Genomic DNA, 57,671 nt, shown 5'->3' with positions numbered 1-57,671 from the left:
GTCAGTTCATCCTGCTGTCGAGTGCGGGCACGGGTAACAGCGAGTTCCTCGCTCAGCAACGCAACGCCGGTATCGAGCACACGTCGAGCGGGTTGCTGTTCCTCGAGTGGTCGGCGGACCCGGAAGCTGACCTGGATGACCACGACGCGTGGGCGATCGCGAACCCGTCGTACCCGATCCACAAGACGCACGAGTTCATGCTCGAAGAGCGCGAGCTACAGGGCGAGATCCAGTTCGCACGCGAGCATCTGGGCATCTGGGACGACCCGCGTGTGAACGCGGTGATCACCCCGGCGATGTGGGAGGCGTGCAAGGACGAGGAGTCACAGGTCCTCGACCCGGTCGCGATCGCGGTCGATGTCACTCCGGATCAAGCATTCTCGTCGATCGCGATTGCCGGCCGACGCGAAGACGGATTGCCGTATGTCGAACTCGTATTTCACGAGCGGGGCACGCACTGGGTGGTCGAGACGGCGGCGCGGCTCAGCCTCGAGCACGACGCTCTCGGTGTGGTCCTCGACGGCGGTGGGCAGGCGGGCGCGTTGATCGCGGGATTCCGTGAGATCGGGTTCGAGGTCGAGGTGACCGGTGCTCGGGACATGGCGCAGGGCGCCGGTGCGTTCTACGCCGAGGTCGAAGAAGAACGTATGCGGCACAACGGCGAACCGGATCTGGTGTCGGCGGTCGCGGCGTCACGCAAACGTCCTGTCGGTGATGCGTGGGCATGGGACCGGCGGGACACGTCGGCAGATATCAGTCCGTTGGTCGCGTGCACGTTGGCGTGGCACGGATACACGAGGTTGATCACCGCGGACAGCTCCAAGCGGGTGCGCAGTGGGAAGGTGTGGTGATCTGAATGCTCGACGAGAAACAAGCGGTCGACGTCGCGAAGGAACTCCTTCCGAAGTTGTACCAGGAGCGTGCTCGCCTGACGACGTTGGACAACTGGTATCGCTGGAAGCAGGCGGATCTGACGTTGCCGAAGTCGGCGACGAAGGAACTCAAAGCGCTACAGGATCTGGCGAAGACGCCGTGGTTGTGGCTGGTGGTCACGACGCTGGCGCAGGCGATGTTCGTCGACGACTATCGCTCACCGCAGGCGAAGGAGACGTCGCCCCAATGGACGACGTGGCTGGCGAACGGAATGGACGTGCGCCAGATCGCAATTCACCGGGCCGCGCTCGCGTACGGGTATTCGTACGCGGTGGTGATGCCGGGGATCGACGATCTCGGGCGCAAGCAGTCGGTGATTCGTGGCGTCTCGCCGCGGAGGGCGTTTGCGGTGTACGAGGATCCGGCCGAGGACGAGTGGCCCGTGCATACGCTGCGCGACGATTCGGGCGGGAAGCTGCGCCTGATCGACGACGAGTTGGTGCACACTCTCCAACGCGAGGGCGACGGCGGAATCCGGCACGTGAGCTTCGATGTTCACGGCGCCGGCCGCTGCCCCGTCATCCGGTACGCGAACGATCTCGACCTCGAAGGCCGCGCGACCGGCCAGGTGGAGCCGTTCATCGGCGTGGCGAGCCGGATCAACAAGACCACCTACGACCGTTTGCAGACGCAGCACTTCAATTCGTGGAAGGTCCGCACGGTCTCGGGAATGGCCGAACCGGAGACGGACACGGAGAAGGCTCGTGCGGAACTGCTGTTGCGGCAGAAGGATCTGCTGATCGCCGAAGATCCGGACACCAAGTTCGGGACCTTGGACGAAACTCCGCTCGACGGGTTCATCAAGGCAACAGAGTCCGATGTCGAGGCACTGTCGGCAGTGAGTCAGACACCGTCGTACGCGTTGACCGGGAAGCTGGTCAACCTCAACGCGGAGGCGTTGGTGGCTGCTCGTCATCCGTTGACGCAGAAAGTATTCGAGATCCGCACGTCCTTCGGTAGCTCACACAACCGCACCATGCGGATGAGTGCGTGGTTCGAGGAGGACTACGACATCGCCACCGATGTCAGCGCATCCGTCAAATGGCAGGACCTCGAAGCACGTTCGCTCTCGCAAGCCGTCGACGCGTACGGCAAGGCCGCGAAGCTGCTCGGTGTTCCGGTGCAAGCGCTATGGGGTCGGATTCCCGGCGTGTCGAAGTCCGACGTCGAGGAGTGGCAGAAGATGGCCCAAGACAGCGATCCGTACGCGGAGTACTTGCGCAGCCAGTACGGCCCGGACTCTTCGGCTGATCATCTGCTGGGGGTCTGATGGCGCGCACGAAACTCGGTCGCAAGCTGACCGAGTTGCATCGGCGCGCGCAGCTGCGGCTCTCGGCTCAGGTGGTCGCGGATCTGCGGCGCGCGTGGCGGATTCTGGCGTTTCAGCGTTTGGACGAGACGCAGGGTCCGTGGTTGCAGGTGGCGGTACCGGTGATCGAGGCGGCGCACATGCAGTCGCAGGAGATCTCGGCGCAGTACGTGCAGGACTTCCGCGCTGCGGAGCGTCCGGAGCTGCGACCGATCCCGTGGGTGGAGCCGGTGCGCACGGTGCTTCGGGAGGATCGAACGCCCTCCGAGGTGCCGGTTCCGGACAGCACGGCGAAACCGTCCACGCGGAGCCGGGTTACGGACTCCTCCCAGCCGGGGCAGTCTGCTCGTTCGCGGGTCCGCGTCACCGATCCGGGCCCGACGCAACGCGAATCGCGATCACGAGCGCGGGTCACCGACAACACTCCAGCGGTCACTCGGACTCGTTCACGGTCGCGGGTGAGTGTGGCGGAGCCGATCGAGCTCGACCTCGATCGGACTGCTCGCGGGTTGTTGATCACCGGGCCGGTGCGGGCACGCAAGCTGATGCCGGCGCCGGAAACCGACGCGATGGACAAGGCGTTCGTGTCCTCGACGTCGGCGGCGGTGCGCATGGTTGCCGAGGGTGGACGGGACTTCACACAGAAGATCGTCGAACTCGACCGCGAGGCATTGGGATTCGCGCGGGTGACGAAAGCCGAGCCGTGCTGGTTCTGCGCGATGCTGGCCAGTCTCGGCGCGGTCTACAAAGGTCAGACGTCGTTCTCGTCGACGGACGCTCGGTACACCGGCGGCGGCACAGCCAAGGTGCACGACGGGTGCCAGTGCACGTTGGAACCGATCTACGACGAGACCGCGGATCTTCCCGGCCAGACCGCCGAGTTCCGAGCGTTGTGGGACGAGGCGACGGCCGGTGCGAGTGGGCACGAGGCGACGGTGTTGTTCCGGCGTGCGTACGAGGGGCGGACCCAGGAGAACGATCCAGCGCATCCGGACACGCCGAAGGAACCGGAGAAAGGCAGCGACGAGTACAAGCGAGCACTCGCGGAGCGGTTGCTGCCGAAGTTCGAGAGCCAGCTCGAGACGCTGCTCGCGGACGGCCGAGGCGAAGACTCCGAACCTGTCATCTACCACCGCGCACAGATCGCCCGTCACCGCGAGGCTCTCGGACTCAGGCCCGGCGAGAAGACACCGGACGCGAAGGCCGGCGGCGGGAGTACTCCTCCTCCGAAGGTTCCGAGTACTCGCAGCGTTGCCAGCGGCGACGAGGGCGATGCGTGGCGGGTGCCGGATGCGGAGGTTCCGGCTCAGTATCCGGACGTCGGTGGTGACGGAGGCGGCGTGCCGTTCACTCCGGATCAGCGTCCGAGCGTCGATGCGCGTTTCGCTCACATCGCGGACGGTGACAAGAATCGGGACGGGAAGATCGTTTCCGGTGGTCACCGCTTCGGAAGCAACGTCATCGGCAAGGACGGACGCCCGAAAGAAGAGTTCCCGGACGTTCCGGACACGCAGCTCAAGGCGATGATCGATCGGGCACTCGCAGATCCGACGTCGATCACCCGGCGCGGCGGTCAGATGGACTTTCGGCGGATCGTCGACGGGTGTCCGGTGGTGGTGCGGGTGCGCGGCCGGGAGGGTCCGGGGCGGATCAACACGGCGTATCCGGCGTGGAAGGAACTCGAAAGGGCTCGGACTACCGGCGAAGGGCGGCTACTATGGGGACTGTGAGCAGGACATTCGAGGATTTCGAAGACCTGGCCGAAGCGATGTATCGCTCCGGCCGCTTCGTCGATTCCTCCGACGTCGCTGATGCGGCGGTCTCGGCGTACGAGGCGGGCGAGTACTTTTACTCCGTCGTGTCGATGGTCGAGTTCGCTGCCGATCATCAGATCACGCTCGGCGAGTTCCGCAGCGAGGTCGATCGACTGATCATCCCGCTCTTCGACGACGAGATCGACCTGACCTCGTTCCGGGAGTACCTCGACAAGGTTCCCAACCGCAGAGCCGCATAAGTAGTTTTCACCAGCTACACCCGAATGCCCCGTTGACCATCTGGTCCGGGGTATTCGGCGTTTCATCACGACTTCCTCGCCGGGTTCGGTGAGGTTCGCTCACGGTCAGCGATCAATGACTGGTATGCCGACGGGCTCACGGGAGAACAATCATGAATGTCAAGACCACACGTGCTTATGCCGGATTCGGTTTCGGGCACGCGGACCCTTTCACGTCGCTGTCGATGCGGGCGTGCCGCCAGCATCCTCGCCGAGATCCGAACGGGCACAAGCCCGGCGGTGACAACGGCGGCAACGGCGGAGATGGCGGTGACGGTGGCGAAGGTGGTGACGGTGGAAAGCCGTTCACTCCGATCACCACTCAAGCCGACTTCGACAAGGCGATCAGTGCGCGGCTGACTCGTGAGCGGGCGAATTACGCCGATCACGACACCTACAAGGCCAGCCACGACGAGTTGCAGAAGATTCAGAACGGACAAAAGTCCGAGGCGCAGAAGGAGCGCGAACGCGCCGATGCTGCTGAGAAGCGGGCGAACGAGGCCGAGCATCGGGAGCTGCAGCGTTCCATTGCCGAGGCCAAGGGCATTCCGCTCAAGCACGCCGGCCGACTCAAGGGCGCCACCAAGGAAGAACTCGAAGCGGACGCTGACGACTATCTCGAGGATTACACCCCGCCGGAAGGCGGTGGCAGGCCCCCGATTCCGGGCAAGCCCCGTGAGAATCTGCGCGGCGGCGGCGCTCCGGACGAAGAGCCCGAGGAAACCGATCCCGCCAAGTTGGCGGCTCAGATCCCTCGCAACTGATCAACCACTTCGCTGTCGGCATGGCAGCCGACGTGGCCAACATCCCTATCAACCATGAGGAGCAACCATGCCGAATACATACGTCAAGGCTGAAACCGTGATCAACACCGCGCTTGGACTTCTCCAACGCGAGATCGTGATTCCGAACATGCTCTGGCTCAACGGTCTCGGCGACTTCGCCGGCGCCAAGGACGACACGATCAGCCTCCGAGTTCCGGGCCGACTGACGGCGCGGACGAAGAAGCTGCGCGCGACCGGGGCGGACCGGAAGATCCAGACGGACACGATCGCTCAGACGAAGGTGGACGTCACCCTCACCGACGACGTCTACATCGCGGTGCCGATCACCGACGAGGAGCTGACTCTCGATATCAAGGACTTCGGGGTCGAGATCCTCAACCCCCAGGTGCGGGCCGTCGCGGAAGGTCTCGAGAACGGCGCGGTCGAGTGCATGCGCGCCGCCGACTACCAGGACGTCCTCATCATCGACAAGTCGAAGGTGTACGACAGTTTCGTCGACGCCCGTAAGGCGCTCAACGACGAGAACGTTCCGCTCGCGCAGCGCGGCGCGGTCGTCGGATCCGCTATCGAGGCGGCGATCCTCAAGGATCCGAACTTCAAGCATGCCGACCAGGCAGGTTCGGATTCGGCGCTGCGTGAAGCCGTCATCGGCAAGATCGCCGGGTTCACCATTGTGGTCTCCAACGCGCTCGACGACGACGAGGGTTACGTCTTCCACAAGACGGCGTACATCATGGCCACGCGTGCGCCGGCTATCCCGGACGGCGCGAGTTTCGGCAAGTCCGCCTCGTTCCAGAACCTCGCGATGCGTTGGCTCAAGGACTACGACTTCGAGAACACCACGGACCGTTCGCTCGTGGGCACGTACGCCGGATACGCGCATGTCGAAGAGGCGGACGGCCGGTTCGTGCGCGCGGTGCAGATCCAGCTCGGCACCGGCTCGATCACTGTCGAGCCGACCACGGCCTCGATCGTCGTCGGAGGAAACACTCAGATCACGGTCAAGGACGACGGCGGCGATGCAGTCGCGTCGCGCACGGCGACGTACACCAGCTCTGATCCGACGAAGGCGACCGTGACGCCTACCGGCAAGGTCACCGGCGTTGCGGCGGGTTCGGCGACGATCACCGCGAAGTACCAGAACAAGACGGCGACGACGGCGATCACCGTCACCGCTGCGCCCTGATCGAAAGGAGTAGGCGATGACTGAACCGACCGGGCCCGCGAGACTGGCCACCACCGATCAACTCAAGGTCCGGTTGGGGAAGTCCTCGTTCACCACCAAGGACGAGGCCCGTGCGGGTGCAGTTCTCGACGACGTCTCTGCCTTCGCTCGCAGCGAGGGCAGAGAGTGGCCGGACGCAGCATCCGCCGGTGCCGACGTCGTGGCGGTGGTGCTCTCGGCGTCGATGCGGGCGTTCAACAACCCGAACATGTACGTCTCGCGCGCTGCCGGGGTGTTCAACCATCGGGTGCACGATTCCGCTTTTGCGACAGGAACGTTCACGAAAGCCGAACTCGACATTCTCGCTCGTGCTCGCCGCAAGCCGGGCCGGTCGTCCGGGTTGTGGACGCAGGCAACGACGAAGGGCGACTACGGGTTCCCGACTGGATTCGTTCCGGTGGAGGGTTCGTCGGAGCCGTTCCCGGTGTACGCGGAGGATGATCCGTTCAACGCGTACGGCGATCACTACCCGGGCGGCTCTCGATGATGCCCGGGCTGGGCGAGACGATCGTCGTTTACCCGCCCGCCGCAGCGACTGTCGTCGATCGGCACGGCGACACCGACGCACAGCCCGCCGAGTACGAGGTCGAGGACGTCCTGATCGATTGGGACGCCTCGATGGAAACCGCCGGACGTGGCGCGAGCGGTGCCCGCGCCACTGCCGGTGGCGGTCGCCAGGTGGTCACGAAGGTGATTCTGATCTGCCCGGAAGGCACCGAGATTTCCAACGGCGCACGGGTGAAACTGCGCGACCGTGACATTTACCAGGTTGACGGTGATCCGGCGACCTGGCGTTACGGCGACTGGGAACCGGGCGTGATCGTTCGGCTCAAGGGGGTGAAATAGCTTGGCAATCAGGAACTATCAACCCAACCATGCTGGCATCGGTCAACTGCTCAAGGGCGGCGAGATGCGCTCGTTGGTGCGTGAGCGTACGGAGATGGCAGAAGCTATCTATCGGGCGCGGGTGGTGCGGCGCACCGGAATGTTGGCGCGCGATACCCGGGTGTCGACGTTTCTCGGTGGTCCGCTCAACAACATGGCCAAGGGCGATCGCTGGGTCGGCCGGTTGACGGTCGGCAATCAGCGAGTCGTCTACGCCGCGAGTCACGAGTTCGGTACCGACGACGGCGACGAGCGGATAGTCGCAGGCGCGCACGATCTGCCTGCGGTGCTCGCGGAATTGCGGAACATATGAGTGTCAACAACTTTCCGCCAATCGATGATCTTCCCGATTGGCCGGACGTCGAGGACCTTCTGTGTACGTACTTCGAGCGGTTCGGGACGGCCGTGACGCAGCGGCCGGCCCCGGACGACTTCGAGGCGATGCTCGCTGCCGGCGGAACATTTATCGAAGTGCTCCGCGCTGGTGGGGGCGCTCCGGACGGCCGACTGGACTACGCGCCGATGGTCGTCGCGGTCACCACTGCCAAGCGCAGGCAGTCGTGGCAGGTGATGAACCAGCTCCGCAAGGCCGTCAAGGTCGCGAACAGCGGCCTGACGATCGACGGCACTCTGGTTCACTCGATCACCGAAACCGGTGAGCTGTCGATGGTTCCGCAGATCGATCCGGAAGATCGCACGGTCGAGCTGACGTTCCTGGTCGTCACTCCGTTGCCGCGTCGCAGTCGCTGACCGCGCCGCACCCTCTGAAGCCATCCGATGATCGGGTGGCTTTTTTCATGCCCGAGAACGGGATTCCCTCTTTCACTCCGATAGGAGCACCATGTCCATCTCCTCGTTCAAGAACGCCAACGAAGAACTGATCATCTCCGCGATCGACATCGCGATTCTTCTCACCCCATTCTCGAATCCGATGATCGAGACTCTCGAAGATCCGACGACCGGTGATCTCATCACGCTGCCGGAGCACTGGCGCTCTGTCGGTTTGACGGAGAAGAAGTCGGGTGTGAACATCGGCAACGAGACCTCCTCGACGGACATCGAGTCCTACGGTGAGTCGGAGCCGACGAAGAAGATCATGAACAAGCGCACCGGCAGCACGGATTTCGTGATGCAGGAGTCGAACCGTCAAGCGCTCGAGCTTTTCCATCAGGCCGACTTCTCCGGTATCGAGCCGTCCGCGCACGGCGGGATCGTGCTTCCCGGGCAGGGCCGTCCGACGATGCGGTTCTACCACGCCATCTTGCTCGGCTACGACGGCACCGAGGGTGCGGAGATCTACCCGTACTGGCTGCTGCCGAAGGTGTCGGTGACCAAGGTCGACAACCAGTCCACCAACGACGACGGTTCGATCACCTACCACCCGACACTGACCTGGTACAAGGACCGCAACTTCCTCACAGACCTGGTCAAGGGTGGTACTGCATACGCGCAGGGTTTCTGTGGTCTCGGCTGGGCGAACCTCGTCGAGGCTGCCGGATTCGGCCCGCCTGCCGGTACCACCCTGGCGATCTCGACGGCCACCCTGCCCGGTGGCACCGTCGGAACGGCGTACTCGCAGACACTCACTGCGGTCGGTGGCAACGGCGCGAAGACGTGGTCCCTGCAGACCGGAACGCTGCCGGCAGGCCTGACGCTCAACGCGTCGACCGGCGCCATCACCGGATCGCCGACCGCCGCCGGTACCTCGAACGTGACCGTCAAGGTCACCGACGCCGCACTTGCTACCGCAACGAAGGCACTGACGATCGTCGTCAGCGCCTGACCCACTGACGGCCCCTGGTCGTCTCCCCAAGCCTGGCCGCACGGTGATGTCCCAGCCACCGTGCGGCCAGCCTTTTCGTATCCAGCTGGGACGCTGGGAAGGAAAACAACATGTCCGAGAACACATTCACTGCTCCGCCACTGGTCGACTCGCTCGATGACACACCAGCGCCCGCGGCGTTCGGCGGCAAGTTCGCCGAGTACCAACAGCGCGCAGCACTCAAGGCCCGCCCGCCCGTCATCTTCGGCGCCGAGGAAGGTTTCGATCCGCCGATCGTGATCGCGCCGGCGAATCCGGAGCGTATGGACGCGATGAACCGGGTCATCTTCGACAAGGACAAGCTGACCATCTTGATGGCCGGCGCTCTCGACGAGGACGATCCGAACTTCGACGCGCACGGCCGTAAGGAGTTCGATCGCCTGTGGGCTGTGATCGGGAAGATGCCGATCGAGGTGTATCGGGTTCTGTTCCAGGACGTCTGGGATCAGCTCTTCGGTAAGGGGGCGGCGAATGTGCCGGGGGGTTCGAAGCGCTCCTAGCTCTCGTCGAGAACTACGGGGCGCAGCTGCGCTACGACTTTCACGCTCACCTCACCCTCGATCTCGACGACTGGTTTCGAGGTGAGCGTGACTGGCGCACGTTCTGGGAACTGAAAGACGAACTGCCGATGGGCAGCAAGTACAAGGCAGCGCTCCAGGACGACGACGAACGCGCTGCCGTGTTGCTGCGGTTGCATCCGGAACTCGCGCAACCGGCCAAGGCGGGCAAGGCCGGAATCCCGTTGCAGGGCTTCACTCCCGAGATGGCACTGCTCGCTCGCGGATTGAACCATCTGATCGCGCTGCTGGCGGCGTTGGTGGGTGCCAAGGATCCGAAGTTCATCGACCCTCCGCGCACTGCGCTCGATCGGGTGATCGAAGCCGGTCGCGGAAACGGAATGGCGCGCACGCTCGCGAAAGCTCTTCCGCACCAACACCAATAACTGAAAACCCTGACGCTCACGAGTGGAGGCGACGATGACCAACTATTCGGCCGGTTCGGCATCGATCGACATCGGATCGAATCTGCACAACTTCCACCGTGACGTCAGGGCCAAGGTCGAGTCGGAGGACGTCAGTTTCTTCGTCGACGTCCTCCCGGACATGACCGGGTTCGCGACCGAAGTCAACACTCGACTCGACGCGATCGATGCCGAGTTCTACGTCGACGTCCTCCCGGACATGACCGGCTTCGCCCGCGAAGTCGACAATCGACTGGCGGCCATCAACGCCGAGTTTTTCGTCGATGTCCGACCCGACATGTCCGGCTTTGCAAGCGAACTCGACACCCGTCTAGCCACCATCACCGGTGAGATCGACATCGAACCGAACGTCGACCTCACCGGTTTCGGGCAAGCATTGCAGGCCCGGCTGGACCTGCTGGATCTGCACGTCGACGTCGACGTGCGTCTCTTCGACGCGGTCGCGGCGACACGACTCGACATCCTCACACGGGACCGGACCATCGACGTCGACGTCCGGGTCGATCGCAACATGCTCAATCAACTCGGCAACCTCGGTGGCGGTGCCGGAGGCGGACTCGGTGGCTCCATCTCCGGTCTCGGCGGAGCAAGTTCCTCCGCCACCGGTGGACTGACAAGCATGGCGCTGATCCTCGGCGCCATCGTGACGATCGCCCCGCTCGTGATCGGTGCAATCGGCTCGATCGGCGTCGGTATCGCAGCGCTCGGCACTGTTGCCGGCCCCGCACTCGGAGGCCTGCTCACCGGTCTGTCCGGTGTCGGAGAGGCCTTCAGCGCTGCCGGTGCCGCAGCGGATTCCGCCGGCGAGGACGTGGAGGCGTCCGCGAAGGCTCAGGAGTCCGCTCTGCGCTCGCTGGGCCTGGCGCAGCGCAACCTTCAGGACGCCGTCAAAGACGAGACTCGGGCCCGCGAAGACGTCATCCGTGCACGCAAGGACGAGCAGGAGCAGCTCGAAGATCTGAACATCACTCTGCGCGGTGGTGCGATCGCCGAGCAGGGCGCGGTGTTGGCGTTGGCGCAGGCCCGCCGAGATGCCCGCAACCTCAAGCCCGGCACCGATCGGCTCGATCAGGACATTGCAATCAACCGGGTCGCGGAGGCCGAGCAGCGTCTGCTCGAAGTCCAGGAACGCAACCAGGACCTCGCAGGCAAAGCGGACAACGCGAACCGCGTCGGCATCGAAGGATCTGAGCAGGTTGTCGCGGCGAAGGACCGCGTGTACGACGCCGAACGCCGCGTCACCGACGCACAGCAGCAGGTCCGTCTGGCGCAGGAAGCCACCGAAGAGTCGATGACCAAGGCGACGACGGCGGCCGACAAGTACGAGCAGGCACTCTCCAAGCTCTCACCGGCGGCCGCGGACTTCGTCCGGAGCATGCGTGCTCTCGCCGAAGAGGGCGGCGCGTGGAACGTCTTCCAACAGTCCGTGCAGCAAGGCCTGTTCGAAGGTATCGGTGACTCGGTCTCGGACCTGGCGAATACCGTTCTGCCGAAGATCACTCCGGCGATGACGGAGATCGCACGCTCGATCGGCGGGATTGTCACCACGATCTCCGACGTGCTCACCGGCCCCGCTGGCGAGCAGTTGGTCACCCTGTTGACGGAGATCCCGCAGTTCTTCACCGCGATGACCCCCGGCATCGAGTCCACCGTTCAAGGGTTCCTCGCCTTCGGTGACGCTGCAGCACCGGCGATGACGGCGCTCGGCCAAGGTGTCGGCGACGTCCTCGGAATGATCGGTGACGCCTTCGTCGAGCTGAACGACTCCGGCGTTCTGACGGAAGCGATTTCAGGGTTCGGGGACATGCTCTCGGGCATCGGTCAGTGGATGGGTCCGCTAACGACGATGTTCGTCGAACTCGGTGCGGTGGCGGGTCCGATCTTCGGTGACCTGTTCACCATCTGGGGTCAGACCATCTCGGAGATGACACCGGCGCTCACCATCATGGCGCAGGTGATCGGTGATGTCCTCGTCAACGATTTCGATGCGTTCCGTCCGGCGATTATTGCTGTCACGCAAGCCTTTTCGGACTTCCTCGTCGCGGTGTCACCGCTAATCCAACCGCTGGCGGAGATGGCCTCCGTCATCCTGACGGGGATGGCGACGAATTTCTCCTCGCTGATGGTCGCCATGACACCAGTGATCGAGCAGATCGCGCAAAATCTGGAACCGATCATCCCGATTCTTGCCAATCACATGGAGAAGCTGACGCCGATCTTCGCCGACGCGGCAATGATTCTCGGTGACGCTCTTGTGACGGCACTCGACGAGCTCGGGCCGTACCTGCCCGAGCTAGTGCAGACGATGTCGGATCTGGTGATCACCATCGCTCCGCTGCTTCCGGAGCTGGTTGAGTTGGCGATCGAGGTCATTCCGATCGTGGTGGGCGCGGCGTCGACGATTCTGCCGATCTTCACCAATGTCGTCGGGATCTTCGCGGAGATCGCGACGTATGCGGTTCCGCTGATCACAGGCGCGCTCAACGGGCTGGAAGGGCCAGTCGGCGCGATCGGCGGATTCTTCTCGACGATGGCGACGACAGTCTCAGGCGTCTGGGATGGGATTATCAACGTCATACGCGGCGCGGTACGCGCCATTGGTGGTCTGCTGCAACAGGTTCCGTCGACGATTTCCTTCGGAATCGGACCTCTGAAGAAGACGTACGACTTCGGCGGGGCGAATGACCTCGGCGCAGCAATGGTGCAGTGGGCAAACGGAACCGTGCTACCCGGCAACGCAGTTGCTGAATCTGCCGATGGCGCGAAGTCTCCGGAGCGTATGCAGATTCAGCGGCGCGCTGACGGCGGGCTCTTCCGTGGTTACGGTGGCCCTCGGGATGATGCGAATGTCGTGGCGATCTCGGACGAGGAGTACATCGTCAACGCGGTCTCGACGGCGAAGCACTTCGATCTGATCGAGGCGATCAACAACGACGAGTTGCCGGCGTTCAAGGACGGAGGCACCACCGGCCGGAAGAAGCCTGGCGGCGCGGCAGCCCCGACGCCGATCGTGCAGGCGCAGAAGGCCCCGACAGCGGCGGAGACGGCCGCGTCGACGGCGGCTCCGACCACGACCTCGGGTGCCTCACGTGGCGCAGCATCACCGGCCGGTACACCGGTTCCGGCGTCGGCGTCCTCAGTCAGCATCATCGGCTCGATGGAAGCCGTTGTCGGGGCTAAGTTCCCGTCCCTGTTACAGAACGGGCGCGCGTTCTCCGGCATGCGTTCCGGAGACCCCGGCCATCACGGCTCTGGTCACGCCGCTGACTTCTCCAACGGAGGCGACGAGGGCAGTCCCGAGATGCAGGGCCTGGCGCAGTTCATTGCCGACAACTACCTCGGGCAGACGCTCGAGCTGATCCACTCGCCGTTCGATCGCAACATCAAGAACTCCGAGTACGTCGGTGACGGCGTCGGGTTGTACGGCGCCGGAACTATGGCAGGGCATCGCAACCACGTTCACTGGGCGGTCTCGGCTCCGGTCGGCGCGCCCGGTGGTAGCGGTGCGGGCGTCTCCGGTGGCGGTGAGTCGAATCAGGTGATCAATGCCAGCCCGAACTATTCGGGAGCGTCGCCGTACAGCGCCGGCAATCCTGGTGATGCGTACGGCGCGGGGATGCTCGGCGCCAACTACGGCGACGCGTGGGATCGTGCCGACTCGTACGGTGACGGTCCCTCGGATGCTGATCTCGAGAAGATCAGTGTTCAGGCGTACGGGCGTAAAGCTGGTGAGCTGGGCGCGAATTGGTTGCTCGGGATCTTCGGGTTGGAGAATTCGATCCTGTCGGAGTCGAACGTCTACAACAAGGCCTACAACGACACGTTGGAGGCGACGAAACCGAAGGACCCTGGGCAGTACGCGGGCAGTGGGCCGGGTGTCTACACGGCGCCGCAGGTCAACGTCGACGGCGCGGAATGGATGGTCAACTCGGATTGGGGCGCCGGTGCCGGTGGTACGTCGGCGGACGCCGGACTGGGTCACGTGTACGACCCGGCCGGTGGCGCGGAGCAATGGCGCTCGACCGTCGAGGCCGTGCTGCTCGGGACGGGGCGCTCTCCCTCGTTGGCCGGGATCACGGTCCAGCAGATCCAGATCGAATCGGGCGGCGATCCGAATGCGTTCAACAACTGGGACATCAACGCACAGAACGGGACACCGTCCATCGGTTTGATCCAGGTGATCAAGCCGACGTTCGACGCGTACATGGATGCCCGGTATCCGGGTGGTCAGGCCGACCCGGCACCGAACATCGCAGCGGCATTCAACTATGTCGATGACGAGTACGGCGGCGCGTCGAATATCTGGCCGAAGGTGAACGGGTACAAGGACGGTGGTCAGTACCGGGGCCGCGGCGGTCCGCGTGAGGATGCGAATCTGATCGCGATCTCGGACGAGGAGTTCATCGTCAATGCGATGTCGACTCGGGCGAACCTGCCTCTGCTCGAAGCGATCAACTCCGGGCAGCCGGTCATGGATGCGATATCCGACAGTGCCCGGTGGTCTGCCGGTGTCGTCCCGCAGCGTCCGGTCGTCGCGGCCGGTGCCGGTTTGGGTGGTCAGAGCATCGACCGGTCCACCAATCACACCGGCGACATCATCACCGCCGATCTCGCCGCGTACTTCGCCGAACGCGAAAGACGCGCTGCGATCGACGGATTCGCCGAACTATCACGGTGGGGAGTGTAAATGTCCGAATTCCAGACCGACGAGATCCACGGCGCCGACGGCAGTTACTGGAATGTCACCACCGGCGAGCAGGGTGTGACCTTGGCGCCGGGGCCGACGAAGTTGGTGGACGCTCCGGTGAAGACGATGTGGATCAAATCGGCTCAGGGCGAGCACTATCAGGGCTCGAAGGTTCTGCGCCGTGATCCGGTGGCAGCGTTCAACATCGAGGGCGACGATCCACTGCACTGGCACGACGTGGACTCGCGGTTCCGGATGGCGTTCGAGTACGACCGGCAGAGCAAGTGGGTCCGCACTACCGCGGATGGCAGCCGCACCCTGATGGTGCGGCTGCTGTCCGAGCCGACGCAGTCTGCGATCGAGAACAAGGATCCGCACATCTGGGGACAGTCGCTGTTGACGGTGTCGTTGGCAGCGGAGTTCTCGTACTGGACGATGCCCGACATCAAGCGCCGGTGGCGTCTTATGTCCGGCACGTCTGGTAGCGGGCATGTTCCGGTGTGGAATCCGTGCGACGTCCCGATCTGGCTCAAGTGGGTGTGTACCTACCCCGGCAAGTACACGTTGCCGGACTTCTCGTTCCTCGGTGACGTCGCGGCGGCGCGAGTCGTTCCGCTGCAACCGTTGGTGGCCACGGACGGCGACCTCACGGTCGATACGTCCCAAAGCGAGGAGCAGTTGATCTCGACGGAGGAAACCCCTGTGTGGCCCCGTCAGGCGGGTAAGGGGTTCCTGTTCCCGGTGCCTGCGCACACCGCCAGCGAGGACAACCCGATCATGCTGCCGGTCTCGGTCACCGGCGGCGTGGCAGGTGTCTCCGGTGTGCAGCTGCGGATGCCTCGTAACTTCTCTCGGCCTTCGGGGGTGAAGCGATGACCACGATGCTCAGCGACGCCGAGTTCGACGAGTTGTGCGAGCAGACCTGGGACACCGGGCAGCTGATCCGCGAGGCGCACCGGGCCATGGCCCGCACGCCGCCGCTGGTGCGTCTGTGGGCGAACCCGACAGATCCCGCGCAGGGACTGCTCCTACGCGGGATCGCCGCGGACTCGAGTTCGGGGAAGTTCCCGTTCAAGAAGAACCGGGCCGGCACTGGAACGCTCAAGCTGCGCGGTGATCACTTCCTCGCGCGGTGGCTGATGACCATCCCGAACAATCCCGCCGCGAAGAAGAACGTCGTCGTCTCGGTCGATCACATGGGTGGCCGGATCCGGTGGTCGGGTCTGCTCAAGCACTGGCGGTTCACCAAGGACAAGGACGGAATCCGTTTCCTGGAAGCGACGTTCGTCGACGACTTGCAGTTCCTGTCGTACCTTCTCGCGCCGCCGAACCCCGCACTTCCTCTCGGGTTGTTCCAATTCCCGCGCGTATTCACCCTCCTCGGCCCCACGATCTGGGCTGCATCTATGACGATCTGGCTGAATCTTTGGAGGTTCCAGGGGAATTGGTGGAATCTTCCCGACGATCCGTTCGATTTCAGTCAGTGGACCGACGCGCACAACATGAACACCTGGCAGGTGATCATCAAGGCGCCGACGTTCTTCAACGATCCGTCGCTGCCCACTCTGTTGGCGGCGCGGATGGACCCGATCGACAAGGTCATCGAAGACGCCATCGATGACGCGCAGGTCGTTATCCGGTACCGGCGGATCTTCACCGTCGACGGTGAGGTCTCCGGAGTTCCCGGTGTGGACAATCCGCGTAACGGTGTCCTCGTGCTTTCCCTGCACGATCGTTCCGGCTACTACGAGGACACGGGCACCGGAACTACCGGCACGGTCCTCGACGGTTTCAAGCGCTCGATTGCGCAGTTCGCTTCCGGGTTCATGGAGACCGTGGATGTGTTCGTCTCCGACGACCAGACCCTCACCCCTCCGGAGTACTACCTCAAGAAATGGTTCGGGGTGGTTCCTAGTCATCCCTGGATAGTCCTTCGGGACAGCGAATGGTCGAACATCGAAGCCTCGGATCTCTCGTGGGGTCCGGCCGGGCCCGTGCAGATCGTGGTCGGCGGGCAGAACGAGTTCGCGGACAGTGCGATCGAGTTGGCGATCCAAGCGGCCGGCAACATGATCGGGTACTTCTTCCTCGGCGGATTCTCCTCCGCCGGTGATATGGCAGCGACGGTGATCATGCCGCTGCTACGCGGAACCGTACTGGCGTGGAACAACTTCAAATCCGGTGCACGTGCGATCAACCTCGGTTGGGTGCACCTGATGGAGATGTACCAGTCCGGTGCGAACAACGCCTGGACGATCTCCGCCGTGATGGCGATCCGCACAGGCATGCTCGCCACCGCCGACGAGTCGGCCTCGAAGATGCGCATGTCCGCGGGTGCTCCGTACTACCCCGGATTGCACATGCTCACCGGCGACCGTGTCGCGCATTCCATCGAAGGGATGACCGACTCGATCACCACAGATCCGTTGTTCATCAACCAGATCGAGGAAATGAACCTCGCCTGGGACGCCGAGCAGGACGCACCGCACGACTACGAGATCACCGCCGGCACGGGCAAGGCCCTGATGACTCAGGCCGAACGCTCGTCCCGGCTGATGTCCAAAGCGATGGCGACGCTACAGAACATCGGCGTCAGCCTCGTTTAAACCGATGGGAGAACAATCGCGATGAGTGGTGTTCCGTTACAACAGGAATGCAATCCCGACGACCCGGAAGAGCATCTGCTCTGGTCGTACACGAAACTGCCGATGAAACTCGCCGACGGCGCCTACCTGGTGACCATGCCGGAGGTTCTGAAGAAGTGGTCGAAGCAGCAGTACGACGCAGGGTTTCGTCACCATCCGGAGTTGCAGAAGATCGAGTTCGTACCGCCTCCGGGCGGGATCAGCATGTACGGCCCGCCCGGGGAATGGCTCGAAGTCGAGAAGGCAGCGCAAAGGCGCATCGAGAACGCCGAAGCCACCCAGCGCGAGTTCGAGAACCTCAAGGATCAAGTCCTCGCATCGATGCCCGAGTACGCGGCGCGAATCGACTCGATGACTCCGGAGGAAAAAGCAGTCGCCCGTGAGGACGCGAAAGCCAAACTCACGGACTCTCTCTCGGAGATGCAAGCCCTGCTCAATCTGCTCAATCAATCGGAAGAGTCCGCCGACGCCGCGGACGAGACGGAGGAATCATGACATGGACAGGTGATCCGATCTGGCTCGAGCAGGTGCTGCGCGAGGCCGGACTATCGGTCTCCGTGCATCCCGGTGCACTCGACCGGGGGCACGGCGACATGGGAACGCTGTGGGGCGCAATGCTCCACCACACAGGTGCACCGGTCGGCAGCAATCCCGGTCCGGGTGCGATCGCCAACCATCCGAGTCTCGGACTCGCGGCGCAGCTGCACATTTCACGGTCCGGTCATTGGACGGTCTGTGGTGTGGGTATCGCCTACCACGCTGGACAGGGCAGCTATCCCGGTCTGCCGACCAACAATGCGAACCCGATCGTCGTCGGCGTCGAGGCGGAGAACTCCGGCACCGAAGGGTGGTCGAGCGCGCAGTACTGGTCGTACGTCAGGGGCGTCGCGGCCATCAACCGGCGCGCCGGCCGTGACAGTTCTCGAGCGATCGGGCACAAGGAATGGGCTGCGATACAGGGCAAGTGGGATCCGGGCGGAATGGACATGGGCAAGCTTCGCGCCGACGTCGGCAACATGATCGCCGAACTCAACGGCGTCAAGCCCGACGTCCCGGTCATCGAGAACCAGATCGACCGCGTCCGGTTCTTCTCCGACTGGCTCGGCAAGCGACTGCACGACGGCGAGAAGCCCTGCAAGGACGGCGTCGGCCGCTACGCGGACTTCGAGAACGGTTCGATCTACTGGCACCCCGACACCGGGGCAGTGCCGATCCCGAAGCTGGTCTACGAAGTGTGGGCCGCACGAGGCTGGGAGATCGAGTACCTCGGCTACCCACAACGATTCCACGTGGTCTACGAGAACGAGGGCGACCTCCAGTCCTTCCAGGGCGGCACCATCGCACGCCGCTACGGCACACCTGGTTTCGTCTGCCACGGCGTCATCGGTCGACGCTGGATCGAAGAAGGCGGCGTCCGCGACGTCGACGGCAAACCCACCACGCTCGGCTGGCCCACCTCCGACGAATACGACTTCGACGGCGGTCGACGTCAGGACTTCGAGCACGGTTCCCTCCTCTGGCATCCGTCAGGGGCAATCGAGATCACAGGAGACAACCGATGAGCCACAACGATTCCCGCTCCACTGCGGACATCGACAACCGCTTCGACTTCCATCCCGCAACCACGGCCGAGAAACGCGGCGAACACGGCAGCATTCGGGAAGCGTGCAAAGCCCTCGCGCACGATCTCGACGCGAAGGTTCCACCCGGCCGCGAGAAGTCCCTCGCTCTGACCAACCTGGAACAAGCCATGTTCTGGGCCAACGCAGCAATCGCACGACAGGCGGAACAGTGATGACTAACCCAAACATCGATATCCTCGGAAACCTTCTGCGCGAGAAGCTCGCCGAGCAACCGTGGGTGAAGCGATACGCGAACACGGTCACCTCCGCAGTGGGCTTCCTCGTCGCGCTGGTGTGGCTACTGGTCTCGGTAGGTGTGGATCTGCCCGCAGAAGTAACCAGCGGCGTCCTGCTGCTCGTGAGCGCCCTGACCATGGTCGGTGTGAAGTTCACCCCGAACGGCGTCACCGAGAAACAGGTGGACGAGATCGAAGCGTACGTCGGCCGACACCGCTCGGACGGATGATCGCCCCGGCGGGTGGCCGGTGGCGACTGCTCGCCGGCCACCTCGCGTTGCCGTGGATTCAGATCATCTTCCTCGTCGATGCGATCGGGCGCGGCCTCGATTACTCGTACCCGCCCGGCACCAGCACGCTGACGCTAGCGACGGTCGAGCAGGCAGCGCCTATCCAATGGTGGGGTATCGCGATTGTGGCGGGCGCGCTGTGCGTGGTGGCAGGACAACTCGTCGGCAGACCGACGGTGGCGATCGTCGGCGAGGTCATTCTCGGTGCGTTGATCGTGGGACTCGGCGCGAGTCTGTTTCTGGCGGTGATGGATCGGCTGTGGTGGGAGGGCTTTCGCACAGGTCTGACGTTGATGTGTGTAGGGGCAACACATTTCGCGTTGGCGTATGCGATCACGAGGTCGAACCGGATGTGGAGGTGGTCCGATGCCCCAGCCTCCCGATGAGGTGGTCAACAGTCCGTGGGTTTTGTACGCCACCATCGCTTTCTTTGTTGTCACGTACGCGGTCGCGGTGTCGCGGAAGTTGCAGGAGTTTCTTGGTCCGTTCGGTCGGTGGATTACCAGCAGGCAGGAGCGATCGATCGAGCGGGAACGCGCTCGCCGGGTCGCTGAGGCGGCGCTTGACGATGTCGTGGTGCGCGAGCTCAAGGCTGACATTGCTGACATAGGCGCACAGATGCGCGCGCAACGTCGCCGACACAACGAAGACTTGACGGCGCTGCGCCGTGAGTACGACCGACGGATCGCAGACATCCGGACCGAGTACGACGGACGAATTGAGGAGATGAAGTCCGCACACGAACGTGAAGTGCGTGGACACATCGAGGAGATGACGCGTCTTCGAAATCTGTTGCAACGCTCCGGAGGTGACCCACTTTGACAAACCCGGGTAACAATTTCAACCGACCGCCCACTGTCGTCACCGGCAACGATGGGTCCACTCGCGCTATGGCCCAACGCACGCAGGACGCGGTCGTCAAGCAGAAGTCCGACGAGCTCAAAGCCAGCGGGTGGGGAGCTGGGTCAGGTTCGTTCTTCGGTGGCATCCTCGCGGGGTTTGCCGGGATCGGTTCTCTGCTCGACAATCTTGCGGCGGCGTTCTTCGGTTCGGGGCCCTTTGACCCGAACTCGCCACTCGGGCGGATCGCGAGTCGCGGCGTCCTGATCAATAACTTGCAGAGCACCACGCAGAAACTCGAGGGCATCATCGGGTACGGGTCGTGGGTTGCCGGTCAAAACAAGTTCATCGGCGTCATCAACACTGTCGTCGAGCGGGTGATGGAGTTCGACACCCAACAGGGCCCGATAGAAGGTGTGGAACTGTATGCCGATCCTAAGTTCGGCGGCCGCAAGATGGTTCGGCTGAAGTCTCGCGGGCTCTGGGAGATCAAGGCTCAGACGAAGGCCCGGCAGACCGGATTCACCGGGCTCGACAAGGTATATCTCGACATCGTTGTCCGTGATCATCACGGGGTGGAGTTCTACCGTCGTGCGGCAGATGCTGTCGCGCACAAGGATGAGGGCGGTGTGTTGCCGAATCGGGTCGGCGACGGCGAGGTGTGTATCAAGGGTGATCTGTTCGTCGTCGTACCAGACCCCGATTACACCGTGCACGTCGAATTGTTCACCGATCGCTGGCGTTGGTTCTACGGCGGGTCTGTGTGGTCGGGACTGAGTGTGCTCAAGCATTCCTCGGAAGTCGAACACGAAGGGACCGTCGATCCTGGGACTCCGCCGATCGCTGGATAAGTGAGTCCGGTTCGCGTCGGGTCGCAGTGACGGTCGGAAGTTTCGAATATTGATGTACGACAAGGAGAGTCATGACTGTTATTTCCGAACCGCTCACCGATCCGGCCGGACGTCCCGAGACCGAACCGCTGGCATTCTTCGTCGAGCGCATCCGTCAGAATGCCAGCGGCTCAGGGATCGTCAGCGTGCAGCGCGTGGACGTCACCCCGGTCAACGGAATCCTGACAACACCCAATCTCGATCCGGGACCGATGGAAGTGCAGTGGCGCGGCAACCGCTACAAGTTCGAACTCCCGAACTCCGAAAATTCGGTGGAGCTTTGGCCGCTGATCGAGTTCTCGGTCCCGTCGACGCCGCCGGTCGTCTCCCTGGTGAAGCAGTACCGGGACGAGGCGAAGGCGGCTCGCGATGTCGCGGTCGCCGCGGCCGAAGGTGTTGCCGGTATCGGAGAGGACCTCGAGCAAATCGCGGAGGACCGTGCGGCAGCAGAGGCCGCTCGCGATGCGGCTGAGGGTTTCGCCACCAGTGCGGGCACATCGAGTGGACACGCGGACACCGCCGCTGGCGCAGCCGGCGAATCCGCCACCCTGGCCGGCCAGCACGAGACGGCGGCCGCGGGCCACGCGAGCACCGCATCCGACAGTGCCGCTGCGGCCGGACAATCCGAGACCGCCGCAGGCCAGCACAAGGTCGCCGCCGAGGAGGCCGCTGAACGATCTGAGCAGATCGCCGCCGGAATCCAGGACGTCGCCGAGGATGCTGCACAGGTGGCCGAGGATCGGCTGGCAGTCGAGTCCGCGGCCTCCACCGTCGCGACCGACCGCCAGACTGTCACGACTGCACACGATGTCGTGGTCGCAGCGAAGACCGATGTCGAGCAGATCCAGACCGATGTTCACCAGACGAAGAGCAGCATTGAGAACACTGCCAGCCTCGTCGACCAGACACTGGAGCAGTACGGCACTCAGTTCGTCGCGGAGAGGGAACTGTCGCAACAGGCGGTGGCGGATGCGAGCGTGCAGGCGCAGCGGGCTGAGGACGCGGCTGACGGCATCGTTGCGGGTTCTGTGCTCGACAACGCGGTCACAACACCGAAACTCGCCGACGAGGCAGTCACGAAGGCGAAGACGTCGCCGACGTTGCAGGCATCGTTGGACAAGGCCGACGGAGCGGTGCAGGAGGATGATCCACGCCTGTCCGACGCGCGGCCACCGACCTCGCACACGCATTCCGAGTCTCAGGTGACGGGGCTGACTGCGAAACTCGCTGGGCTGCAGCCTCTGGCAGAGAAGGGGCAGGCCAACGGTTACGCTCCGCTCGATGAGAACGGCAAGCTCGCGGCGGCCTACCAACCGTCGTACGTCGACGACGTTCTCGAGTACGCCAACCTGGCCGCGTTCCCTGCGGTAGGTGAGTCCGGGAAGATCTACGTCTCGATCGTCAACAACCGTCCCTACCGATGGTCCGGCTCGGTCTACGTGGAGATCGCCCCCTCGCCCGGTTCGACCGACGTCGTGCCCGAAGGTGCGACGAACAAGTACTTCACCGACGCTCGCGCACAGGCCGCTCTCGCCGTGGCACTCGCCTTGTTGGCCCCGAAGGCGAGTCCGGTGTTCACCGGTGCGGTCAAGGGCGTTCCGTACCCGATCGGTTATGTTGCCGCGCTCGGGACGCGTGCCGTCGGATACTTGGAACTGCCTGGCGGACTGACAATTGCGGACCCGTGCACGATCACCAGAATCGTCTACAGCTTCGACATCCCCGACGCGGCGGGGTCGACGACTGTGGAGCTCCGCAAGAACGGCGCCACAATCTCTGGCACGTCTTTGACGGTGACCGCAGCGAATCAGGCTGGCGGACCCACAACCCTCACTGCTCGGACGGTTTCGGGTCTCGGTGTCGTACTGACAGAGGGTGACGTTCTCAATGTGTACGTCTCCGGTATCGGTACCACTCCAGGCAAGGGTTTGACCGCGAACATAAAGGCGGTGACGAGTTGATCATCGTGCGCCCGACGAGTCTGTTCACCCCGGGCGGTATGACTCGGTTAGCTGACGGGAGTATTCAAACGGCAACGCCGGTGAAGACTATCGGCTGGTCAGCGGACCCAGCATTTCCCGGCACTGTCGCAGTGAACAACGGACTGCAGATGGATGGCTCGGCGGCTGTGGTCTTGAACTTCAGTGGCACGTTCTACGCGACATTCGGGATGAACATGAATGTCGCTGCCTATGTGGCTGGTGTTCAGCGAGGACCTACTTCCACGTTTGCCGTGACGGCTTACAGCAACGTGGTGAGAAGCGGGTCCATACCGTTCTCCGTGAATGCTGGCGAGGTGGTGGACCTATACGCCTGGTGCGCCAACGCATTTACCGTCACAGTTCGCGCGGGCACCGCCTGGTCCGTAGTTCCGGGCTAGCAAGGGATAGCCCTAAGCGAGTGCGCGACAGAGCCCCCAACTCATAACTTTCGGTTATGGGTTGGGGGCGATCTGGCGTTTTTGAACTGGTCAGCAGCGGCCGGATTCGGCTCGTGCGAAGGCCTCTTCAATCCGATGTCGTTCGTCGAGGGGCGTCTTGTTCCACTCGCCCGACTGTCGGGACTCTTCGAAGAACGCTTGAAGGATTTCGGACGAATCCGCGTTTGGGTCGAACTCGGCGGCGCTGTCGAGGAAGTCCATCAGAAAACTGCAGTACTCGGCGACGGACCCCGAGCTCTGATAGATCGTGATGTCCTCACCCAATCCAGCAGTATTACCATCATGCGAACCCGGTGTGGCACTACCGTCCACCGCGGTTGAGCAACCGGCGATAAACATTGAGCATGCGGTCAAGACGGTCAGCGTCCACTTGTGCATGCATGGATCAAACCAGACCAGCTGTCAGGTTACGAGGCGATCGCCGCAACCTCCTCTACCGAGGCGACAGGCTGTCCGGGGAACTGAAGCAGTTCGATCGCGGTGACCTTCTGTAGATCGGCGACGAGTGTGTAGATCTGTGTGGTTTGCAGTGAGGCGTGTCGCATGAGTTCCTGGACGGTGCGGAGGTCGACGCCGGCGCGGACCAGCATGGTGGCGAACCAGTGTCGGAGGCGGTGGCCGGAGCCGGGGATCTCCGCTCGGATCATCAGGCCGCATAGGGTGTTGGTCACGGACTTCGGGGCCATGTGTGGCAGCCGACCGCCTCTCGAGGGGAACCACCACCCGCGGCGTGGCATCGTCTTCGCGAGCTCGACGAGGTCCGGGTGCAGGGGGAGGACCGCGGTCACTTCACCCTTGCCGACGACCGTGATGGTCTTCGCGATGATGTCGACGTCCTCGCCCCTGACGCGGGCGATCTCGTGTACGCGCAGCCCTGCGAGTGCGGCGAGGTGAACCATGACGCGGGTCTTGCGGTGCATCCGGGTCTGGACGAGCACGGGCATGTGTTCGTTGGCGACGGGCTTCGGCTCGCCGCGCGGGCGACGTGGCGCGCCGACCTTGGTCATGGGATTGCTCTCGCGATATTCCATCAGCATCAGCCAGACGAACCAGGATTTCAGATGTGCGTGGTACGTGGCTCTCGTCGACGCGGACCAGCCGGGGCGTGCCAGCCACTTTGCGATCTGCTGGGAGTTGAGATCCAGGGCGCTGGTGCCGACTTCTCTGCTGATCCGGACGACCGTTGCCGATCTGTCCGTGACTGTTCGATCCGAAAGTGATCGGGCGTACTGCCAGGTTTCCCATTCGTCGAGACGAGGGTCACGTTCGGGGACGAGTGTGAGGTGCGGTGTCATGCGGAGATTCTTTCCCCTGCTCAGGAGTCGTGGGTGGCCGACGAGAACCTTGACCGGTTTAGGACTTTTGTCGGGATACAAACCGACCGCTCACTCGTTGATGTGGTGGTGGTCGCGGCGATTTGTGGGTGCCGTTCTGGCCGGGGAAGATCAGGAAGCTCGTAGCAAATGCCGCACCGGCGGCGGGAAATTGAGGATCTCTCCATGAGTAGTACCTGGACCCTGCCTGACGACCTGACCCTCCCGGAGCCGACCGAATTCTTTCCGGCCGCCGGCGAGAAGCTGCCTCAGCACTGGTCGAAATGCTTCGGCTGCGGCGACGACCAGCCTGCCGGAATGGCGATGAGTTTCAGGGCCGGTAGCGGGCTGGAAGTGACCGGTCGTCTGGAGGTCGCCAAGAAGTATCAGGGTGGTCCGGGTGTCATTCACGGCGGCATTCTGTCGACGGCTTTCGACGAGGCTCAGGGCATGGCATGCATGGCTCTCGGCTCACCGGTGGTGACCGGGCACCTCGAGATCGACTTCGCCCGGCCGATCCCGTTGGGATCGGTGCTCGAATTCCGGGCTCGCATCGACGGCGTTTTGCGCCGCAAGGTCTACACCAGCGCGGAAGCGGTGATCGTCGAAGGTCCGACAGCGGATCCGGACAGGGTGGTGGGAACCTCCCGAGGACTGTTCCTGACCATCACCTCGGAACACTTCGCCAAGACCAAGGAGTTCGTGGACGGCGAACCGACTTCCCCGTTCGGCACCTCGTCGGTCTGACGCGGTAGTCGGCCGGAGGCCGGTCATTTCACCGGAGTGAGCTTGGGGCGAGACGGGGCTTGTTTGCCGCCCATCAATCCGGCATAGGCGAGTGCCTCGGCCAGGTTCGCGACTTCGTTGACGCGCATGCCGGGAATGTTCGGGCCGGAATCGACCGGCACGATGGCGCTGGTGAATCCCAATCGGGCAGCTTCGATCAGCCGCCGGTTGACGCCGGCAACTCGTCGAACCTCTCCGGCGAGTCCGACCTCGCCGAGGATGACGAGCCCCTTGGGGACGGGTTTGGCTTTCACAGCGGAAGCGACCGCTATGGCGAGAGCCAGATCGGCACCCGGCTCGGTCATCCGCATGCCGCCGACGGTCGCGGCGTAGACGTCGGCCTTCGAGATCGACACTCCGACGCGGCGCTCCAACACGGCCAGAACCATGGCCACACGGGCGGTGTCGAGCCCGCTGACGGCTCGGCGAGGTGTCGGTAGAGGCGTGGCGGCGACGAGGGCCTGAACTTCACCGAGTAGAGGTCGCTTACCGTCCATCATCACTGTGACGGCAGTGCCTTCCACGGCTTCTTCACGGTGATGCAGGAACAGGCCGGACGGATCGCTGATCTCGTTGATGCCCTGCTCGCTCAGCTCGAAGCATCCCACCTCGTCGGCCGCACCGAATCTGTTCTTGACACCGCGGACCATGCGCAGGGTGGAGTGCTTGTCACCTTCGAAGTGCATAACCACGTCCACGAGATGCTCGAGCGAGCGCGGACCGGCGACGGCGCCGTCCTTGGTGACGTGGCCGATCAGAAGCACCGGGATTCCGCTGGCCTTTGCCAGGGAGGTCAGGGCGCTGGTGACGGCCTTGACCTGAGTCACGCCGCCGACGACTCCGTCGACGTCGGCAGCAAGCATGGTCTGCACCGAGTCGACGATGACCAGGGTCGGCTTGACCTGCTCGATGTGGCCGAGGATGGTCGCGAGATCGGATTCGGCCGCCAGATACATCCGTTCGTGGACAGAGTTGGTGCGATCTGCCCGAAGTCGGACCTGACCGGCAGACTCCTCGCCCGTGACGTACAACGCTCGATCATCTTCGCTGCGCATCGCCCAGCGGTAGACGACCTCGAGAAGTAGCGTCGATTTTCCGACACCGGGCTCTCCCGCGAGCAGAACTACGGAACCCGGAACGACACCACCGCCGAGGACGCGGTCCAGTTCGCCGATTCCGGTGGGCTTGGCCTGCGTCGAGGTGCTGTCGATCTGTGTCAACGGGGTGGCCGGCGTCGTGGGTAGTACGGCGCTTGACCCCGCTTTCGCGAGTGAAGCGCCGGCGCGACTGGCGACGGGTGCCACGACGGCGACCTCGATCATCGAGCCCCACGAGTCGCAGTCCGGACATCTACCGACCCATTTGGGCACTACCGACTGGCATTCGGAGCATCGGTAGTTCGATTTCACTTTGGCCACCGGGACAGACTAGAGGCGGGGTCCGACATGGACCCCGCCTCTAGTGCGATGCTGAAATTGTTCTGCGAGGCGCAGTGTGCGCCTTGGTGATTCGGGGCTCAGTGCCCAGCTTCTGCAACGTCAGGCGACTTGTCCGACTCGTTGCGCTCGAGCTGCGGGCCGGCATCGACAGGCACGTCGACGGTGACCGAACCGGCCTTCTCGAACTTGAAGGTGATCGGGACGGTCAAGCCCGGGCGAACGCCTGCCTTGATGTCCTGCAGAACGACGAGAGTGAGCGCAGCGGGTGCGTCGTCGTTCTCTTCGTTGTTCTTGATCTGGGTCTCGGCCTCGGTCGCGGCGCCTTCGCCGGCGGGCAACTGACCGGCCTGCAATGACGTCTGAGGCTTGATCGTCAAGCCGCCGACCTCTTCACCTGCGATGACGCGTGCTGCGTAATCGGTGGTGATACTGACGAGCTTGTCCGTGGTCTCGGCGCTGTCGTTCACGATGGTGAACGCGAGCACGGCGTTGCCGCCCGGCTCGATGCTGTATTCCTCGGACGAGGGGTAAGCGATGTGCACGTTGCGCAGTGCGATCTCACCGAGGTTGGCGGTGTTGCCGTTCACGGCGGCCTGCTGGACGGCGGTCTGGCTCACCTGTCCGGAACCGCAAGCGGACAGCGCGATGGCTGCGCCTGCAGCCAGTGCAATGGCGGTAGCGACTCGACGAGTCGGCTTACGGATAGCAGTCACGATTTGTCCTCCACGGCGTCAGGTTCGCACTCCACTAGGCAGAGTAGTAGATAAGGTCCTGCAGGCTGGCCGTCGGGTCGCCACAACGGTTGTCTGCGTGGGCTTTCAGTCGGTTACGCAGGGGTGCTCCAGACCAGTTGAATGCACGTACAACAAGCCCTGTCAACCCCTACGCTCGAGCAAGGATGCCCCTGACCTGCACAGTTGATGAGTGGTCGGTTCTTTCACGTGTTAAACTAGTGGAATCGAAAGGGGCACGGGACACATGATTTTCAAGGTCGGAGACACCGTCGTATACCCCCATCACGGTGCGGCGCTGATCGAAGCTATCGAAACCCGCACCATCAAGGGTGAGCAGAGAGAGTACCTGGTTCTGAAGGTCGCTCAAGGCGATCTCACAGTACGGGTTCCTGCAGACAACGCAGAGTACGTCGGAGTTCGTGACGTGGTCGGCCAAGAAGGCCTCGACAAGGTTTTCCAGGTTCTGCGAGCACCGCACACCGAAGAGCCCACCAACTGGTCTCGTCGATACAAGGCAAATCTCGAGAAGCTTGCCTCAGGCGACGTGAACAAGGTTGCAGAAGTTGTTCGTGACCTGTGGCGTCGTGAGCAGGACCGTGGACTTTCCGCTGGTGAGAAGCGCATGCTCGCCAAGGCTCGTCAGATTCTCGTCGGAGAGCTCGCGCTCGCCGAGGGTACTGACACCGAGAAGGCAGATACCATTCTCGACGAGGTCCTCGCGGCCGCGTCCTGACGGTAATACAACCAAAGCTGACAGTGGCAGTAGTAGCCCTGGTACCTGCCGCAGGTCGGGGAGTGCGTTTGGGTGAGAAATTACCCAAGGCATTCGTCGAACTCGGTGGGTGCACCATGCTTGCACGCGCGGTCGATGGACTCCGGAAATCCGGAGCGATCGACCGCGTTGTTGTCATTGTGCCGCCTGAACTGGTCGAATCCGTCGTGGCCGACCTCGGTCGTGCGACGGATGTCGATGTCGTCGGTGGTGGCGCCGAAAGGACCGATTCGGTTCGAGCCGGCCTCAGTGCTGCCGGTGATGCGGATTTTGTACTCGTGCACGACGCTGCACGGGCATTGACGCCGCCGGCGCTGATCGCGCGCGTAGTCGAAACTCTCCAGGCCGGCAGCTCCGCGGTCATTCCGGTACTTCCGGTTACCGACACGATCAAGTCGGTCGACGTACTCGGCGCAGTCACCGGTACGCCTCTGCGTTCGGAGTTGCGTGCGGTCCAAACTCCTCAGGGCTTCTCCACCGACGTCCTGCGGCGTGCGTACGACGCCGGTGATGTCGCCGCGACCGACGATGCCGCTCTGGTCGAGCGTCTCGGTGTTTCGGTGCAGACGATTCCCGGCGACGCTCTCGCCTTCAAGATCACCACTCCGCTCGACCTCGTCCTTGCGCGGGCGCTCCTGATCTCGGAGACAGAGTTGAGTGCGGACTCACGGAACGGAAATTAGATGCGCGTCGGTCTCGGCACGGATGTCCATCCCATCGAGGTGGGCCGACCTTGCTGGATGGCGGGGTTGCTGTTCGAGGAAGCGGACGGGTGCTCAGGGCATTCGGACGGCGACGTCGCCGTCCACGCGCTCTGCGACGCGTTGCTCTCCGCGGCGGGCCTCGGTGACCTCGGTTCGGTTTTCGGCACCGGCAGGCCCGAATGGGACGGTGTGAGCGGCGCTCGAATGTTGGCGGAGGTTCGCCGACTGCTCGAGGAGAACCAGTTCACCGTCGGCAACGCAGCAGTGCAGGTCATCGGTAACCGTCCGAAGATCGGGCCGCGACGCGACGAGGCGCAGAGGGTGCTTTCCGAGATACTGGGCGCGCCTGTTTCGGTGTCCGCGACCACCACGGACGGCCTCGGCTTGACCGGTCGCGGCGAGGGGATCGCCGCGATGGCCACCGCGTTGGTCATGACAACCGAACACGACAGGTAAGATCGCTGGTCGTGACCCTGCGCCTATACGACACCGGTACGCGGGCCCTTCGGGATTTTGTTCCGTTGGCCCCCGGACATGCATCGGTGTACCTGTGTGGGGCGACAGTTCAGGGCGACCCTCACATCGGACACGTTCGCAGCGGTGTCGCTTTTGACGTGCTGCGACGCTGGCTGTTGGCGCACGGCAACGATGTTGCCTTCGTGCGCAACGTGACGGACATCGACGACAAGATCCTCAACAAGGCCGCCGACGCCGGCCGACCTTGGTGGGAGTGGGCGACGACGTTCGAGCGTTCGTTCACGTGGGCGTACGACCAATTGGGTGTGCTGCCGCCGTCCATCGAGCCGCGGGCCACCGGCCACGTGACGCAGATGGTCGAGATGATGGAACGCCTGATCGAGAACGGCCACGCGTACGCGGCGGGCGGTGACGTCTACTTCGACGTGCAGAGCTACCCCGAGTACGGCGCACTGTCCGGCCACAAACTCGACGACGTTCATCAGGGCGAGAGTGCAGCCGAAGGAAAGCGCGATCCACGCGACTTCACTCTGTGGAAGGCCGTCAAGCCCGGTGAGCCCTCTTGGCCCACACCGTGGGGACCCGGCCGTCCGGGCTGGCACCTCGAGTGCTCGGCCATGGCGGAGTTCTACCTCGGCGCGGCATTTGACATCCATTGCGGTGGACGCGATCTCGTCTTCCCTCACCACGAGAACGAAATCGCGCAGGCCAAGTGCGCCGGCGACGATTTCGCTCAGTACTGGCTGCACAACGGCTGGGTCACGATGAGTGGCGAGAAGATGTCCAAGTCGTTGGGAAATGTTCTCTCGGTGCCGAACGTGCTCAAGAAGGTTCGCCCGCAAGAACTTCGGTACTACCTCGGTAGTGCGCACTACCGTTCCAACCTCGAGTACTCGGACGAGGCATTGGACGAAAGTGCGAAGTCCTACCAAGGACTCGAGTCGTTTGTCCTGCGCACACACAAGCGCGCAGGTGGCGTCGAACTCGGTACGTGGACCGAAGGTTTCGCGGCGGCTCTCGACAACGACTTGTCGGTGCCGATCGCGTTGGCCGAGATCCACGGCAAGGCGAGCGAGGGTAATTCCGCGCTCGCTGGGGGTGATCTCGACGCGGCTCGGGTGGCTGCCGGCCAGGTGCGGGCCATGCTCGCGATCCTGGGCGTCGACCCACTCGACGAGCATTGGACGCAGTCCGGTGGCGACACCGAGACGGCAATGGAAGCTTTGGACGTGTTGGTGCGGGCCGATCTCGATCGTCGGCAGCAGGCACGTACGGAAAAGAACTGGGTGGTGGCGGACGAGGTCCGCGATCGCCTCATCAAGGCGGGTATCGAAGTAACCGATACTCCCGACGGACCCGAATGGTCCCTTAAGGCAGGGCAGTAACAATGGCTGGAAACTCGAGCAGGCGCGGCGCAGTCCGTAAGGGCGGCACCAAGAAGGGCCAGGTTGCCGGTTCCGGCGGTAAGCACCGTCGCGGCCTCGAAGGGCGTGGCGCTACGCCGCCCGCCGAGGCACGCACGAAGCATCCCGCGGCAAAGCGTGCAGCGCGCGCCGCACGTGCCGACGAGAAGCAGGGCCGCGGTGGCCGTCCGGGTCCGGGCCGCAAGGTTCTCGACGGTCCCGAGACAGTGCTCGGACGCAACCCGGTGGTCGAGTGCCTACGCGCCGGCGTTCCGGCGACGGCGCTGTGGGTCGCCGTCGGCACCGAGAGCGACGACCGGTTGAAGGAATCCGTTCAGCTCGCTGCGGACGCCGGCATCTCCATCCTCGAGGTGCCCCGCACCGATCTGGATCGCCTCAGCGCCAACGGCCTTCACCAGGGCATCGCCCTGCAGGTTCCGCCGTACCGCTACGCGCACCCGGACGATCTTCTGTCCGAGGCACGTAAGCACGCCGAGCCGCCGCTGCTCGTCGCGCTGGACAACATCACCGATCCCCGCAACCTGGGTGCCGTTGTGCGCTCGGTCGCAGCTTTCGGTGGACACGGCGTCGTGATTCCGGAGCGTCGCAGCGCGAGCGTGAGTGCTGTCGCTTGGCGTACCAGCGCCGGCGCTGCCGCTCGTCTGCCGATCGCTCGGGCCACCAACCTCACTCGCACGCTCAAGGACTGGGCGTCGAAGGGTGTTCAGGTCGTCGGCCTCGACGCCGAAGGTGACACGACCCTCGACGATTTCGACGGCAGCGGTCCCGTGGTGATCGTTGTCGGTTCCGAGGGCAAGGGCCTTTCGCGCCTCGTCCGCGAGAACTGCGACGCGATCCTGTCGATTCCGATGGCCGGTCCGGTCGAGTCGCTCAACGCGTCGGTTGCCGCCGGAGTTGTCCTCGCGGACATCGCCCGCAGGCGTCGTAGCAGCTGAGTTGTAACAGCTTGCAGGTGAGTCTGGCGGGTATCTAGCTCCGTACCGACCAGGCTTCCCACAATGCAGCGTAGGAACCGTCCGCGCCGATCAGTTCGTCATGTGTCCCGCTCTCGACTACGCGGCCACCGCTCATGACGAGTATCCGATCGGCGCGGACTGCTTGGCTCAGGCGGTGTGCGATCACCACGGCAGTCCTGCCGGTGACAGCGAGCTCGGCTGCCTGATCGAGTAGACCGGCTGCGGTGGTTCCGGCTTCGGCAGTCGCCTCGTCGAGGATCACGACTGGCGGATCGAGCAGAGCCAGTCGGACGAGGGCTATGTGCTGTGCCTGCGCCGCCGTTAACTGGTACCCGCCGGCCCCGACCCTGGTCTCGAGCCCGTCCGGAAGCTCGTGAATCCATTGAGCTTTCATTCCTTCGACGGCTTCGGCGATCTTCGCATCGTCCGAATCGGGTGCGCACAACCGGAGATCGTCGGCGATCGTCCCGACGAACACGTGAACTTCCTGGCTGACCAGGACGACTTTGTGCCGAAGTTCGGCATCACTCAGGTCGTCAATCGGTGTGCCGTCGACGGTGATGTGCCCGTCCCCGACGGGAATGATGCCGGCAATCAGTTTGGCAAGCGTGGTCTTTCCGGCACCACTGCTGCCGACGACGGCGATTCGTTCCCCCGGTGCGATGGCGATCGAGATCGAATCGATGACCGGAGTGGAGTTGTTGTACGAGTAAGAAACCCGGTCCACCTCGACGCCGATGGGTTCGGACCGAGCCGAGGGAGGAATGCTCGAAGGACGCCCGGACATCGCGGTGACACCGATCAGGCGAGCCAGGCTGGCACCCGCATCCTGCAATTCGTCGATGTTGGAGAGAAATACCGCGATGGGGCTGAACAGACTGTGGAAGTAGAGCGCGGCGGCGGTAGCGGCGCCGATGGACACCGAGCCCGTGGTCACGAGCCAGTAGCCTACGCTCAGGACTGCGGCCAATCCGAGCAGTTCGGCGCCGTTCAGTTGAGCGAAGAAGTTGGTGCGCAGTCGAACTGCCTGCATGTCGAAGCTGATGGCATGCTCGGAGGTCGCGGCGATTCGGCCGATGTGCTCGTCAGCTCGCCGTAGGGCAGTGACAGTGCCTGCGCCACCGAGAGTTTCGATGAGCTGCTGTCCCCGCCTGGCCTGCGCAGCTCGAGAGCGTCGGTAGACGGGTCCGGAGCGTCGGAGGAAATGACGAAGAGCAAAATAGTGGATCGGCGCGACCGCAACGATGGCCAGGGTGAAGCGCCAGTCGATCACTCCCACACCGACAAGCGTCAATGAAATCATGAACAGGGCAGACACCGTTGCGGGTAGCACCCGAGCGATGACGGTGTTGACCGCTTCGACGTCACCCGAGACTCGGGAAATCAGATCACCGGTTCCGGCTTCCTCGACCAGCGACGACGGCTGTGCGATCGTAGCGGCGAACACGTCCTCACGAAGATCGGCCAGCACGTTCTGCGCGACATTCGCGAGAAGCTGTGTGCTCCACCAAGTCAACGCAACTCCTGCGGCCGCTGCGCCGAGCATGAACGCGGTGATACGTAGAAGTGAGACAAACGGTTTGCCCTCCGTGACCGCATCGACCATGAGTCCGAGCAGCGCGGGGGTGGACAGGCCGCAGGCCGTAGCGGAGAGAAGTACGACGGTCGTGAGTGCGAGCGCTCGCTTGCGTGGCCGAAGCAATGCGATCAATGCGCGGACGGTCTGCTTGGTCGACGCGATCGGCAGGGCCGATGCAGCCGGAACAGCAGATGCATCCGGAAGGGTGGCAGTCACAGCGAGTCTCCGTCCCGAGCGTCGCCGTCGATCGTCACGACACGGTCACACGAATGGAGCAAGGTCGGACTCGAGGTGATCACCACAATGGCCTTGTCAGGAAAGTTTCTCAGTGAGTGTGCAATTCGATGCTCGGTAACAGAATCCACGGAAGTGGTGGGTTCGTGGAGGACCAGGATCGGCTGGGGTTGATGGAGAGCGCGGGCGAGGAGAAGGCGTTGGCGTTGACCCCCGGAGAGCTTCTTTCCTTGCTCACCTACCTCGGAGAGGTGGCCGTCGGGCAGATGCGTCAACACGTCGTCGAGTGCAGATGACGTCATTGCCGACGAGTCGACGCTCGGTGCGGCCAGATTGTCGAAGACGGTGCCGGTGAACACGGTTCCTTCATGGGCGGAGACGAACACCTGATCGCGAACTCCGTCCGGACCGAGTTCGGTTGCATCGGTCCCGAATACGAAGTAGCAGTCGGGGACGAGCGGGGTCTGATAGGCGAGTTGTCGTGCCAGTCGGTGAGCGGAATCGTCCGCGCGCACGCCCACCACCTCGCCGCGGCGAGCCGAGACGACAGTTCCGTTGTCCATCGAAATCAGCAGGGCGTCTTCACTTCTGACCGCGCTGATCGGGGCGGTGGAGGGCGGCGATTCGATCAGGTGCGGCTCGGCCAGGAGTTCGGACAGTCTGCGTGCGGAGCCTCGCTTGGCAGCGAGTTCTGCACCGAAGAACCCCAGAGTTTCCATCGGACCGGCAATGACCCTGCTCAAGCCGACAACGGTGACGAAGTTGCCCACGGTGATCGCGCCTTGATGCGCCATCCACGCGGCTCCAAGTGCGACCGACGCCAGCACCAACGCGGAGACCCCGGAATTGAGCGCGGTCAGACTGGACATTGCTCTGACCGTCCGGATCGCTGCTTTCATCGACTCCCGGCTCGCCTTGACGTATCGCGACAGGGCAGTGGGCTCAGCCCCGAAACCCTTCAGTACTCTTAACCCAAGCGTGAAATCAGTTGCAAGCATGCCTGCCTCGGCTGCCTTCTTCTGCTCTGCATACACACGCTCGTCCAGCGGACCGCTGATCTTGTGGATGAATACGAGCTGCGCAGCAGTGATGAGTACGACGATCAGTGCGAGCGGCCACGATACAAAGGCAAGCGAAATCACTGCCGCGGCAAGCCCCGCAAAAGCTGAGCCCTGTTCGGCGACAACCCAGGAGAAGCCCGATACGTGTGAGGCGTCCGAGGTGGAGATGGTGAGAACTTCACCCGTCGAGCGCTGAGCTTGCATGCCTCTGGCATCGAGTACCCGTCTGGCAGCGTTCAGTCGTAGGTCGTGTTCGCCGTAGACGAAGACCTGTGTGTTCAGACGGACCGCGATGCGCCACGACAGGGCGAGTCCGATGAACAGAGCGCTCATCACCGCCAGCCATACGAGAAGTGCTGTGCTGTCGGACTTTCCGATTGCACGGTCGACGACGGTACCGATCAGCACTGGAATGAGGGCTTGAGCTACCTGATACGACGCCTGGCCGGTGACGGCTGCAACCAGTCGCGGGCCGCGTCCGGAGGAGAACGAACCGGTTCTGATCATCTCCATCGGACCGGAACGAGTTTCGGGCAGCGCTGACACTCGTGAAACTCCTCGCCCAGATCTGAACACTCGTTGTGCAGTTCTACGGTAGAGCCGGAGCGAGTGCGGAAAGTGCTCGCAGATGCCAAGGGCTACGCGGCAGCGGACAGATGGAGTATCGACACCCCATTACCGGGATCAGGTCTCGATATACCTGCCTGGTCGAAACAAGTACGTTTGCGAAGAGAGCTGACAGAAGATGAAAAGCACTACCCGAATAGTGGCTGCGCTGGCCGCGATTGCCCTGCTCGCAGGCTGCCAGAGCAGCACCGAGTCAACAGCGTCGGAGGACACGACGCAGTTGGCCGAGGCCGGTGCGCTGCCGGTCACCGTAGATCACGCGTACGGCTCGACCACCATCGAGACCGAACCTCAGCGGATTGTGACCATCGGCTGGAACAGCCAGGATTCGGTCCTGGCACTGGGCAAGACGCCCGTCGCCATGGAGTCGTTCAGTGGGGCAGGCTTGGAGAACGGAATCCTGCCGTGGGACGAAGAATTGTTGGGCGATACCGTACCCACGTTGCTCGACAGCACTTCCGGTGTGCCGTTCGAGCAGATTCTGGCGTTGGAGCCGGACGTGATCATCGCGGTGGTCTCGGGAATCACCGAAGACGACTATGCACGTCTTTCTCAGATCGCACCCACGATTCCGTTCAAGGAGACCGCATGGGCGACTACGTGGCAGGAGCAGTTGTCGACCATCGGTTCAGTGCTCGGTCAACCGAAGCGGGCGGCTGAGCTGATCGAGGAAACCGACGAATCCATAGCGGACCTGGCTGCGGGCTCCCCGGATCTGAACGGGAAGACCTTGACCTTCCTCTCGGGAAACATCGACGGCCTCACCAATTGCTGCGCCGACGACGGCAGAGTCATCCTGATGACCCAGCTCGGACTGAATCAGTCGGCCGGAAGCGCAGAGCTGTGCGGCGACACGCAGGGGTCGGTGACCGCATCGCGCGAACAGTACAACGAACTGGATGCGGACGTTATCGTGCTCAACGATGCGAGCGGGCAGGGACTCCCTGGATTGATGGGGGACAAGTTGTTTGCCGACCTGCCGGCAGTCAAGGACGGCAGGCTGATTCAGCAGCTCGGTCTGGCCCGAGTCATGGCACTGGCTTCACCCACGTCGCTGAGTGTCAAATATGCCTTCGCGGAACTGGTTTCGAAGATGAACGGGTTCTGACCGGCTGATGATTCTGGCCAACTGATGCTTCTGACCAGCTAGGCCGACAATTCGCACGCGTCCGAGTAATAGTTCTTCGGTGTCCGTCCGGTGACCTTGCGGAACACGCTGGTGAAGGCGCTGGGGGTTTCGTATCCGACTCGGCGGCTTACCGTCGAAACAGGAACGCCCGCAGCGAGATAGGACATCGCAGCGCGGACGCGAACTTGAATTCTCCACTCGGTGAAGGACATCCCCGTGCCCTGAGAGAACACGCGGCTCAGGGTTCGGGGGCTTCCGCCGACCACATAGGCCCAATCGGCAAGCCCTCGTTGATCGGCGGGGTCGGCGATCAAACGGCGTGCAACGGCAAGGGCCCGGGGGTCGGCGGGCATCGGCACTGCGACATCGGCTGCCTCGATGGGCGCGAGGGTGTCGAAGACTACTGATTCGGCGCGCAAGCGAGCCTCGGTCGGCATATTTCGCTGGTGCAGGTGGATGAGCATCGTTTTGACCACGTCGTCGATGCCGATGATCGCGGGTTTTGTCCACGGGTGGGGGAACGACTCGGGCCGGAAGTAGGTGAAGCGCGCCTCGGTGGATGCGCCGAGCGTGATGCGCCGTGGAGTTCCGGCAGGAATCCACATGCCGACCGTCGGTGGGATCTGCCAACGCACGTCGTCGATGTAGGCGCTCATCTCTCCGGAAGCGCCCCACAGGAGTTCGTGTTCGGGATGGCGGATCTCACGCCACGCACGCTTCTGATCGCGCCCGATGGTGGACGTGGTCATGGAGAAAGGGAGCGGAACGTACCGGCCTGCCGGCACAGCCCAGTACGGAAATCCTGTGGAACTCATCGGTGGATCATACCGCGAACGACTTAGGTAACGCTTTCCTATTTGGCGGGCGGTTGCAAGGGCGATGGAGCGCAATCGCGCCAAAAGATTGCACGTCGGCGGGACGACGACCGAGACCACTGAAACACCGGAAACTGACAGCCGCGACGCTGGAGGTGGCCAGTGATGCAGGTGATTCGGTTGATCCCGCTGACCCCGAACCGGTCGTTCAAGCGGATCGCTCGGCTCAGTGGGTGGTGGCCTCGGTTCGCTCAGTGGCCATTGTTGTTCGGTCAGGCGCTTAGCCGAATTCGATGGAAGTGTTGATTTCTTCCACCTGGTTGGACGTCTGCATGTTTGTCGTATCGGTGAACTGGTTTGCGAAGCTGACCAAGTAGACCGGCGAGTTGTCGTCGGCTTGGTAAGCGACGACTGTCATGACGGCGTAGAGCGGAACGCCCAGGTTTGGGGCGGTCCAGGTTCCGGAGAGGCGGAACCCCTGCTGTCCGTCGACGTCGATCTCGGTGTACTTCACTTCGGTCCACCCGTCGAGGGTGGCGATCGTTTCACGCTCAGCGGCAAGAACCTCGTCTTTTGTTGCGGTGCTGTGGTTTTCGACCTTCACGGTGGTGTTCGGCATGAAACCGCTGGGTTCCCGGCTGTTGCTGGACAGCGCATCCGTAACCCCGGCGGGGATGTTCTCGCCTTGGGTCCAACTTGGCGGGAGGCTGACGCTGATGCTCGGCGCTTCGGGGTCGTTGCCGGTCTCGATCGTCGTCCGCTCGCCGATGAACGGTGTCCCGTCCCGCAAAGTCGGCGTCGCGGCAGCGGCCGACGGCGAGGATGCAGAACTTTCGGAAGTGGTTGTTTCGCTGGAGACGGCGTCGCCGCTTTCCGAACTGCTGCATCCGGACAGGACGAGTGCAGCAGTGATCAGTGACGCTATTCCGAGAGCAAGTGTGCTGCTCTTAGGGCTCATAGTGTGACAGTCCTTCAGGTTCTGGCGACGGACGAGCGCCGCCGGCAGCGTTGCTGGCGCGGCTGAGACTATCAGCGCTACGACGGCCGAGTAGTGGCCTTGAAGGTAATGGTGCTGCCGGGCCGCAGCTGTGCCAGCGACGCAATCCCTGCGTCGGAGACGACGGCGACGACGGGGTATCCGCCGGTCACGGGATGGTCGGCGAGAAATACGACGGGCGCTCCGCCTGGTGGCACCTGGATAGACCCCACGACGACGCCTTCGCTCGGCAGTTCCTCCGTGCGCGAGCGGTGCAGAGGCCCTTGGCCCTGTAACCGGACACCGACGCGGTTGGTGTGTTCGGTGACTTTCCATGTGGTGTGCAGGAGCGCCTGAACGGATGCGGCAGTGAACCAGGAATTTCTTGGGCCGAGCGTGATCTCGAGTGGAACTGCGCCGAGTGGAGGGGCCGGCGGTGGAATCAACTCTTCGGTGGGCCACGTCCCTTCCTCGGCCCCGAGGAGGAGGTGATCGCCGACGGCGAGCGGCGGCGGCCCGAGTCCGGAGAGCGTGTCGGTGGATCTGCTGCCGAGTACCTGCGGGACGTCGACGCCACCGCGTGCTGAGATGTACGTTCTCAACCCGGTTGTGCTGTAACCCAATTCGAGAATGCTGCCACCAGCCAGGTGGATGCTCGCGTAGTCAGGTGCAGACTGTCCGTCGACGGCCAGCGGCACCCGCGCGCCTGTCGCTGCCACCGTCATCGAACCGACGGCCCGCATAGCAAAACCCCCAGTGGTGACTTCGATGGTTGCCGCTCGAAAAGTGTTGCCTACAAGTCTGTTAGCGCTGTCGTGCGAGATCATGTCGACGGCGCCGGATCGGCCGACCCCGAGGGCGCCGTAGCCTCTCCGCCCGCGGTCCTGAACTGTGGCGAGCGGGCCGGTACGCACTACCTCGAGCCAGGCCATGAATCCATTGTCCCGCAACAACGCGGTGAAGACACCAAAATTATGCTTGCACCAAAATCATGTACGGACAAAGGTGACCGTGGTGCCGGGTAGAAGCAGTGCCGGCGAGCGGCGCTCGGCGTCCCACACCGACAGTTCCGTCGTTCCGATCAACTGCCAGCCGCCCGGGGAACGCCGCGGGTAGACGCCCGAGAACGGTCCGGCCAACCCGACTGCACCGGCCGGGACCTGCCTGCGCGGGTCCGATCGACGTGGAACCTCGAGCTTTCTCTCGCTGCTGGTCAGATATGCGAACCCCGGAGCGAATCCGATGAACGCGACGGTCCACGACGCAGCCGTGTGAGCATCGATCACACCGTCGACCCCGAGTCCGGTCATCTTGCCCACCTCTACGAGATCGGGGCCGTCGTAGCGGACCGGAATCTCGACAGCAGGTCCGCTCTCGTTTGCTGTGAGTTCGATCGGTACGGCCCCACGGACCCATTTCTCCACGAGTTTGTGCCCGGTGATCGTGTTGTCGTATTCGATCAAGATGGTTCGCGCCGCGGGAATCAGGTCGATCACTCCGGGGATCCGACTGGCGTCGAGAGCCCTGAAGTTGCCCAGCACGCTCGGCAGTTCCTCGTACTCGACGAGGACTGCGGATTCACCGGCGGGCAGGATCGTGATCATGTGAACGGTGTGATCTCGACGCCGGAAGAGTCGAGGAGAGCGCGGATTGCCACGGCCATGTCGACGGCTGCTGGACTGTCACCGTGTACGCACACCGATGCGGCAGCGACTTTCAACGTGCTCCCGTCGACTGCGTCCAACTCGCCGTCGACGACCATTCGCCGAACCCGTTCTGCAACAAGCGTCGGGTCGTGCAGAACGGCGCCCGACTCGGTGCGGGGAACCAGGGTGCCTTCCGCCGTGTACGCGCGATCGGCAAAAACCTCGGCGACGATTTCGAGTCCGGCATCGCGAGCTTCTTCCAGAAACACCGAACCCGGCAGTCCGAGAACAGGTAGCGAACTGTCGTAGGCGACAACAGCGGCGACCACGGCCCGTGCTTGCCGACGGTGATGAACGATCGCGTTGTAGAGCGCGCCGTGGGGTTTGACGTACGTGACCCGCGATCCGGCGACACGAGCCAAACCGTCGAGCGCCCCTATTTGATAAATGACGTCGGCGGTCAGGTCCTTCGGAGAGACGTCGATGAAGCGCCTGCCGAAACCGGCGAGGTCTCGGTACCCCACCTGCGCGCCGATACGTACGCCGCGGGTGGCTGCGGATTCGCAAGTCGCCAACAGTGTCGTCGGATCGCCGGCATGGAATCCACAGGCCATGTTCGCGCTTGTGACAAGTTCGAGCATCGCGTCGTCGTCGCCCAGGGTCCAGGCTCCGAAGCCCTCGCCGAGGTCGCTGTTCAGATCAACGCTGTAGCCCATACTTCGATTCTAGGTACATGAGCTTCGAGATATGCGGGCTCGCGGTGTTCAGGCGTGTGCCGGAATCCGTCCGGCATTCTTGCGACGTGCGGATCCGAAGAGTCGACATATCAGGTAGATCACGAACGAGACCGAGGTGACGAAACTCGAGACGGGAACGCCGGGGGCCAGCGAGAGAAGGATGCCGCCGACGGCCGCCAGTTCGGCGAACACGACGGAGAGAATCGTGGCCTTGAGCGGGCTTGCCGTGACGTACGCGGCGGCCGCTGCGGGAGTGATCAGCAGCGACATCACCAGCAGAGCGCCGACGATCTGCACGCCGAGCGCGGCGGTGATGCCGACCAACACTGCGAACACGATCGACAGTGCCCGAACCGGAACACCGCGAGCTGCAGCAACTTCGGGATCGGTGCTCGCGAACAGCAAAGGGCGGTAGATGAATCCGAGTGTGCCGATCACGATGACCGCACATAGCAGCAGAAGTTCGAGACCGCTGTTTCCCGGTGCCACGATCTGTCCGACCAACAACGAGAAGCTGGTTCCCGTGCGACCGTCGTACGCCCAGAGGAACAATACCGACAGGCCGAGGCCGAAAGCCATGATCACGCCGATCACCGAATCCCGGTCCCGCGCTTTGGCTCCGAGCAGTCCGAACAGCACTGCCGCGACCACGGATCCGACGATGGCGCCGAAGCCGACGCCCACACCGACGAGAAGCGCGGCGGATGCACCCGTCAGTGACAGCTCACTAGTTCCGTGCACCGAGAACGACATTTGGCGGCTCACGATCAGCGGCCCGATGATGCCTGCCAGCAATCCGAGGATGGCGCCCGCGATCAACGCCTGTTGGACGAAGTCGTACTGCAGTAGATCGACGGTGGCGGACACGTCGAACATCCGCGACATCGCATCGGTGAACTTGTTACTCACTGGTGGTGATCCTCATCAGAATGGTGAACGCCTTCGCCTGGACGCAGTCCGCCCGCGCTGCCGAGCGCATCGATGGCATCTCCGGTGCCGATCACGACGAGGCGGCCACGAACCTGCAACACTTCGACGTCGGTGTTGTACAGATCCGAGAGAACCTCGGACGTCATCACTTCGGCCGGCGTCCCGATCCGGAATTTGCCGTCCACCAGATAGAGCACTCGATCCACCAACGGCAGGATCGGATTGATCTCGTGCGTCACGAACAGCACCGCCGTGTCATGGCTGCGTCGACGCTTGTCGATCAGCGTCGAGACCAGGTGCTGGTTGGCGAGGTCGAGGCTGAGCAGCGGCTCGTCGCACAGCAGGATCCGCGGGTCGCCGACCAAAGCCTGAGCGATCCGCAGTCGCTGCTGCTCACCGCCGGACATGGAACCGATGGGGGCGTCGGCAAACGACTGGGCGCTGACCTGCGCGATGGCGTCGTCGACGATCTTGCGTCGACGACCCCGGCGCAGTAGCCCCGTGCCCCACTGGTGACCGTCGACGCCGAGGCCGACCAGGTCGCGGCCGCGGAGCGGGAGGCCGTCGTCGATCGACTTCTGCTGCGGGATGTACCCGACATGTGAGTTACCGGCCCGTGCCGGCGTGCCGACGATCTGAGCACTACCGCCGCTGAGTTGCAGTTGACCCAACAGAATCTTCAGGAGCGAGGTCTTGCCAGACCCGTTCGGTCCGAGCACGGCGATGAACTCACCTGGCTGTACCTCGAGGTCGAGTCCGTCCCAGAGGGTGCGGGCGCCGAAAGATAATCGAGCACCCTTCAGCGTCACAGCGGGCACGGTGTTTCCTGAAGGCGCGGTGTTACCAGAAGGCACGGCGTTACCAGGGGGCACAGGAGTATTCGCGGAAGTTTCTGTCACAAGCCGATCGGTTCTTCTCGGAAATGGTGGGGCAAAAATTACTGGGCAGAGAGGGCGTTTGCGAGCGACTCCGCGGTCTGCGTCTGCCACTGAATGTAGTCCAGGCCCTCAGGCAGAGTCTCCGTAACCTCGACGACGGGCACTCCGGCGGTTTCGGCTGTGGTGCGCATGTCCTGGGTCACTTTGTCCTGCGTCTGGATGTTGTAGACCAGTGCGCGGGCCTGCTTGTCCGAGAGGAGCTGGCGGGTTGCGGCGATTGCGGCCGGTGACGGATCGTTGCCGTCTTCGATGGCGCTGGTGAACTCTTCGGGAGTTGCGTCCTTCAGTTCAGCGGCAACCAGGAGATAGTGCGCGATCGGTTCGGTCTGAGCCACCGGTGCGCCCGCGTGGGCAGCGGCGATGGAGTCGGTGATGGCCGTGACGCCGGCGAGCTTCTGACTGTATGCCTTCGCGTTGTCCTCGTAGGTCGCCGCGTTGTCCGGATCGAGCGCGCTCAGCTGATCGGCAACCGAATGTGCGACGGCGTCGACGGTCGGGATGTCGAACCAGACGTGTTCGTTGACTGCGCCGTGGGTGTGACCGTCATGCGATTCGCCCGCGGTTTCGCCGGCGTGGATGCCACCGTCGAGCAGGTTGTAGGCGTTGACCGTCTTCTGCTCACCCTTGCCTGCGTCGAGGACGTCGGTGATGAACTGGTCGTAGCCGCCGCCGTTGTAGACGACGAGCGATGCGTCGGTGATCTTGGCGGCGTCGGCGGGAGTCGCTTCGAACGAGTGCGGGTCCGCGGACGGCTCGTTGATGATCGACGTCACGGTCAGCTTGTCGCCGGCGACGGCCTGCGCGACGTCGCCCCACACGTTCGTCGATGCGACGACGGTGATGCCTTCGTCTTTCGAAGAGGATGAGCTGCACGCGGTGAGCGCGAATGCTGCGGCGACCGAGACGGCCGCGAGGGCGGTGGCGGTGCGGAATTTCGACGACGAACGCACGTGCTTTTCTCCTGAACAAAGGCTGGGCTAAATGCTATTGGAAACCGTTACCGTTACACATTAGCGCATAGTCGCTGGTAGTTCACCTTCGGTTCAGCCCCAACGCGCCGACTGCGGGCACTACGGCTAACGTCCGTTTATGCCCCGGTCCCGTCAGCCACGCCGTCAAGCCACTTTGGCGTCGCTCGCCGCCGAGCTCAATGTGTCGAGAACTACAGTCTCGAACGCGTACAACCGACCCGATCAGCTCTCCGTCGAGCTGCGGGATCGAGTGCTCCAAGCGGCCAAGCGACGCGGATATCCCGGACCCGATCCGGTCGCTCGTTCCTTGCGAACTCGCAAAGCCGGCGCCGTCGGTCTCCTGCTCACCGAAGCACTCAGTTATTCGTTCCGTGACCCGGCCGCCATGAGCTTCCTCGCCGGTCTCTCGGAATCATGTGAGGATGCCGGCCAGGGCTTGCTGCTCATTCCGGCCGGGCCCGGGCGCGACGAGGTGGATGCTGCGGCCGTGGTCCAGCAGGCGGGCGTCGACGGCTTTGTCGTCTACTCCGTGGCCGACGACGATCCGTATCTCGCTGCTGTGCTCGAGCGTCACATTCCGATCGTCGTGTGCGACCAGCCCCGCGAGATTCCCGGTGCATCCCTCGTGGGCATCGACGACCGCGCTGCCATGCGTAAGGTGGCCGATTACCTCATCGGTCTCGGCCACCGTGACATCGGTGTGCTTTGCATGAGGCTGGGGCGCGACCGGATGGACGGCGTTGTCAGCCAGGAACGACTCAAGTCCCCGCACTTCCACGTCCAGCGTGAGCGGATCGAAGGAGTGCGCGACGCGATGGTGGCGGCCGACATGGACCCGCTGTCACTCACCGTGATCGAGCGGTACGTCCACACATCGCAGTCCGGGCACTCGGCGGCGGCGGAAGCTCTCGCGACCAACCCTGAGATCACCGCACTGGTCTGCACCACTGACGTGCTGGCTCTCGGCGCCTTGGACTGGGCGCGCTGGCAGGGCATAGATGTACCTGGCCAGCTGTCGATCACCGGATTCGACGGCGTCGACGAGGCGCTGCGCGAATCACTGACAACGGTGCGCCAGCCCCAGGAAGAGAAGGGCCGGCGCGCCGGTGCACTCCTGATGTCGCCGTCGGGATCCGGCGTTCCGGTAGTCGAGATGCTCGATACCGAACTACTGGCCGGGCGAACATCAGGTCGGATCCGGGTATAGCTGTCACTGTGTAGCTGTCAGGGTGTAGCTGTCACGCCAGGAGTTGGGCGCAGCGCAGCAATCCTAAATGGCTGTAGGCCTGGGGGTGGTTGCCCAGCGAGCGTTCCGCGATGGGGTCGTACTCTTCCGCGAGTAGTCCGGTGGGGCCGGCGGCCGCGACCAACTGGTCGAACAGTGCCTCTGCTTGCAGGCGTTGCCCGATCAGTAGGTATGCCTCGACGAGCCAGGCTGCACAGAGATGGAATCCGCCTTCGATGCCGGGCAGGCCGTCGTCGTGATGGTAGCGGTATACCGTTGAGCCGCTGCGTAGTTCAGCCTCTGTGGCTACGACGGTTGCGGCGAAGCGTGGATCCGTCGGATCGATCAGTCCCGACAGTCCGATGTGCAGAGTAGCGGCGTCGAGATCGGTACCGTCGTAGGCAGCGGTGTACGACTGTACGTCGTCCTTCCATCCCTTGTGGCGTACTTCGTCGGCGATCTGGTCACGCAGTTCCGCCCACTCGGGAAGAGCCTCACGAGAAAAGCGGGCAGCAAGATCGACAGCGCGGTCGACGGTGACCCAACCCATCACCTTGGAATAGACGTGGTGGCGCGGGTTGTCACGAATTTCCCAGATACCGTGGTCGGGTTCGAACCAGCGTCGCTGTACTGCTTCGACCATGGCGCACACCAGTTCCCAGTCGCGGTCACTCAAAGGGTCAGCAGCACCGGCTTTTTCGCGTGCATTTGCCAGTTCGACGATCAGCTCGACGATCGGGCCGAACACGTCCAGTTGAACCTGCTGATTTGCGGCGTTACCGACGCGGACCGGCCGGGAGCCGGCGTACCCGGGCAGTGAGTCGATGACGGCCTCGGGCGGTAGCGAAGTCCCGTACAGCGTGTAGAGGGGGTGCAGGCGCTCGGGTCCCGGCAGCGTTTCGAGCACGCGGTGGACCCAGTCGAGGTAGTTCTCGGCTTCGTCGGTGGATCCGACGCTCACGAGAGCTGTTGCGGTGAGGGCGGCGTCGCGCAACCAGCAATAGCGGTAGTCCCAGTTGCGGACTCCGCCGATCTCTTCCGGCAGGGATGTAGTCGCGGCGGCCATGATGGAACCGGAATCGGCGTGAACCAGCCCGCGCAAGGTCAGCGCAGAGCGTTTCATCAAGTCCGGCTTCAGCTTCGGCAGTTCGAGCGTCTTGGCCCAATCGGACCAGTACGCCTCCGAAGTCGCTCGGCGTTCGATCTCCGGAATCTCCGAGGGGCCGATTTCTTCTGTTCCGCAGCGCAATTCGAGGACGACGTCACCCTTGGACGGCTCGACGATGGCGTGTGCGGTCTGTTGGTTTCCGTCGGTGGCGATGTTCCACAGCACGCCGGGGGAGCGGAGTACGTATGGCTCGTTGGTGCCGAGGACCCGAATACCCTCGTCGACGACCTCGAGGGTGACTTGGCCTTGGCCGAACTCGGGACGGGGTGCAAACGAGACGATCGCGTCGGCCTGGCCGGAAATGATGCGAGTCAGGTCGGTTCGTCCCTGCGGGACGTCGTGGGGGAGGTAGTCGGTGACGGACAGGCTCGCCCAGCGGGTCTGAACGGTCATCGTGCTGTCGATGTACTTCTGGCTCAGCGGCAAGGCTGTTCGGCGAGGCCCGACCGTGAAATGGCCTGCCCCGGTTCCGCCGAGAAGGTGCGCGAAGACTGCTGCGGAATCCGGTTCCGGGTGACACAACCAGGTCAGCGTCGCATCCGGGGTCACCAAAGCGACGGTGCGCGGACTGGCGAGCATCGAGAGCCGCTCGATGGGCGGAGCGTCGGCACCGGAAAGCCACGTACGACGCTCGTCGAGCAGGAACGCCAGAGCGGCAGCGACATCTTCGGTGCTGTCGACGCGATAGTCGGCGACGGTGTCCCCGCTGCCGACCTTGATTCCGATGTCCGGTCCCTGAAGCCTGCTGAACGCCTTTTCGTCGGTCACGTCGTCCCCGATGAAGACGGCAGCGGTAGCGCCGTCCTGATGGCGGATCAAGTCGAGTGCGTGGCCCTTGTCGGTGGCGATGACCGCCAACTCGACCACCGACTTACCTTCGGTGACCTGAACGCCCGGCCAGAGTGCCGATTCGGTGCGAACGGCGATGAGCGCCTTCTCGGCGTCGTCGGCGCTGCTGTTGCGTACGTGCAGTGCGACGCTGGCGGGCTTCTTTTCCACCGTTGCCCCAGGGGTGTCGGCGGCGATTCGTCCCAACTCGGTGACGATCTCGTCGAGCAGTTTCCTGGCGTCGGCGTCGATCGCGTGAACGAATCCGATGTCGAACTCGGAGCCGTGGCTGCCGACCAATTGCACTTCGGCGGGAAGTCGGGACAGCGCAGCCAGATCCTTGAGGGCGCGGCCCGAGATCACGGCAGCCGTCGTCGACGCCAGGCTGGCGAGGGAGCGGAGCGCACGCACCGTTTCCACGCGTGGATACGCCTTGTCCGGGTTGGCGACTATAGGTGCCATCGTCCCGTCGTAGTCGGAGGCTACGAGCAGACGCGGCGTGCGTGCCACGCCCGACAGCGCTCGGCGAAGTTCGATGGACAGATCTTGTGCGCTCACCTCTTCAAATCTAGGTGATGCAGCGACTCCTGGCTCGATACGTTTCTGTCAGATCAGTGCAAAAATGACAGATGCGACAAAGGACGTCTATTCGGGTTTCCGAGTTCCGTCACCGAGCAGCAGTTCAACCGTCAATTCCAGTCGATTGGCGACATCGGTGGCCGAAGAACGTCGCGTGAGCCATGCCACCAAATTGGACAGCCACACATCGGAGATCACGCGTGCGATCGCCAACTGCTCCTCGGTCGGCTCCTCTTCGGTCATCGCTCGTGCGAAGAGGCGGTCCATCAACTGACCCACCTGATCGACCTCTGCCGCTGCGGAGGCGTCGGCGAACATGAACGCGCGAGTCATGGCTTCGGTCAGGAGTGGATCGCGCTGCATCGCGCGGGTGATGAGGCTGAGGATCAGCTGCATCCGCTCGAGCGGGCTGGTTCCGGGTGGGATCTTGCCCTTGGAATCGATCTTCTCGAATTCGCGTGCCAGAGCGGACACCAACAGGTGAACCTTGGACGGGAAGTAGCGATAGAGCGTTCCGACTGCGACGTCGGCGCGCTCGGCCACGGCGCGCATCTGGACAGCCTCGTAGCCACCCTTGGACGCCAAGGCGAGGGTTGCGTCGAGAATCCGCTTGCGGCGTTCGCGTTGCGCGTTGGAGCTGAGATCGTCGTCCCCGAGCGTTGCAGAAGCAACCGCGTTGGAGCGGGATCGGGATGTTGTGGTCATCGACAAATTCCTTCGCGCCTTGACTCTTGGCCAGGTGTCATATTAGAACACGTTCTAAACAATTGTGTCACTTATCGAGAGGCGGGAACCAGTTGTGACAATCGCCACGACCGATGAACAGCGGGCGGTCCAGGAATCGATAGAGGCCTGGGCTCGCTCGGCCACGCCGATGGACATGGTACGCCGTGGACCAGCAGTTTCGTGGCGGGAGAAATGGTCCGAGTTCGGGTCTCTCGGGATATTTTCGGTCGCCGTTCCCGAATCGGTAGGCGGAGCCGGAGCCGAAATCGTCGATCTCGCAGCAATGCTCGAGCAGGCGGCAATCGAACTCGTGCCGGGTCCTGTTCTCACGACTGCGCTGGCAGCTCTGGTGGTGGGGCGAAGTTCGTCGCCCGCTGCCAAGCGTTGGTCCGAAACGCTCGCCGATGGTGCGTTGCCGTGCGCCGTCGTATTGGACGAAAGTCCAGTTGCGGCAACGGCGAACGCGTCCGGTGGCATCGAGCTTCATGGCGAAGGAGGTTACGCCTGGGGTGGAGATTCGGGCGTATCGGTACTCGTGTCGGTAGACGTGAATTCTGAAGGTGACGGCTCGCGTTTCGTCTGGGCTCTCGTCGACGGCGATTGCGAAGGCGTGACCTACGACGCCGTCGACACGATCGACAAGTCACGACCACTGGCACGGGTCTCGTTCGACCGAGTGACGGTCGACGCCGACCGAATCCTCGATGACATTGCGCCCGGATCGGTTTCCGATCTCGCGGCGGTACTGGGGGCCGCCGAAGCAGCCGGAATTGCGGCGTGGAGTCTGCGTACTGCGGTGGAGTACGCGAAGATTCGCGAACAATTCGGAAAGCCCATCGGTTCGTTCCAGGCGATCAAACACATCTGTGCCGAAATGCTGTGCCGCGTAGAGAATGCCGGAGCGGTTGCCTGGGACGCCGCGGTCGCTGCCGAGTCGGGCGACGAACTTCCGATCGCCGCAGCAGTGGCGGCCGCGGTGTCGCTGGACGCCGCAGTCGACACGGCAAAAGACTGCATTCAGGTGCTCGGTGGAATCGGATTCACCTGGGAGCACGAGGCGCACTTCTACCTTCGTCGAGCACTGTCGCTCCGGCAGATTCTGGGCGGATCGTCTCACTGGCGCGCACGCGTCGCGGAATTGACGATCGGCGGCGCACGGCGTCACCTTCAGATCGACTTGAGTGAGCTCGAATCCGACCGGTCCGACATTCGCGAAGAGGTAGCGCAATTGGTGGCGCTGCCCGAATCCGAACAGCGCAACGCGTTGGCCGAATCGGGCTACCTTGCACCGCACTGGCCCAAGCCGTACGGCCGGGGTGCCAAGGCCGCGCAACAGATTCTGATCGAAGAAGAGTTGGCGGCCGTCGGTATCGGCCGCCCCGATCTGGTGATCGGGTGGTGGGCAGTGCCAACCATCCTCGAGCACGGCAGTCCGGAGCAGATCGAAAGATTCGCGACTCCGACGCTCAAGGGCGAGATCACCTGGTGCCAGCTCTTCAGCGAACCTGGTGCAGGTTCGGATCTTGCAGCACTGCGCACGACCGCGGAAAAGGTCGAAGGCGGTTGGAAGCTGAATGGTCAGAAAGTCTGGACTTCACTTGCACGTGAAGCTGACTGGGCCATCTGCCTTGCCAGGACCGATCGCGATGTTCCCAAGCACAAGGGCATCACGTACTTCCTTCTCGACATGAAGACGGCTGGGATTCGGATCTCACCGCTGCGTGAGATCACCGGAGACGCCCTGTTCAACGAAGTCTTCCTCGACGACGTCTTCGTGCCGGACGAGTGCGTCGTCGGCCAACTCGGTGGAGGCTGGAAGCTGGCCCGCACGACCCTCGCCAACGAGCGAGTCGCGATGAGCGGTGGCTCTTCGCTCGGCGGTGCGATGGAGGAATTGCTCGAGCTGGCAGGCGATCCTGATCCTGTGGTTGCCGACAAGCTCGGTGGGCTGATCGGAACCGCCATGGTCGGCTCGTTGCTGGAATTGCGCACGACACTGCGGCAATTGGATGGTCAGGATCCGGGCCCGGCGTCGAGCGTCCGCAAGCTGGTGGGCGTGCGCCAGCGTCAGAATGTCGCAGAGTTCGCCATGGAATTGGGTGGCTCGGCCGGATGGGTGGAGGGTCCGCTCTCGCGTGAGTTCCTCAACACGCGATGCCTGTCGATTGCCGGCGGAACCACGCAGATTCTGTTGACCGTTGCCGCGGAGAGAATTCTGGGCCTGCCCCGTGATTAGACGGCGTGAGTAGAGGCCTTTAGAAATGTCCACGTTGGTGATACAACTAGAACACGTTCTACATCAGAGACAGGATTGCCAGCGTGGACTTCACTCCCGATGAAACCCAGGAAGCGGTAGCCGAGGTGGCTACCGCGCTCCTTGCCCGCGAACTGGAGCCGGACGCGCTCTGGGCGGCATTCGCCGAAGCCGACCTGCTCACGTTGGCACTGCCCGAGCGTCTGGGCGGCGAGGGCCTCTCGGTCACCGACGTCGGCGCTCTTCTCGTCGAGGTTGGCCGAGCCGCCGCTCCCATTCCGGCTCTCGCGACCCTCGGCTTCGGCGTACTCCCCATCGTTGCTCTGGGGACCGATGCTCAGCAGGACGAATTGCTCGCCGGAGTCGGCGCCGGGCGGGTGTTCACCGCGGCACTCGGTGAGCCGGGGCAGCAGTTCCCGGCGCAGCCGTCGACTACCGCGCAGCAGTCAGGCGACTGGTATCGCGTCAGCGGAACAGTGCTTGCCGTGCCCTTCGCGGCGAGCGCACACAGAATTCTTGTGCCCACCGACGCCGGAGTCGTTCTTGTCGATCCAACTGCCGCCGGCGTCGCACTGACACCGACTCCCAGTTCGTCCGGCAGTCCTGAGTTCGGAGTCACCATGGACGAGGCAGTCGGTGAACTTCTCGGTGCGGGCGAGGAAGCCGTCCAGACGCTGTACCGGATCGCCATGGCGAGTATCGGAGCCGTCGCCGATGGTTTGGTTTCCGGCGCCGTCGATCTCACTGCGACACACGTCGGCTCGCGTGAGCAATTCGGCAAGCCGCTCGCCACGTTCCAGGCAGTCTCACAACAGATAGCCGACGCCTACGTCACCTCCCGGACCCTTCACGTCGCGGCGTTGTCGGCGTCCTGGCGCGTGTCGGAGGGCCTGGATGCCCAGTCGGACCTCGACGTCATGGCGTACTGGATCGCCCAAGAAGTGCCCGCCACGATGCAGGTGCTTCACCACTTGCACGGAGGTCTGGGCGTCGACGTGACTTATCCGCTTCATCGTTACTACTCGACTGCAAAAGACTTGGCGCGCCTGCTCGGCGGCGCTTCGCAGCGACTCGACCTCGTGGGGGCCCGGTGTTCATCGATCTGACCGACAGTCAGCGCGCATTGCAAGCTGAACTTCGACGCTACTTTTCGACGCTGATCTCGCCCGAAGAGGCCAAGATCATGCGTGTGGAGCGGCATGGCCCTACCTATCGTGAGGTCATCCGTCGTATGGGCAAGGACGGCTGGCTCGGCGTCGGCTGGCCGGTGGAGTACGGCGGACGTGGGTTCGGAGAAGTCGAGCAGCAGATCTTTGTCAACGAGGCTGTGCGGGCAGATGTCCCACTGCCTTCGGTCACGTTGCAGACCGTCGGCCCGACTCTGCAGAAATACGGCAGCGAGGAGCAGAAGCAGAAATTCCTGCCCGCGATCCTCGCCGGTGAAGTGCACTTCGCGATCGGTTACACCGAACCGGATGCCGGTACCGACCTTGCAGCACTGCGTACCTCGGCGGCACGCAATGGTGACGAATACGTCGTCAACGGCCAGAAGATCTTCACCACCGGCGGGCATGACGCCGATTACGTGTGGCTCGCCGTACGGACAGGGTCTGCCGATTCACGGCACCGCGGCATCTCCATCCTGATCATGGACACCAAGGATCCCGGCTACACCTGGACCCCGATCATCACCTGCGACGGCGCGCATCACGTCAACGCCACCTACTACGAGGACGTTCGCGTTCCGGCGAACATGCTTGTGGGTGAGGAGAATCAAGGTTGGCGCCTGATCACGACGCAGCTCAACCACGAACGCGTCATGCTCGGCCCGGCAGGTCGGGTCGCAGGGATCTACGACCACGTCTTCGATTGGGCCAAGCGTGAAAACCTGCTTGATCACGTCGACGTACGGCGCGCACTCGGCGAAATTCACGCGACGTACCGGCTCAACGAACTGCTCAACTGGCAAGTGGCGTCGAGTGATTCGGATTCGGTGGACATCGCCGACGCTTCGGCAACCAAAGTGTTTGCGACCGAACGCATCCAGCGAGTCGGTCGACTGGCAGAAGAGATCGTCGGGCAGTACGGGAATCCGATCGATCCCGAAACGGCTGATCTCATGGAGTGGCTGGACATGCAGATCAAGCGCAACCTGGTGATCACCTTCGGCGGTGGAGTCAACGAGGTGATGCGCGAATTGATCGCGACCGCCGGCCTGAAGCTTCCCCGCGTTCCGAGATAGGAAACAAACCGTGTCAGATCCCATTCTCACTGCTGCCGAACGGGTTCGAGAGGACGGGCCAAGCGCTCCTCGCGCCGGCCGGGACCCCGTGAACCTGCCGATGATCCGCAACTGGGTCGAGGCGATCGGAGACGAGAACCCGATCTACGTCGACGAATCGGCTGCCCGCGCCGCCGGACACGACGGCATAGTCGCGCCGCCGGCGATGGCGCAAGTATGGACGATGCGCGGTCTGGGTGCGGTTCGAGAAGCCGACGATCCCTTGGGCCGGATGACGGACATACTCGACGAAGCCGGATTCACGTCCGTCGTCGCGACCAACTGCGATCAGATCTACCACCGCTATCTGAAGCCGGGTGAAGAAGTCACCATCTCGTCGGTGTTGGAAGACGTTGTGGGGCCGAAGAAGACAGGTCTCGGTGAAGGTTGGTTCTTCACTACCCGCAGCTACTGGCGGGTCGGCGAAGAACTGGTCTCGGAGATGATGTTCCGGATCTTGAAGTTTGCGCCGCCAGTCAGCGAGAGTCCCGCCACTGACGTGCCTGCGGACCTGGACGCATCTCGGATGCTGCGCCCGACAGCATCTCTCGACACGCAGTTCTTCTGGGACGGTGTTGCTGCACATGAGTTGCGCATTCAACTGCGTGCGGACGGTTCGGTGCAGCACCCGCCGGTGCCCGCGATCTGGAAGGACAAGTCGCAGCAGACCGACTACGTGGTCGCGTCCGGTAGGGGAACGGTCTTCAGTTTTGTCGTTCACCACGCCCCCAAGGTTCCTGGTCGGTCGTTGCCGTTTGTCGTGGCCCTGGTCGAACTGCCGGAGGGTGTGCGGATGCTCGGCGAATTGCGCGGTGTCGATCCCTCGGACGTATCGATCGGAATGGAGGTGGAGGCGATCTACCTCGACTTCCCTGGCGACGACGAGACCGGCGGCACTCCCTGGACTCTGTACGCCTGGCAGCCGGTTGCTGTGTCTGCGGTTTCTGCTGTGTCTGCGGTGAAGGAGTGATGATGACTTCGACGACGGATATCACTGTGGGAGAGATTCTTCCGCAGCTCTCGATTTACGGCGACCCGACTTTCGTCGTCTCGGCGGCGCTCGCTACCCGAGACTTTCAAGATGTTCACCACGACCGCGACCTCGCACAGAAACGCGGCTCGAAGGACATCTTCGTGAACATCCTCACCGACACCGGCCTGGTGCAGCGATTCGTGACTGACTGGGCAGGACCGCGGGCAGTACTCACGTCGATCAAACTTCGCCTCGGAGTCCCCTGGTACGCCTACGACACGTTGACGCTCTCCGGTACGGTGACCGCCTACGACGAGGATCTCGCTTCGCTCGCGGTGGTCGGCAAGAACAGTCTGGGAGATCACATCACTGCGCAGGTCACACTGGCATTTCCGGCATCGGGCTCGAACGGAGACATTGAATGAGCGCATTGTCCGGCAAGGCCGCGATCGTCGGAATCGGCGCCACGGATTTCTCGAAGGACTCCGGTCGCAGTGAACTGCGACTGGCCGCCGAGGCTGTTCAAGCCGCGTTGGACGACGCCGGTCTGACACCCGCCGACGTCGACGGTCTTACCTCATTCACCATGGACACCAACACCGAAGTGGCGGTGGCTCGTTCGGTGGGTATCCCGAACCTCAAGTTCTTCAGCCGTATCCATTACGGCGGCGGTGCCGCTGCGGCGACGATTCAGCAGGCGGCCATGGCTGTTGCCACTGGCGTCGCGGACGTCGTCGTCGCCTACCGCGCGTTCAACGAGAGGTCGGGTGCGCGTTTCGGTCAGGTGAACTCCGGTCTTGTGGCGCAGGTCAATTCGTCGGGCACGGATAACGCCTTCTCCTATCCTCACGGATTGGGCACGCCCGCATCGTTTGTCGCGATGGTCGCACAGCGATACATGCACGTCTACGGAGCGTCCAGCGAGGACTTCGGCCGAATCGCCGTCGCGGACCGCAAGCATGCAGCCACCAATCCGAAGGCATTCTTCTACGGAAAACCGATCACTCTCGAGGACCATCAGAATTCGCGATTCATCGCCGAACCTTTGCATCTCCTCGATTGCTGCCAGGAGTCCGACGGCGGCATCGCCATCGTCGTCACCTCGGCAGAACGAGCCAAGGATCTGAAGAACACCCCTGCCGTTATCGCAGCCGCCGCACAGGGCAGCGGGGCAGATCAATACATCATGACCAGCTACTACCGCGACGGTTTGACCGGCCTACCGGAGATGCGCCTTGTCGGCGATCAACTCTGGTCACAAAGTGGGCTGCGCCCGACGGACATGCAGACGGCGGTCTTCTACGACCACTTCACGCCCTACGTATTGATGCAACTCGAGGAACTCGGTTTCTGCGGCAGGGGAGAAGCGAAGGACTTCATCGCCGGTGGCGCAATCGAACTCGGCGGCAAGCTTCCGATCAACACCCATGGCGGACAGCTCGGTGAGGCATACATCCACGGGATGAACGGTATCGCCGAGGGTGTTCGGCAGATCCGCGGTACTTCGGTCAACCAGGTCGACTCCGTCGAAAATGTACTCGTGACTGCGGGAACGGGCGTTCCGACATCCGGGCTTGTGCTGACCCGCTGATTGATCGAGGGCACAACTTCATCAACCGTCACGGACGGTTGGCACCGCATCGGGGGATCCCTTCGATGCGGTGCTCGGGCCGTGTTCTGTTGTGCCTGAGAAGCTGTTCTCAGGTTTTGAAGGTTGTGTTCGCCGGCCTGGGGTGCTGCCCGGGGTCGATCGAGGGTGGTGGGATGAACCAGGGTTTGTTGTCGGCTCCGATCCGAATCGACCACTTGCCGACGAACCCGGTCTTGCGGTGCATCAGCCGGTGATGTGAACGGCACAGCAGGACAAGGTTGTTCATCACCGTCGGGCCGCCGTTAGCCCAGTGCCTAATGTGGTGCGCATCGGTCCACGCCGGAACACACGAACAGCCCGGGAACGCGCAGCCCTTGTCTCGGGCGATCAACGCGACCCGTTGTTCGGCGGTGACCAGACGTTTTCCGGGTTTCGCATCGAGCGGTGCGCCATGATCGTCCAGCAACACCGTCGACAGGAAACAATCACACCCCAACAACCTCGTCTGCGAAACCGACAGCGGCCCGAGCCACGGCATGTGCCCGACATCAAGATCGGCGGGGTCCAGAGAGCCGTCATCACCCGAATCCGAAGACTGTGCGGCGCAGTCCCGGTGCTCAGCCAAATCACGAGCATTGATGTGCACGTTCACATGCGGACGCTGCCCACCATCGGTACCGGTCTTGGCGCAATCCAGATAGCGGCGGATCAGTTCGGTGAACCCGTCCGCGGTCCGCTTCGCCGCCGACCGGGCATCGGGGGTGCCGTCCGGCGCCGGGGTGGGCATCGTCAAATTCGACAACGCCGACAGCAGCATTTCGCCGGTGAGGGCGTCGAAATCTCCGCGGACCACCACCCGACCGTTCAACGTCGAGGCGATCCGCAACTCGTTCCGGTCGACATCTTCGGCGGGCGGAATCTCATCGGATTCGAACAACCGCTCCAACGTCGCGATAACATTCCGCACCTTTGTCGTCGTCGCCTCCACACCCGACGAAGCCGCCAACAACAAATCGATGCACTTCGATAGCGCTTCCTCCGGCATCCCCTTCGGTGGGGACTCACAGAACGCCACGATCAAGGCGGCATGATCGAACGAGCAATCCCCGTCATCGAACCGAGCAGCCACAGCCGGGAACGGCCGCAACGCTGCGCCCAGGGCGGCGATCTTCTTCCCGTCCCGTACCTGCAGCATCGTGTTGGCCGCCAACCACGAACCGACACCGCGACTGGCAATCACCTGATCATCGGAACGCAACGAGAGTTCGTCCACGACCGCCACCCGCACGGCTTCCAGCCGCAGAATCTCCGCACTCGCCGACACCGCAGCCTCTCGCAACTCAGCAGCAGACAACCGCCACAGACGTCCGCGTAACCCCACCGCAGAACCCGACACCACGTCCGACAACAAGACACTCATTGAATCCCCCGATCCCCACCCCCAACAATACTCGAACATGCGTTCGAGTCAATATGCTTTTCGCGTTTAATTTACGATCGCTGGATGTTCACGTTGACTACCGAACGCCTCGTCCTTCGAGACTTCACATTCGGGGATGAAGATGACGTCCATCAGTACGCATCAGACCCTGCCGTCTGTAGATATGTGGATTGGGGTCCGAACACTCCGGCGGTGACCAGGGCATTCCTGGCCGACGCGGCATTGGAAGCCGCGGGCGTCGAGCGTCGATCATTCACCCTGGCGATCACGTCGAAGGTCGACGGAGCGGTCATCGGTTCAGTAGCTGTGTGGGAAGTATCCGCCGCGCATCGAAGGGCGGAACTCGGTTTCGTCGTGAACCCGAGGTTCCAGGGGCGGGGTTATGCGTCCGAAGCGGGGAGCGCGGTTCTGGAACTCGCCTTTGCTCGCCTTGGAACGCAACGTGTGCAGGCAACGTGTCGTCCGGAGAACGCGGCGTCGGCGTCGGTGCTCACCAAAATGGGAATGGTGGAGGAGGGGCTGATGCGGGCGCACATGGTGATCCGGGGGGCCGCGGTCGATTCGCTGCTTTTTGCCGCCGTACGAGCAGAGATCACGTCATCTGACTTTGCGTGACCTTCCCCGACCCTGGTGCGATACTCGAACCATGTTCGAGGACGCCTTGCTCATCGACGCGGCCGGTCGGCCCACCATGCAGCATCATCAGGCCTTTT

At 63.2% G+C, this 57,671-nt stretch carries 58 protein-coding genes (2 of these 58 running past the window's edge); 41 read left to right on the top strand and 17 right to left on the bottom strand.

The window, feature by feature from the left end; genetic code table 11:
- The 25 genes from R4P65_RS18025 to R4P65_RS17905 all read left to right on the top strand — a co-directional run.
- Positions 1–851, top strand: the 3' portion of a protein-coding gene (locus R4P65_RS18025; RefSeq protein WP_317827547.1) for a hypothetical protein. 622 nt of this gene lie to the left of the window's left edge; only the last 851 of its 1,473 coding nucleotides appear in the window; the start codon falls outside the window, past its left edge; the stop codon is at positions 849–851.
- A gap of 5 nt (positions 852–856) precedes the next feature.
- Complete coding sequence (locus R4P65_RS18020) at positions 857–2,203, top strand: phage portal protein (RefSeq protein WP_317827546.1); 1,347 nt, start codon at positions 857–859, stop codon at positions 2,201–2,203.
- Complete coding sequence (locus R4P65_RS18015; RefSeq protein WP_317827545.1) at positions 2,203–3,972, top strand: hypothetical protein; 1,770 nt, start codon at positions 2,203–2,205, stop codon at positions 3,970–3,972. The genes R4P65_RS18020 and R4P65_RS18015 overlap by 1 nt, the downstream gene beginning before the upstream one ends.
- On the top strand, positions 3,969–4,256 hold the full coding sequence (locus tag R4P65_RS18010) for a hypothetical protein (protein ID WP_317827544.1): 288 nt from the start codon (positions 3,969–3,971) through the stop codon (positions 4,254–4,256). The genes R4P65_RS18015 and R4P65_RS18010 overlap by 4 nt, the downstream gene beginning before the upstream one ends.
- A gap of 152 nt (positions 4,257–4,408) precedes the next feature.
- Positions 4,409–5,059, top strand: a complete 651-nt coding sequence (locus R4P65_RS18005; protein WP_317827543.1) for a hypothetical protein — start codon at positions 4,409–4,411, stop codon at positions 5,057–5,059.
- A 67-nt stretch (positions 5,060–5,126) separates the two neighbouring features.
- Positions 5,127–6,266, top strand: a complete 1,140-nt coding sequence (locus R4P65_RS18000; protein WP_317827542.1) for a P22 phage major capsid protein family protein — start codon at positions 5,127–5,129, stop codon at positions 6,264–6,266.
- A gap of 16 nt (positions 6,267–6,282) precedes the next feature.
- Complete coding sequence (locus R4P65_RS17995; protein ID WP_317827541.1) at positions 6,283–6,792, top strand: hypothetical protein; 510 nt, start codon at positions 6,283–6,285, stop codon at positions 6,790–6,792.
- On the top strand, positions 6,789–7,151 hold the full coding sequence (locus R4P65_RS17990) for a hypothetical protein (RefSeq protein ID WP_317827540.1): 363 nt from the start codon (positions 6,789–6,791) through the stop codon (positions 7,149–7,151). The genes R4P65_RS17995 and R4P65_RS17990 overlap by 4 nt, the downstream gene beginning before the upstream one ends.
- A gap of 1 nt (position 7,152) precedes the next feature.
- On the top strand, positions 7,153–7,503 hold the full coding sequence (locus R4P65_RS17985; protein ID WP_317827539.1) for a hypothetical protein: 351 nt from the start codon (positions 7,153–7,155) through the stop codon (positions 7,501–7,503).
- Complete coding sequence (locus R4P65_RS17980) at positions 7,500–7,940, top strand: hypothetical protein (RefSeq protein ID WP_317827538.1); 441 nt, start codon at positions 7,500–7,502, stop codon at positions 7,938–7,940. The genes R4P65_RS17985 and R4P65_RS17980 overlap by 4 nt, the downstream gene beginning before the upstream one ends.
- A gap of 91 nt (positions 7,941–8,031) precedes the next feature.
- Complete coding sequence (locus tag R4P65_RS17975) at positions 8,032–8,973, top strand: Ig domain-containing protein (protein ID WP_317827537.1); 942 nt, start codon at positions 8,032–8,034, stop codon at positions 8,971–8,973.
- A 110-nt stretch (positions 8,974–9,083) separates the two neighbouring features.
- Positions 9,084–9,512 carry a hypothetical protein gene (locus R4P65_RS17970; RefSeq protein WP_317827536.1) on the top strand — a complete coding sequence of 143 codons (429 nt, stop codon included), beginning with the start codon at positions 9,084–9,086 and terminating at the stop codon, positions 9,510–9,512.
- A gap of 128 nt (positions 9,513–9,640) precedes the next feature.
- Positions 9,641–9,955, top strand: coding sequence for a hypothetical protein (locus R4P65_RS17965; RefSeq protein WP_317827535.1), 315 nt, complete (start codon positions 9,641–9,643; stop codon positions 9,953–9,955).
- Positions 9,956–9,989: 34 nt separating this feature from the next.
- Positions 9,990–14,681 carry a transglycosylase SLT domain-containing protein gene (locus tag R4P65_RS17960; protein WP_317827533.1) on the top strand — a complete coding sequence of 1,564 codons (4,692 nt, stop codon included), beginning with the start codon at positions 9,990–9,992 and terminating at the stop codon, positions 14,679–14,681.
- Entirely contained in the window at positions 14,682–15,557 is an 876-nt protein-coding gene (locus R4P65_RS17955; RefSeq protein WP_317827532.1) for a hypothetical protein, read from the top strand.
- Positions 15,554–17,287, top strand: coding sequence for a hypothetical protein (locus tag R4P65_RS17950; protein ID WP_317827531.1), 1,734 nt, complete (start codon positions 15,554–15,556; stop codon positions 17,285–17,287). The genes R4P65_RS17955 and R4P65_RS17950 overlap by 4 nt, the downstream gene beginning before the upstream one ends.
- Before the next feature lie 21 nt (positions 17,288–17,308).
- Complete coding sequence (locus R4P65_RS17945) at positions 17,309–17,821, top strand: DUF2744 domain-containing protein (protein ID WP_317827530.1); 513 nt, start codon at positions 17,309–17,311, stop codon at positions 17,819–17,821.
- Positions 17,818–18,888 carry an N-acetylmuramoyl-L-alanine amidase gene (locus tag R4P65_RS17940; RefSeq protein WP_317827529.1) on the top strand — a complete coding sequence of 357 codons (1,071 nt, stop codon included), beginning with the start codon at positions 17,818–17,820 and terminating at the stop codon, positions 18,886–18,888. The genes R4P65_RS17945 and R4P65_RS17940 overlap by 4 nt, the downstream gene beginning before the upstream one ends.
- Complete coding sequence (locus tag R4P65_RS17935; RefSeq protein WP_317827528.1) at positions 18,885–19,121, top strand: hypothetical protein; 237 nt, start codon at positions 18,885–18,887, stop codon at positions 19,119–19,121. The genes R4P65_RS17940 and R4P65_RS17935 overlap by 4 nt, the downstream gene beginning before the upstream one ends.
- Complete coding sequence (locus R4P65_RS17930) at positions 19,121–19,414, top strand: hypothetical protein (RefSeq protein WP_317827527.1); 294 nt, start codon at positions 19,121–19,123, stop codon at positions 19,412–19,414. Before R4P65_RS17935 ends, R4P65_RS17930 begins: the two co-directional genes overlap by 1 nt.
- On the top strand, positions 19,411–19,860 hold the full coding sequence (locus tag R4P65_RS17925) for a hypothetical protein (protein ID WP_317827526.1): 450 nt from the start codon (positions 19,411–19,413) through the stop codon (positions 19,858–19,860). The genes R4P65_RS17930 and R4P65_RS17925 overlap by 4 nt, the downstream gene beginning before the upstream one ends.
- Entirely contained in the window at positions 19,841–20,296 is a 456-nt protein-coding gene (locus R4P65_RS17920; protein ID WP_317827525.1) for a hypothetical protein, read from the top strand. Before R4P65_RS17925 ends, R4P65_RS17920 begins: the two co-directional genes overlap by 20 nt.
- Positions 20,297–20,364: 68 nt before the next feature.
- On the top strand, positions 20,365–21,165 hold the full coding sequence (locus R4P65_RS17915; RefSeq protein WP_317827524.1) for a hypothetical protein: 801 nt from the start codon (positions 20,365–20,367) through the stop codon (positions 21,163–21,165).
- A gap of 71 nt (positions 21,166–21,236) precedes the next feature.
- Positions 21,237–23,165 (top strand): hypothetical protein, encoded by a 1,929-nt coding sequence (locus R4P65_RS17910; protein WP_317827523.1) that lies wholly within the window; start codon positions 21,237–21,239, stop codon positions 23,163–23,165.
- 80 nt (positions 23,166–23,245) lie between these two features.
- Entirely contained in the window at positions 23,246–23,584 is a 339-nt protein-coding gene (locus tag R4P65_RS17905; RefSeq protein WP_317827522.1) for a hypothetical protein, read from the top strand.
- A 90-nt stretch (positions 23,585–23,674) separates the two neighbouring features.
- Here R4P65_RS17905 and R4P65_RS17900 read toward each other — a convergent pair whose 3' ends face one another.
- Both R4P65_RS17900 and R4P65_RS17895 read right to left on the bottom strand, forming a co-directional pair.
- Positions 23,675–23,908, bottom strand: coding sequence for a hypothetical protein (locus R4P65_RS17900; protein ID WP_317827521.1), 234 nt, complete (start codon positions 23,906–23,908; stop codon positions 23,675–23,677).
- A 143-nt stretch (positions 23,909–24,051) separates the two neighbouring features.
- Entirely contained in the window at positions 24,052–24,939 is an 888-nt protein-coding gene (locus R4P65_RS17895; protein WP_317827520.1) for a tyrosine-type recombinase/integrase, read from the bottom strand.
- Between the two features lie 204 nt (positions 24,940–25,143).
- Between R4P65_RS17895 and R4P65_RS17890 the strand changes: the two genes are divergently transcribed.
- Positions 25,144–25,704 carry a PaaI family thioesterase gene (locus tag R4P65_RS17890; protein ID WP_317827519.1) on the top strand — a complete coding sequence of 187 codons (561 nt, stop codon included), beginning with the start codon at positions 25,144–25,146 and terminating at the stop codon, positions 25,702–25,704.
- A 23-nt stretch (positions 25,705–25,727) separates the two neighbouring features.
- Here R4P65_RS17890 and radA read toward each other — a convergent pair whose 3' ends face one another.
- Positions 25,728–27,161 (bottom strand): DNA repair protein RadA, encoded by a 1,434-nt coding sequence (radA, locus tag R4P65_RS17885; protein ID WP_317827518.1) that lies wholly within the window; start codon positions 27,159–27,161, stop codon positions 25,728–25,730.
- A gap of 98 nt (positions 27,162–27,259) precedes the next feature.
- Positions 27,260–27,895, bottom strand: coding sequence for a copper chaperone PCu(A)C (locus R4P65_RS17880; RefSeq protein ID WP_230816688.1), 636 nt, complete (start codon positions 27,893–27,895; stop codon positions 27,260–27,262).
- 265 nt (positions 27,896–28,160) lie between these two features.
- Here R4P65_RS17880 and carD point away from each other — a divergent pair, with 265 nt between their 5' ends.
- From carD to rlmB, 5 genes are read left to right on the top strand one after another with little or no spacing between them, the layout of a single operon-like run.
- Entirely contained in the window at positions 28,161–28,649 is a 489-nt protein-coding gene (gene carD, locus R4P65_RS17875) for a CarD family transcriptional regulator (protein ID WP_230816687.1), read from the top strand.
- Between the two features lie 23 nt (positions 28,650–28,672).
- On the top strand, positions 28,673–29,371 hold the full coding sequence (ispD, locus tag R4P65_RS17870) for a 2-C-methyl-D-erythritol 4-phosphate cytidylyltransferase (RefSeq protein WP_317827517.1): 699 nt from the start codon (positions 28,673–28,675) through the stop codon (positions 29,369–29,371).
- Positions 29,372–29,848: a 2-C-methyl-D-erythritol 2,4-cyclodiphosphate synthase gene (ispF, locus tag R4P65_RS17865; RefSeq protein WP_230816685.1), complete on the top strand. Its 477-nt coding sequence runs from the start codon at positions 29,372–29,374 to the stop codon at positions 29,846–29,848.
- 11 nt (positions 29,849–29,859) lie between these two features.
- On the top strand, positions 29,860–31,254 hold the full coding sequence (gene cysS / locus R4P65_RS17860; protein WP_317827515.1) for a cysteine--tRNA ligase: 1,395 nt from the start codon (positions 29,860–29,862) through the stop codon (positions 31,252–31,254).
- 2 nt (positions 31,255–31,256) lie between these two features.
- Positions 31,257–32,228 (top strand): 23S rRNA (guanosine(2251)-2'-O)-methyltransferase RlmB, encoded by a 972-nt coding sequence (gene rlmB, locus R4P65_RS17855; RefSeq protein ID WP_003945749.1) that lies wholly within the window; start codon positions 31,257–31,259, stop codon positions 32,226–32,228.
- Positions 32,229–32,262: 34 nt separating this feature from the next.
- On the opposite strand, the gene R4P65_RS17850 is transcribed toward rlmB, so the two are convergent.
- The gene (locus R4P65_RS17850) at positions 32,263–34,044 is read right to left on the bottom strand and encodes an ABC transporter ATP-binding protein (RefSeq protein ID WP_317827513.1); all 1,782 of its coding nucleotides are present in this window, start codon (positions 34,042–34,044) and stop codon (positions 32,263–32,265) included.
- Complete coding sequence (locus R4P65_RS17845; protein WP_317827512.1) at positions 34,041–35,669, bottom strand: ABC transporter ATP-binding protein; 1,629 nt, start codon at positions 35,667–35,669, stop codon at positions 34,041–34,043. Before R4P65_RS17845 ends, R4P65_RS17850 begins: the two co-directional genes overlap by 4 nt.
- A 199-nt stretch (positions 35,670–35,868) precedes the next feature.
- Here R4P65_RS17845 and R4P65_RS17840 point away from each other — a divergent pair, with 199 nt between their 5' ends.
- On the top strand, positions 35,869–36,858 hold the full coding sequence (locus R4P65_RS17840) for an ABC transporter substrate-binding protein (RefSeq protein ID WP_317827511.1): 990 nt from the start codon (positions 35,869–35,871) through the stop codon (positions 36,856–36,858).
- Positions 36,859–36,896: 38 nt separating this feature from the next.
- Here the strand turns inward: R4P65_RS17840 and R4P65_RS17835 are convergent, their stop codons facing one another.
- The 8 genes from R4P65_RS17835 to R4P65_RS17800 form a co-directional block, all read right to left on the bottom strand.
- Positions 36,897–37,694, bottom strand: a complete 798-nt coding sequence (locus tag R4P65_RS17835; protein WP_031332820.1) for a helix-turn-helix domain-containing protein — start codon at positions 37,692–37,694, stop codon at positions 36,897–36,899.
- A gap of 280 nt (positions 37,695–37,974) precedes the next feature.
- Positions 37,975–38,652, bottom strand: a complete 678-nt coding sequence (locus R4P65_RS17830; RefSeq protein WP_317827509.1) for an LpqN/LpqT family lipoprotein — start codon at positions 38,650–38,652, stop codon at positions 37,975–37,977.
- 77 nt (positions 38,653–38,729) lie between these two features.
- Positions 38,730–39,602, bottom strand: a complete 873-nt coding sequence (locus R4P65_RS17825) for a biotin-dependent carboxyltransferase family protein (protein WP_317827508.1) — start codon at positions 39,600–39,602, stop codon at positions 38,730–38,732.
- A 57-nt stretch (positions 39,603–39,659) separates the two neighbouring features.
- Positions 39,660–40,274, bottom strand: a complete 615-nt coding sequence (gene pxpB, locus R4P65_RS17820; RefSeq protein WP_317827507.1) for a 5-oxoprolinase subunit PxpB — start codon at positions 40,272–40,274, stop codon at positions 39,660–39,662.
- On the bottom strand, positions 40,271–41,032 hold the full coding sequence (locus R4P65_RS17815) for a 5-oxoprolinase subunit PxpA (RefSeq protein WP_317827506.1): 762 nt from the start codon (positions 41,030–41,032) through the stop codon (positions 40,271–40,273). Before R4P65_RS17815 ends, pxpB begins: the two co-directional genes overlap by 4 nt.
- 48 nt (positions 41,033–41,080) lie before the next feature.
- Complete coding sequence (locus tag R4P65_RS17810; RefSeq protein ID WP_003945811.1) at positions 41,081–41,962, bottom strand: metal ABC transporter permease; 882 nt, start codon at positions 41,960–41,962, stop codon at positions 41,081–41,083.
- On the bottom strand, positions 41,959–42,801 hold the full coding sequence (locus R4P65_RS17805) for a metal ABC transporter ATP-binding protein (protein WP_214879760.1): 843 nt from the start codon (positions 42,799–42,801) through the stop codon (positions 41,959–41,961). The genes R4P65_RS17810 and R4P65_RS17805 overlap by 4 nt, the downstream gene beginning before the upstream one ends.
- Before the next feature lie 119 nt (positions 42,802–42,920).
- Entirely contained in the window at positions 42,921–43,871 is a 951-nt protein-coding gene (locus tag R4P65_RS17800; protein ID WP_317827505.1) for a metal ABC transporter solute-binding protein, Zn/Mn family, read from the bottom strand.
- 139 nt (positions 43,872–44,010) lie between these two features.
- On the opposite strand from R4P65_RS17800, the gene R4P65_RS17795 reads away from it, so the two are divergent.
- Entirely contained in the window at positions 44,011–45,099 is a 1,089-nt protein-coding gene (locus tag R4P65_RS17795; RefSeq protein ID WP_317827504.1) for a LacI family DNA-binding transcriptional regulator, read from the top strand.
- A 31-nt stretch (positions 45,100–45,130) separates the two neighbouring features.
- Here R4P65_RS17795 and otsB read toward each other — a convergent pair whose 3' ends face one another.
- A complete protein-coding gene (otsB, locus tag R4P65_RS17790) occupies positions 45,131–47,671 on the bottom strand; it encodes a trehalose-phosphatase (protein ID WP_317827503.1) in 2,541 nt (846 codons plus the stop codon).
- Between the two features lie 87 nt (positions 47,672–47,758).
- Positions 47,759–48,397: a cholesterol catabolism transcriptional regulator KstR gene (gene kstR, locus R4P65_RS17785; RefSeq protein WP_003945752.1), complete on the bottom strand. Its 639-nt coding sequence runs from the start codon at positions 48,395–48,397 to the stop codon at positions 47,759–47,761.
- A gap of 94 nt (positions 48,398–48,491) precedes the next feature.
- Between kstR and R4P65_RS17780 the strand changes: the two genes are divergently transcribed.
- The 6 genes from R4P65_RS17780 to R4P65_RS17755 all read left to right on the top strand — a co-directional run bounded on the left by R4P65_RS17780 (position 48,492) and on the right by R4P65_RS17755 (position 55,517).
- Positions 48,492–50,654, top strand: coding sequence for an acyl-CoA dehydrogenase (locus R4P65_RS17780; protein WP_317827501.1), 2,163 nt, complete (start codon positions 48,492–48,494; stop codon positions 50,652–50,654).
- Positions 50,655–50,737: 83 nt separating this feature from the next.
- Entirely contained in the window at positions 50,738–51,778 is a 1,041-nt protein-coding gene (locus R4P65_RS17775; protein WP_317827500.1) for an acyl-CoA dehydrogenase family protein, read from the top strand.
- The gene (locus tag R4P65_RS17770; RefSeq protein WP_317827499.1) at positions 51,763–52,914 is read left to right on the top strand and encodes an acyl-CoA dehydrogenase family protein; all 1,152 of its coding nucleotides are present in this window, start codon (positions 51,763–51,765) and stop codon (positions 52,912–52,914) included. Before R4P65_RS17775 ends, R4P65_RS17770 begins: the two co-directional genes overlap by 16 nt.
- 10 nt (positions 52,915–52,924) lie before the next feature.
- On the top strand, positions 52,925–53,923 hold the full coding sequence (locus R4P65_RS17765) for a bifunctional MaoC family dehydratase N-terminal/OB-fold nucleic acid binding domain-containing protein (RefSeq protein WP_317827498.1): 999 nt from the start codon (positions 52,925–52,927) through the stop codon (positions 53,921–53,923).
- A gap of 2 nt (positions 53,924–53,925) precedes the next feature.
- Complete coding sequence (locus R4P65_RS17760) at positions 53,926–54,351, top strand: MaoC family dehydratase (protein ID WP_230816668.1); 426 nt, start codon at positions 53,926–53,928, stop codon at positions 54,349–54,351.
- Positions 54,348–55,517: a lipid-transfer protein gene (locus R4P65_RS17755; protein ID WP_230816667.1), complete on the top strand. Its 1,170-nt coding sequence runs from the start codon at positions 54,348–54,350 to the stop codon at positions 55,515–55,517. Before R4P65_RS17760 ends, R4P65_RS17755 begins: the two co-directional genes overlap by 4 nt.
- A gap of 109 nt (positions 55,518–55,626) precedes the next feature.
- On the opposite strand, the gene R4P65_RS17750 is transcribed toward R4P65_RS17755, so the two are convergent.
- The gene (locus R4P65_RS17750; protein WP_317827497.1) at positions 55,627–56,937 is read right to left on the bottom strand and encodes an HNH endonuclease signature motif containing protein; all 1,311 of its coding nucleotides are present in this window, start codon (positions 56,935–56,937) and stop codon (positions 55,627–55,629) included.
- A gap of 84 nt (positions 56,938–57,021) precedes the next feature.
- Between R4P65_RS17750 and R4P65_RS17745 the strand changes: the two genes are divergently transcribed.
- Together R4P65_RS17745 and R4P65_RS17740 are read left to right on the top strand one after the other, a co-directional pair.
- Positions 57,022–57,573 (top strand): GNAT family protein, encoded by a 552-nt coding sequence (locus tag R4P65_RS17745; protein ID WP_317827496.1) that lies wholly within the window; start codon positions 57,022–57,024, stop codon positions 57,571–57,573.
- 31 nt (positions 57,574–57,604) lie between these two features.
- On the top strand, positions 57,605–57,671 hold the 5' portion of the coding sequence (locus R4P65_RS17740) for an AraC family transcriptional regulator (RefSeq protein WP_230814757.1). 935 nt of this gene lie beyond the right edge of the window; 67 of the gene's 1,002 nt are visible here — the first part of the coding sequence; its start codon is at positions 57,605–57,607; the stop codon falls past the right edge of the window.

The sequence above is a fragment of the Rhodococcus sp. IEGM 1318 genome (assembly GCF_033142465.1).
GTDB lineage: Bacteria > Actinomycetota > Actinomycetes > Mycobacteriales > Mycobacteriaceae > Rhodococcus_F > Rhodococcus_F qingshengii_B.
The sequence above is the reverse complement of the archived record's forward strand: the minus strand, read 5'-3'. Positions and strand labels throughout refer to the sequence as shown.

Bases quoted from the DNA above. Each gene is read 5' to 3' on its own strand.
- R4P65_RS18020 (WP_317827546.1), top strand. From the start codon at position 857: ATGCTCGACGAGAAACAAGCGGTCGACGTCGCGAAGGAACTCCTTCCG.
- R4P65_RS18015 (WP_317827545.1), top strand. From the start codon at position 2,203: ATGGCGCGCACGAAACTCGGTCGCAAGCTGACCGAGTTGCATCGGCGC.
- R4P65_RS18005 (WP_317827543.1), top strand. From the start codon at position 4,409: ATGAATGTCAAGACCACACGTGCTTATGCCGGATTCGGTTTCGGGCAC.
- R4P65_RS18000 (WP_317827542.1), top strand. From the start codon at position 5,127: ATGCCGAATACATACGTCAAGGCTGAAACCGTGATCAACACCGCGCTT.
- R4P65_RS17995 (WP_317827541.1), top strand. From the start codon at position 6,283: ATGACTGAACCGACCGGGCCCGCGAGACTGGCCACCACCGATCAACTC.
- R4P65_RS17990 (WP_317827540.1), top strand. From the start codon at position 6,789: ATGATGCCCGGGCTGGGCGAGACGATCGTCGTTTACCCGCCCGCCGCA.
- R4P65_RS17980 (WP_317827538.1), top strand. From the start codon at position 7,500: ATGAGTGTCAACAACTTTCCGCCAATCGATGATCTTCCCGATTGGCCG.
- R4P65_RS17975 (WP_317827537.1), top strand. From the start codon at position 8,032: ATGTCCATCTCCTCGTTCAAGAACGCCAACGAAGAACTGATCATCTCC.
- R4P65_RS17970 (WP_317827536.1), top strand. From the start codon at position 9,084: ATGTCCGAGAACACATTCACTGCTCCGCCACTGGTCGACTCGCTCGAT.
- R4P65_RS17965 (WP_317827535.1), top strand. From the start codon at position 9,641: ATGGGCAGCAAGTACAAGGCAGCGCTCCAGGACGACGACGAACGCGCT.
- R4P65_RS17960 (WP_317827533.1), top strand. From the start codon at position 9,990: ATGACCAACTATTCGGCCGGTTCGGCATCGATCGACATCGGATCGAAT.
- R4P65_RS17955 (WP_317827532.1), top strand. From the start codon at position 14,682: ATGTCCGAATTCCAGACCGACGAGATCCACGGCGCCGACGGCAGTTAC.
- R4P65_RS17950 (WP_317827531.1), top strand. From the start codon at position 15,554: ATGACCACGATGCTCAGCGACGCCGAGTTCGACGAGTTGTGCGAGCAG.
- R4P65_RS17945 (WP_317827530.1), top strand. From the start codon at position 17,309: ATGAGTGGTGTTCCGTTACAACAGGAATGCAATCCCGACGACCCGGAA.
- R4P65_RS17940 (WP_317827529.1), top strand. From the start codon at position 17,818: ATGACATGGACAGGTGATCCGATCTGGCTCGAGCAGGTGCTGCGCGAG.
- R4P65_RS17935 (WP_317827528.1), top strand. From the start codon at position 18,885: ATGAGCCACAACGATTCCCGCTCCACTGCGGACATCGACAACCGCTTC.
- R4P65_RS17930 (WP_317827527.1), top strand. From the start codon at position 19,121: ATGACTAACCCAAACATCGATATCCTCGGAAACCTTCTGCGCGAGAAG.
- R4P65_RS17925 (WP_317827526.1), top strand. From the start codon at position 19,411: ATGATCGCCCCGGCGGGTGGCCGGTGGCGACTGCTCGCCGGCCACCTC.
- R4P65_RS17920 (WP_317827525.1), top strand. From the start codon at position 19,841: ATGCCCCAGCCTCCCGATGAGGTGGTCAACAGTCCGTGGGTTTTGTAC.
- R4P65_RS17915 (WP_317827524.1), top strand. From the start codon at position 20,365: ATGGCCCAACGCACGCAGGACGCGGTCGTCAAGCAGAAGTCCGACGAG.
- R4P65_RS17910 (WP_317827523.1), top strand. From the start codon at position 21,237: ATGACTGTTATTTCCGAACCGCTCACCGATCCGGCCGGACGTCCCGAG.
- R4P65_RS17895 (WP_317827520.1), bottom strand. From the start codon at position 24,939: ATGACACCGCACCTCACACTCGTCCCCGAACGTGACCCTCGTCTCGAC.
- R4P65_RS17890 (WP_317827519.1), top strand. From the start codon at position 25,144: ATGAGTAGTACCTGGACCCTGCCTGACGACCTGACCCTCCCGGAGCCG.
- carD (WP_230816687.1), top strand. From the start codon at position 28,161: ATGATTTTCAAGGTCGGAGACACCGTCGTATACCCCCATCACGGTGCG.
- ispF (WP_230816685.1), top strand. From the start codon at position 29,372: ATGCGCGTCGGTCTCGGCACGGATGTCCATCCCATCGAGGTGGGCCGA.
- rlmB (WP_003945749.1), top strand. From the start codon at position 31,257: ATGGCTGGAAACTCGAGCAGGCGCGGCGCAGTCCGTAAGGGCGGCACC.
- R4P65_RS17840 (WP_317827511.1), top strand. From the start codon at position 35,869: ATGAAAAGCACTACCCGAATAGTGGCTGCGCTGGCCGCGATTGCCCTG.
- R4P65_RS17835 (WP_031332820.1), bottom strand. From the start codon at position 37,694: ATGAGTTCCACAGGATTTCCGTACTGGGCTGTGCCGGCAGGCCGGTAC.
- R4P65_RS17830 (WP_317827509.1), bottom strand. From the start codon at position 38,652: ATGAGCCCTAAGAGCAGCACACTTGCTCTCGGAATAGCGTCACTGATC.
- R4P65_RS17825 (WP_317827508.1), bottom strand. From the start codon at position 39,602: ATGGCCTGGCTCGAGGTAGTGCGTACCGGCCCGCTCGCCACAGTTCAG.
- pxpB (WP_317827507.1), bottom strand. From the start codon at position 40,274: ATGATCACGATCCTGCCCGCCGGTGAATCCGCAGTCCTCGTCGAGTAC.
- R4P65_RS17815 (WP_317827506.1), bottom strand. From the start codon at position 41,032: ATGGGCTACAGCGTTGATCTGAACAGCGACCTCGGCGAGGGCTTCGGA.
- R4P65_RS17795 (WP_317827504.1), top strand. From the start codon at position 44,011: ATGCCCCGGTCCCGTCAGCCACGCCGTCAAGCCACTTTGGCGTCGCTC.
- kstR (WP_003945752.1), bottom strand. From the start codon at position 48,397: ATGACCACAACATCCCGATCCCGCTCCAACGCGGTTGCTTCTGCAACG.
- R4P65_RS17760 (WP_230816668.1), top strand. From the start codon at position 53,926: ATGACTTCGACGACGGATATCACTGTGGGAGAGATTCTTCCGCAGCTC.
- R4P65_RS17755 (WP_230816667.1), top strand. From the start codon at position 54,348: ATGAGCGCATTGTCCGGCAAGGCCGCGATCGTCGGAATCGGCGCCACG.
- R4P65_RS17750 (WP_317827497.1), bottom strand. From the start codon at position 56,937: ATGAGTGTCTTGTTGTCGGACGTGGTGTCGGGTTCTGCGGTGGGGTTA.
- R4P65_RS17745 (WP_317827496.1), top strand. From the start codon at position 57,022: ATGTTCACGTTGACTACCGAACGCCTCGTCCTTCGAGACTTCACATTC.